The sequence below is a fragment of the Streptococcus sp. oral taxon 061 genome (genome assembly GCF_964211575.1).
In the GTDB taxonomy this organism is placed as follows: domain Bacteria; phylum Bacillota; class Bacilli; order Lactobacillales; family Streptococcaceae; genus Streptococcus.
On record NZ_CAXOQQ010000007.1, the window covers coordinates 57,672 to 112,679 of the forward strand.

Annotated in this window: 70 protein-coding genes (2 of these 70 running past the window's edge); 60 read left to right on the top strand and 10 right to left on the bottom strand. The window is 40.7% G+C overall.

Annotated features, from left to right (window positions below; translation table 11 throughout):
- From AB8E63_RS06420 to AB8E63_RS06460, 9 genes are all read left to right on the top strand, one after another.
- On the top strand, positions 1 to 1,132 hold the 3' portion of the coding sequence (locus tag AB8E63_RS06420; RefSeq protein ID WP_368910454.1) for a glycoside hydrolase family 125 protein. 149 nt of this gene lie to the left of the window's left edge; only the last 1,132 of its 1,281 coding nucleotides appear in the window; its start codon lies off the left edge, out of view; the stop codon is at positions 1,130 to 1,132.
- A gap of 186 nt (positions 1,133 to 1,318) precedes the next feature.
- Positions 1,319 to 3,964 (top strand): alpha-mannosidase, encoded by a 2,646-nt coding sequence (locus AB8E63_RS06425; protein WP_368910455.1) that lies wholly within the window; start codon positions 1,319 to 1,321, stop codon positions 3,962 to 3,964.
- An 83-nt stretch (positions 3,965 to 4,047) separates the two neighbouring features.
- Positions 4,048 to 4,917 (top strand): ROK family protein, encoded by an 870-nt coding sequence (locus AB8E63_RS06430; protein WP_368910456.1) that lies wholly within the window; start codon positions 4,048 to 4,050, stop codon positions 4,915 to 4,917.
- Positions 4,911 to 6,791: a beta-N-acetylhexosaminidase gene (locus AB8E63_RS06435; protein WP_368910457.1), complete on the top strand. Its 1,881-nt coding sequence runs from the start codon at positions 4,911 to 4,913 to the stop codon at positions 6,789 to 6,791. Before AB8E63_RS06430 ends, AB8E63_RS06435 begins: the two co-directional genes overlap by 7 nt.
- 202 nt (positions 6,792 to 6,993) lie before the next feature.
- Positions 6,994 to 7,923, top strand: coding sequence for a sugar ABC transporter permease (locus AB8E63_RS06440; RefSeq protein ID WP_254804307.1), 930 nt, complete (start codon positions 6,994 to 6,996; stop codon positions 7,921 to 7,923).
- A 13-nt stretch (positions 7,924 to 7,936) separates the two neighbouring features.
- Positions 7,937 to 8,857 carry a carbohydrate ABC transporter permease gene (locus AB8E63_RS06445; RefSeq protein ID WP_195183527.1) on the top strand — a complete coding sequence of 307 codons (921 nt, stop codon included), beginning with the start codon at positions 7,937 to 7,939 and terminating at the stop codon, positions 8,855 to 8,857.
- A gap of 106 nt (positions 8,858 to 8,963) precedes the next feature.
- Entirely contained in the window at positions 8,964 to 10,451 is a 1,488-nt protein-coding gene (locus AB8E63_RS06450) for an ABC transporter substrate-binding protein (RefSeq protein ID WP_368910458.1), read from the top strand.
- A gap of 294 nt (positions 10,452 to 10,745) precedes the next feature.
- On the top strand, positions 10,746 to 11,732 hold the full coding sequence (locus tag AB8E63_RS06455) for a rhodanese-related sulfurtransferase (protein WP_254804309.1): 987 nt from the start codon (positions 10,746 to 10,748) through the stop codon (positions 11,730 to 11,732).
- A gap of 123 nt (positions 11,733 to 11,855) precedes the next feature.
- Positions 11,856 to 12,716 carry a DUF4299 family protein gene (locus AB8E63_RS06460; protein WP_368910459.1) on the top strand — a complete coding sequence of 287 codons (861 nt, stop codon included), beginning with the start codon at positions 11,856 to 11,858 and terminating at the stop codon, positions 12,714 to 12,716.
- A gap of 107 nt (positions 12,717 to 12,823) precedes the next feature.
- Here AB8E63_RS06460 and AB8E63_RS06465 read toward each other — a convergent pair whose 3' ends face one another.
- The 5 genes from AB8E63_RS06465 to AB8E63_RS06485 all read right to left on the bottom strand — a co-directional run bounded on the left by AB8E63_RS06465 (position 12,824) and on the right by AB8E63_RS06485 (position 17,043).
- Positions 12,824 to 13,837 carry a DUF6574 domain-containing protein gene (locus tag AB8E63_RS06465; RefSeq protein WP_368910460.1) on the bottom strand — a complete coding sequence of 338 codons (1,014 nt, stop codon included), beginning with the start codon at positions 13,835 to 13,837 and terminating at the stop codon, positions 12,824 to 12,826.
- Positions 13,838 to 13,885: 48 nt separating this feature from the next.
- A complete protein-coding gene (locus AB8E63_RS06470; protein ID WP_368910461.1) occupies positions 13,886 to 14,839 on the bottom strand; it encodes a DUF4097 family beta strand repeat-containing protein in 954 nt (317 codons plus the stop codon).
- The gene (locus AB8E63_RS06475) at positions 14,832 to 15,425 is read right to left on the bottom strand and encodes a DUF1700 domain-containing protein (RefSeq protein ID WP_368910462.1); all 594 of its coding nucleotides are present in this window, start codon (positions 15,423 to 15,425) and stop codon (positions 14,832 to 14,834) included. The genes AB8E63_RS06470 and AB8E63_RS06475 overlap by 8 nt, the downstream gene beginning before the upstream one ends.
- Positions 15,412 to 15,738 carry a PadR family transcriptional regulator gene (locus AB8E63_RS06480; protein WP_006149048.1) on the bottom strand — a complete coding sequence of 109 codons (327 nt, stop codon included), beginning with the start codon at positions 15,736 to 15,738 and terminating at the stop codon, positions 15,412 to 15,414. The genes AB8E63_RS06475 and AB8E63_RS06480 overlap by 14 nt, the downstream gene beginning before the upstream one ends.
- 138 nt (positions 15,739 to 15,876) lie before the next feature.
- Complete coding sequence (locus AB8E63_RS06485) at positions 15,877 to 17,043, bottom strand: CynX/NimT family MFS transporter (RefSeq protein WP_368910463.1); 1,167 nt, start codon at positions 17,041 to 17,043, stop codon at positions 15,877 to 15,879.
- Positions 17,044 to 17,261: 218 nt separating this feature from the next.
- On the opposite strand from AB8E63_RS06485, the gene AB8E63_RS06490 reads away from it, so the two are divergent.
- From AB8E63_RS06490 to AB8E63_RS06510, 5 genes are all read left to right on the top strand, one after another.
- On the top strand, positions 17,262 to 18,092 hold the full coding sequence (locus AB8E63_RS06490) for a glycosyltransferase (RefSeq protein ID WP_254727262.1): 831 nt from the start codon (positions 17,262 to 17,264) through the stop codon (positions 18,090 to 18,092).
- Between the two features lie 78 nt (positions 18,093 to 18,170).
- Positions 18,171 to 20,021 carry a polysaccharide biosynthesis protein gene (locus tag AB8E63_RS06495; protein WP_368910464.1) on the top strand — a complete coding sequence of 617 codons (1,851 nt, stop codon included), beginning with the start codon at positions 18,171 to 18,173 and terminating at the stop codon, positions 20,019 to 20,021.
- A 156-nt stretch (positions 20,022 to 20,177) separates the two neighbouring features.
- The gene (locus tag AB8E63_RS06500) at positions 20,178 to 20,537 is read left to right on the top strand and encodes a DUF805 domain-containing protein (RefSeq protein WP_036756309.1); all 360 of its coding nucleotides are present in this window, start codon (positions 20,178 to 20,180) and stop codon (positions 20,535 to 20,537) included.
- 146 nt (positions 20,538 to 20,683) lie between these two features.
- A complete protein-coding gene (locus tag AB8E63_RS06505) occupies positions 20,684 to 21,148 on the top strand; it encodes a DUF805 domain-containing protein (protein ID WP_368910465.1) in 465 nt (154 codons plus the stop codon).
- A 73-nt stretch (positions 21,149 to 21,221) separates the two neighbouring features.
- Entirely contained in the window at positions 21,222 to 21,581 is a 360-nt protein-coding gene (locus AB8E63_RS06510) for a DUF805 domain-containing protein (RefSeq protein WP_368910466.1), read from the top strand.
- Between the two features lie 76 nt (positions 21,582 to 21,657).
- Here the strand turns inward: AB8E63_RS06510 and AB8E63_RS06515 are convergent, their stop codons facing one another.
- From AB8E63_RS06515 to sdaAB, 3 genes are read right to left on the bottom strand one after another with little or no spacing between them, the layout of a single operon-like run.
- Positions 21,658 to 22,287, bottom strand: coding sequence for an HAD hydrolase-like protein (locus AB8E63_RS06515; RefSeq protein WP_368910467.1), 630 nt, complete (start codon positions 22,285 to 22,287; stop codon positions 21,658 to 21,660).
- A 23-nt stretch (positions 22,288 to 22,310) separates the two neighbouring features.
- Positions 22,311 to 23,183 (bottom strand): L-serine ammonia-lyase, iron-sulfur-dependent, subunit alpha, encoded by an 873-nt coding sequence (gene sdaAA, locus AB8E63_RS06520; RefSeq protein WP_368910468.1) that lies wholly within the window; start codon positions 23,181 to 23,183, stop codon positions 22,311 to 22,313.
- Between the two features lie 8 nt (positions 23,184 to 23,191).
- The gene (gene sdaAB / locus AB8E63_RS06525; RefSeq protein ID WP_004251057.1) at positions 23,192 to 23,863 is read right to left on the bottom strand and encodes an L-serine ammonia-lyase, iron-sulfur-dependent subunit beta; all 672 of its coding nucleotides are present in this window, start codon (positions 23,861 to 23,863) and stop codon (positions 23,192 to 23,194) included.
- Positions 23,864 to 24,103: 240 nt separating this feature from the next.
- Here sdaAB and AB8E63_RS06530 point away from each other — a divergent pair, with 240 nt between their 5' ends.
- Complete coding sequence (locus AB8E63_RS06530; protein ID WP_254724764.1) at positions 24,104 to 24,730, top strand: LysM peptidoglycan-binding domain-containing protein; 627 nt, start codon at positions 24,104 to 24,106, stop codon at positions 24,728 to 24,730.
- On the opposite strand, the gene AB8E63_RS06535 is transcribed toward AB8E63_RS06530, so the two are convergent.
- On the bottom strand, positions 24,711 to 25,034 hold the full coding sequence (locus tag AB8E63_RS06535; RefSeq protein WP_368910469.1) for a hypothetical protein: 324 nt from the start codon (positions 25,032 to 25,034) through the stop codon (positions 24,711 to 24,713). The genes AB8E63_RS06530 and AB8E63_RS06535 overlap by 20 nt on opposite strands.
- Between AB8E63_RS06535 and AB8E63_RS06540 the strand changes: the two genes are divergently transcribed.
- Positions 25,001 to 25,204 carry a hypothetical protein gene (locus AB8E63_RS06540; RefSeq protein ID WP_368910470.1) on the top strand — a complete coding sequence of 68 codons (204 nt, stop codon included), beginning with the start codon at positions 25,001 to 25,003 and terminating at the stop codon, positions 25,202 to 25,204. The two genes, AB8E63_RS06535 and AB8E63_RS06540, sit on opposite strands and share 34 nt — an antisense overlap.
- Positions 25,205 to 25,382: 178 nt before the next feature.
- On the opposite strand, the gene AB8E63_RS06545 is transcribed toward AB8E63_RS06540, so the two are convergent.
- Positions 25,383 to 26,186 (bottom strand): hypothetical protein, encoded by an 804-nt coding sequence (locus AB8E63_RS06545; protein ID WP_006149033.1) that lies wholly within the window; start codon positions 26,184 to 26,186, stop codon positions 25,383 to 25,385.
- 304 nt (positions 26,187 to 26,490) lie between these two features.
- On the opposite strand from AB8E63_RS06545, the gene mnmA reads away from it, so the two are divergent.
- From mnmA to jag, 44 genes are all read left to right on the top strand, one after another.
- On the top strand, positions 26,491 to 27,612 hold the full coding sequence (mnmA, locus tag AB8E63_RS06550; RefSeq protein ID WP_368910471.1) for a tRNA 2-thiouridine(34) synthase MnmA: 1,122 nt from the start codon (positions 26,491 to 26,493) through the stop codon (positions 27,610 to 27,612).
- Positions 27,613 to 27,753: 141 nt separating this feature from the next.
- On the top strand, positions 27,754 to 28,209 hold the full coding sequence (locus AB8E63_RS06555) for an NUDIX hydrolase (RefSeq protein ID WP_368910472.1): 456 nt from the start codon (positions 27,754 to 27,756) through the stop codon (positions 28,207 to 28,209).
- Between the two features lie 8 nt (positions 28,210 to 28,217).
- Complete coding sequence (mnmG, locus tag AB8E63_RS06560; RefSeq protein WP_263394150.1) at positions 28,218 to 30,134, top strand: tRNA uridine-5-carboxymethylaminomethyl(34) synthesis enzyme MnmG; 1,917 nt, start codon at positions 28,218 to 28,220, stop codon at positions 30,132 to 30,134.
- A gap of 87 nt (positions 30,135 to 30,221) precedes the next feature.
- Entirely contained in the window at positions 30,222 to 30,356 is a 135-nt protein-coding gene (locus AB8E63_RS06565; protein WP_024054483.1) for a hypothetical protein, read from the top strand.
- Positions 30,357 to 30,400: 44 nt separating this feature from the next.
- On the top strand, positions 30,401 to 31,954 hold the full coding sequence (locus AB8E63_RS06570) for a damage-inducible protein CinA (protein ID WP_368910473.1): 1,554 nt from the start codon (positions 30,401 to 30,403) through the stop codon (positions 31,952 to 31,954).
- A 125-nt stretch (positions 31,955 to 32,079) separates the two neighbouring features.
- Positions 32,080 to 34,287, top strand: coding sequence for an anaerobic ribonucleoside-triphosphate reductase (nrdD, locus tag AB8E63_RS06575; RefSeq protein WP_368910493.1), 2,208 nt, complete (start codon positions 32,080 to 32,082; stop codon positions 34,285 to 34,287).
- 11 nt (positions 34,288 to 34,298) lie between these two features.
- Positions 34,299 to 34,439: a hypothetical protein gene (locus tag AB8E63_RS06580; RefSeq protein WP_000521611.1), complete on the top strand. Its 141-nt coding sequence runs from the start codon at positions 34,299 to 34,301 to the stop codon at positions 34,437 to 34,439.
- A 38-nt stretch (positions 34,440 to 34,477) separates the two neighbouring features.
- The gene (locus tag AB8E63_RS06585; RefSeq protein WP_368910474.1) at positions 34,478 to 34,978 is read left to right on the top strand and encodes a GNAT family N-acetyltransferase; all 501 of its coding nucleotides are present in this window, start codon (positions 34,478 to 34,480) and stop codon (positions 34,976 to 34,978) included.
- Between the two features lie 5 nt (positions 34,979 to 34,983).
- Positions 34,984 to 35,580, top strand: coding sequence for an anaerobic ribonucleoside-triphosphate reductase activating protein (gene nrdG / locus AB8E63_RS06590; RefSeq protein ID WP_368910475.1), 597 nt, complete (start codon positions 34,984 to 34,986; stop codon positions 35,578 to 35,580).
- On the top strand, positions 35,577 to 36,209 hold the full coding sequence (locus tag AB8E63_RS06595) for a uridine kinase (RefSeq protein WP_368910476.1): 633 nt from the start codon (positions 35,577 to 35,579) through the stop codon (positions 36,207 to 36,209). Before nrdG ends, AB8E63_RS06595 begins: the two co-directional genes overlap by 4 nt.
- 265 nt (positions 36,210 to 36,474) lie before the next feature.
- Entirely contained in the window at positions 36,475 to 36,783 is a 309-nt protein-coding gene (gene rpsJ, locus AB8E63_RS06600; RefSeq protein ID WP_001284511.1) for a 30S ribosomal protein S10, read from the top strand.
- 82 nt (positions 36,784 to 36,865) lie between these two features.
- A complete protein-coding gene (rplC, locus tag AB8E63_RS06605) occupies positions 36,866 to 37,492 on the top strand; it encodes a 50S ribosomal protein L3 (RefSeq protein WP_004251088.1) in 627 nt (208 codons plus the stop codon).
- A gap of 24 nt (positions 37,493 to 37,516) precedes the next feature.
- The gene (rplD, locus tag AB8E63_RS06610; protein WP_368910477.1) at positions 37,517 to 38,140 is read left to right on the top strand and encodes a 50S ribosomal protein L4; all 624 of its coding nucleotides are present in this window, start codon (positions 37,517 to 37,519) and stop codon (positions 38,138 to 38,140) included.
- Positions 38,140 to 38,436, top strand: coding sequence for a 50S ribosomal protein L23 (locus tag AB8E63_RS06615; protein ID WP_001055347.1), 297 nt, complete (start codon positions 38,140 to 38,142; stop codon positions 38,434 to 38,436). The genes rplD and AB8E63_RS06615 overlap by 1 nt, the downstream gene beginning before the upstream one ends.
- Positions 38,437 to 38,453: 17 nt before the next feature.
- Complete coding sequence (gene rplB / locus AB8E63_RS06620) at positions 38,454 to 39,287, top strand: 50S ribosomal protein L2 (RefSeq protein WP_000512910.1); 834 nt, start codon at positions 38,454 to 38,456, stop codon at positions 39,285 to 39,287.
- 102 nt (positions 39,288 to 39,389) lie between these two features.
- Positions 39,390 to 39,671: a 30S ribosomal protein S19 gene (rpsS, locus tag AB8E63_RS06625; protein ID WP_000533766.1), complete on the top strand. Its 282-nt coding sequence runs from the start codon at positions 39,390 to 39,392 to the stop codon at positions 39,669 to 39,671.
- Between the two features lie 11 nt (positions 39,672 to 39,682).
- Complete coding sequence (gene rplV / locus AB8E63_RS06630) at positions 39,683 to 40,027, top strand: 50S ribosomal protein L22 (RefSeq protein ID WP_000818137.1); 345 nt, start codon at positions 39,683 to 39,685, stop codon at positions 40,025 to 40,027.
- Positions 40,028 to 40,039: 12 nt separating this feature from the next.
- Positions 40,040 to 40,693, top strand: coding sequence for a 30S ribosomal protein S3 (rpsC, locus tag AB8E63_RS06635; protein WP_000529936.1), 654 nt, complete (start codon positions 40,040 to 40,042; stop codon positions 40,691 to 40,693).
- 3 nt (positions 40,694 to 40,696) lie between these two features.
- Positions 40,697 to 41,110: a 50S ribosomal protein L16 gene (gene rplP / locus AB8E63_RS06640; RefSeq protein WP_000960948.1), complete on the top strand. Its 414-nt coding sequence runs from the start codon at positions 40,697 to 40,699 to the stop codon at positions 41,108 to 41,110.
- A gap of 9 nt (positions 41,111 to 41,119) precedes the next feature.
- A complete protein-coding gene (rpmC, locus tag AB8E63_RS06645; protein WP_000772918.1) occupies positions 41,120 to 41,326 on the top strand; it encodes a 50S ribosomal protein L29 in 207 nt (68 codons plus the stop codon).
- A 24-nt stretch (positions 41,327 to 41,350) separates the two neighbouring features.
- On the top strand, positions 41,351 to 41,611 hold the full coding sequence (gene rpsQ, locus AB8E63_RS06650) for a 30S ribosomal protein S17 (RefSeq protein WP_000440801.1): 261 nt from the start codon (positions 41,351 to 41,353) through the stop codon (positions 41,609 to 41,611).
- A 25-nt stretch (positions 41,612 to 41,636) separates the two neighbouring features.
- The gene (gene rplN / locus AB8E63_RS06655; protein ID WP_000616547.1) at positions 41,637 to 42,005 is read left to right on the top strand and encodes a 50S ribosomal protein L14; all 369 of its coding nucleotides are present in this window, start codon (positions 41,637 to 41,639) and stop codon (positions 42,003 to 42,005) included.
- A 73-nt stretch (positions 42,006 to 42,078) separates the two neighbouring features.
- Positions 42,079 to 42,384, top strand: coding sequence for a 50S ribosomal protein L24 (rplX, locus tag AB8E63_RS06660; protein ID WP_000497691.1), 306 nt, complete (start codon positions 42,079 to 42,081; stop codon positions 42,382 to 42,384).
- Positions 42,385 to 42,407: 23 nt separating this feature from the next.
- Positions 42,408 to 42,950, top strand: coding sequence for a 50S ribosomal protein L5 (rplE, locus tag AB8E63_RS06665; protein ID WP_000013542.1), 543 nt, complete (start codon positions 42,408 to 42,410; stop codon positions 42,948 to 42,950).
- A gap of 17 nt (positions 42,951 to 42,967) precedes the next feature.
- Entirely contained in the window at positions 42,968 to 43,153 is a 186-nt protein-coding gene (locus AB8E63_RS06670; protein ID WP_001085699.1) for a type Z 30S ribosomal protein S14, read from the top strand.
- 211 nt (positions 43,154 to 43,364) lie between these two features.
- Positions 43,365 to 43,763, top strand: coding sequence for a 30S ribosomal protein S8 (gene rpsH / locus AB8E63_RS06675; RefSeq protein ID WP_004251095.1), 399 nt, complete (start codon positions 43,365 to 43,367; stop codon positions 43,761 to 43,763).
- Between the two features lie 187 nt (positions 43,764 to 43,950).
- Positions 43,951 to 44,487, top strand: a complete 537-nt coding sequence (gene rplF, locus AB8E63_RS06680) for a 50S ribosomal protein L6 (protein ID WP_368910478.1) — start codon at positions 43,951 to 43,953, stop codon at positions 44,485 to 44,487.
- 83 nt (positions 44,488 to 44,570) lie between these two features.
- Entirely contained in the window at positions 44,571 to 44,927 is a 357-nt protein-coding gene (gene rplR / locus AB8E63_RS06685) for a 50S ribosomal protein L18 (protein WP_004251098.1), read from the top strand.
- A 17-nt stretch (positions 44,928 to 44,944) separates the two neighbouring features.
- Entirely contained in the window at positions 44,945 to 45,439 is a 495-nt protein-coding gene (gene rpsE / locus AB8E63_RS06690; protein WP_004251100.1) for a 30S ribosomal protein S5, read from the top strand.
- Positions 45,440 to 45,452: 13 nt separating this feature from the next.
- Positions 45,453 to 45,635 (top strand): 50S ribosomal protein L30, encoded by a 183-nt coding sequence (rpmD, locus tag AB8E63_RS06695; protein WP_000057241.1) that lies wholly within the window; start codon positions 45,453 to 45,455, stop codon positions 45,633 to 45,635.
- 145 nt (positions 45,636 to 45,780) lie between these two features.
- The gene (rplO, locus tag AB8E63_RS06700) at positions 45,781 to 46,221 is read left to right on the top strand and encodes a 50S ribosomal protein L15 (RefSeq protein ID WP_195183501.1); all 441 of its coding nucleotides are present in this window, start codon (positions 45,781 to 45,783) and stop codon (positions 46,219 to 46,221) included.
- A gap of 12 nt (positions 46,222 to 46,233) precedes the next feature.
- Positions 46,234 to 47,544, top strand: coding sequence for a preprotein translocase subunit SecY (gene secY / locus AB8E63_RS06705; protein WP_214262802.1), 1,311 nt, complete (start codon positions 46,234 to 46,236; stop codon positions 47,542 to 47,544).
- Positions 47,545 to 47,699: 155 nt separating this feature from the next.
- Complete coding sequence (locus AB8E63_RS06710; protein ID WP_368910479.1) at positions 47,700 to 48,338, top strand: adenylate kinase; 639 nt, start codon at positions 47,700 to 47,702, stop codon at positions 48,336 to 48,338.
- A gap of 117 nt (positions 48,339 to 48,455) precedes the next feature.
- Entirely contained in the window at positions 48,456 to 48,674 is a 219-nt protein-coding gene (gene infA / locus AB8E63_RS06715; RefSeq protein ID WP_001029883.1) for a translation initiation factor IF-1, read from the top strand.
- 24 nt (positions 48,675 to 48,698) lie between these two features.
- Positions 48,699 to 48,815: a 50S ribosomal protein L36 gene (rpmJ, locus tag AB8E63_RS06720; protein ID WP_001808836.1), complete on the top strand. Its 117-nt coding sequence runs from the start codon at positions 48,699 to 48,701 to the stop codon at positions 48,813 to 48,815.
- Positions 48,816 to 48,832: 17 nt separating this feature from the next.
- Entirely contained in the window at positions 48,833 to 49,198 is a 366-nt protein-coding gene (gene rpsM / locus AB8E63_RS06725) for a 30S ribosomal protein S13 (RefSeq protein WP_004251117.1), read from the top strand.
- Positions 49,199 to 49,215: 17 nt separating this feature from the next.
- Entirely contained in the window at positions 49,216 to 49,599 is a 384-nt protein-coding gene (gene rpsK, locus AB8E63_RS06730; protein WP_001118385.1) for a 30S ribosomal protein S11, read from the top strand.
- 43 nt (positions 49,600 to 49,642) lie between these two features.
- Positions 49,643 to 50,578, top strand: a complete 936-nt coding sequence (locus AB8E63_RS06735) for a DNA-directed RNA polymerase subunit alpha (protein ID WP_004251121.1) — start codon at positions 49,643 to 49,645, stop codon at positions 50,576 to 50,578.
- A gap of 11 nt (positions 50,579 to 50,589) precedes the next feature.
- On the top strand, positions 50,590 to 50,976 hold the full coding sequence (gene rplQ, locus AB8E63_RS06740) for a 50S ribosomal protein L17 (RefSeq protein ID WP_000331493.1): 387 nt from the start codon (positions 50,590 to 50,592) through the stop codon (positions 50,974 to 50,976).
- Positions 50,977 to 51,238: 262 nt separating this feature from the next.
- Positions 51,239 to 51,505, top strand: a complete 267-nt coding sequence (locus tag AB8E63_RS06745) for an ACT domain-containing protein (protein ID WP_006149010.1) — start codon at positions 51,239 to 51,241, stop codon at positions 51,503 to 51,505.
- Positions 51,506 to 51,514: 9 nt separating this feature from the next.
- Entirely contained in the window at positions 51,515 to 52,852 is a 1,338-nt protein-coding gene (locus AB8E63_RS06750; protein WP_036756204.1) for a PFL family protein, read from the top strand.
- Positions 52,853 to 53,163: 311 nt separating this feature from the next.
- Positions 53,164 to 53,535 carry a ribonuclease P protein component gene (gene rnpA, locus AB8E63_RS06755; RefSeq protein WP_025169334.1) on the top strand — a complete coding sequence of 124 codons (372 nt, stop codon included), beginning with the start codon at positions 53,164 to 53,166 and terminating at the stop codon, positions 53,533 to 53,535.
- On the top strand, positions 53,510 to 54,325 hold the full coding sequence (locus AB8E63_RS06760) for a YidC/Oxa1 family membrane protein insertase (protein WP_036756201.1): 816 nt from the start codon (positions 53,510 to 53,512) through the stop codon (positions 54,323 to 54,325). The genes rnpA and AB8E63_RS06760 overlap by 26 nt, the downstream gene beginning before the upstream one ends.
- Positions 54,326 to 54,339: 14 nt before the next feature.
- On the top strand, positions 54,340 to 55,008 hold the 5' portion of the coding sequence (jag, locus tag AB8E63_RS06765; protein ID WP_368910480.1) for an RNA-binding cell elongation regulator Jag/EloR. The gene runs 288 nt beyond the window's last position; the window shows 669 of its 957 coding nt (coding positions 1-669); the start codon lies at positions 54,340 to 54,342; the stop codon falls past the right edge of the window.

The following is a 55,008-nucleotide window of genomic DNA, read 5'->3' on the forward strand; positions in this document are numbered from 1 at the left end:
TGTACTGACTGGGGATATCCCAGCTATGTGGCTTCGGGACTCGACTGCTCAGCTTAGACCATACCTTCATGTGGCAAAAAGAGATCCTCGTTTACGTCAGACCATTGCAGGTTTGGTCAAACGTCAGATGACCTTGATTCTCAAGGATCCCTATGCTAACTCTTTTAATATTGAGGAAAACTGGAAGGGTCACCACGAAACAGACCATACAGATCTCAATGGCTGGATTTGGGAACGCAAGTATGAAGTAGATTCGCTTTGCTATCCATTGCAGTTGGCTTATCTCCTTTGGAAAGAAACTGGTGAGACTAGCCAGTTTGATGAAACTTTTGTTACAGCAACCAAGGAGATTCTCCATCTCTGGACGGTGGAACAAGACCACAATAACTCACCATACCGTTTCGTCCGTGATACCGATCGTAAGGAAGATACCTTGGTTAATGACGGCTTTGGTCCCGACTTTGCCGTGACAGGAATGACCTGGTCAGCCTTTCGTCCAAGTGATGACTGCTGTCAGTATAGCTACTTGATTCCGTCGAATATGTTTGCAGTGGTTGTCTTAGGTTATGTCCAAGAAATCTTTGCAGAATTGAATCTGGCTGATAGCGAGAGTATCATTGCAGATGCAAAACGCCTGCAAGCTGAAATCCAAGAAGGGATCGAAAATTACGCCTACACGACTAACAGCAAGGGCGAGAGGATCTATGCCTTTGAAGTAGACGGTTTAGGAAATGCTAGCATCATGGACGACCCTAATGTACCAAGTTTGTTAGCTGCTCCATATCTTGGTTACTGTGATGTCAATGACGAAGTGTATCAAGCAACTCGTCGCACCATTCTCAGTCCGGAAAATCCTTACTTCTACCAAGGAGAATACGCTAGCGGTCTCGGAAGCTCTCATACCTTCTATCGTTATATCTGGCCGATTGCCCTATCAATTCAAGGCTTAACAGCTACAGATAAAGCTGAGAAAAAATTCTTGCTAGACCAACTAGTTGCCTGTGATGGCGGAACAGGTGTTATGCATGAAAGCTTCCACGTAGATGACCCGACTCTCTACTCTCGTGAATGGTTCTCATGGGCCAACATGATGTTCTGCGAATTGGTCTTGGATTACCTAGATATTCGCTAATACTCTTCGAAAATCAAATTCAAACCACGTCAGCTTCACCTTGCCGTACTCAAGTACAGCCTGCGGCTAGCTTCCTAGTTTGCTCTTTGATTTTCATTGAGTATAAGGAGCACGTTTTCGCTCAACTGATTCTAGGAAAGAATCACAAATCTATTTTTAAATTTAAGTTAGAATGAGGTTTTACTCATGGAAAATGTTGTTGTACATATTATTTCTCACAGTCACTGGGATCGTGAGTGGTATCTACCTTTTGAAAGTCACCGTATGCAATTGGTGGAACTTTTTGACAATCTGTTTGATCTTTTTGAAAATGATCCTGAGTTCAAGAGCTTCCACCTAGATGGACAAACCATTGTCCTCGATGACTATTTAGAAATTCGCCCTGAAAACCGTGACAAGGTGCAGCGTTATATCGATGAAGGCAAATTGAAGATTGGGCCTTTCTATATCTTGCAGGATGATTACTTGATTTCCAGTGAAGCTAACGTCCGCAATACTTTGATTGGACAAGCGGAATGTGCTAAATGGGGCAAATCTACTCAGATCGGTTACTTCCCAGACACCTTTGGAAATATGGGGCAGGCTCCTCAAATCCTTCAAAAATCAGGTATTCACGTAGCAGCCTTTGGTCGCGGTGTCAAGCCAATCGGATTTGACAACCAAGTTCTCGAGGATGAGCAGTTTACCTCTCAATTTTCAGAGATGTACTGGCAAGGTGCGGATGGAAGTCGTGTACTCGGTATTCTTTTTGCTAACTGGTACAGTAACGGGAATGAAATTCCAGTGGATAAAGACGAGGCTTTGGCTTTCTGGAAGCAAAAATTAGCAGACGTCCGTGATTATGCATCGACCAACCAATGGTTGATGATGAACGGCTGTGACCACCAGCCTGTTCAGAGAAATCTGAGCGAAGCCATTCGTGTGGCAAACGAACTCTTCCCTGATGTGACCTTTATTCATAGCTCATTTGACGAATATGTCCAAGCACTGGAAAGTGCCCTTCCTGAACAATTATCAACGGTCACAGGTGAGTTGACCAGTCAGGAAACGGATGGTTGGTACACCCTTGCCAATACCTCTTCTTCACGCGTTTACCTCAAACAAGCCTTCCAAGAAAATAGCAACTTGTTAGAGCAGGTCGTGGAACCTTTGACCATCATCACTGGAGGACACAACCACAAGGATCAATTGACCTATGCTTGGAAAGTACTTCTGCAAAATGCACCGCACGATAGTATCTGTGGTTGTAGTATTGACGAAGTTCACCGTGAAATGGAAACTCGTTTTGCAAAGGTTAATCAAGTCGGGAATTTTGTTAAGACTAACCTTCTCAACGAATGGAAGGGTAAATTAGCTACTCAAAATGCGCAAAGCGACCACCTCTTTACCGTTGTCAACACAGCTTTACATGACAAGGTTGATACGGTTAGTGTTGTAGTGGATGTTGTGACTTGTGATTTTAAAGAATTGCATCCGACTGAAGGTTACAAGAAGATGGCAGCCGTGACCTTGCCAGATTACCATGTTGAAGATTTAGATGGCCATGCCCTTGAAGCCAAGATTGAAGACTTGGGTGCAAGTTTTGGCTATACTTTGCCTAAGGATAAATTCCGCCAACCATATATTGCACGCCAAGTGCGCGTGACAATCCCAGTCCACCTTGCTCCTCTTTCTTGGGCAAGCTTCCAATTGGTCGAAGGTCAAGTAGATCACCGAGATGGTATTTATCAAAATGGAGTCATTGATACCCCATTCGTAACAGTCAGTGTAGACGAAGGAATCACAGTCTACGACAAGACTACTAATGAAGCTTACGAAGATTTCATCCAATTCGAGGACCGTGGAGATATTGGTAACGAGTACATTTACTTCCAACCAAAAGGAACTGATCCAATCTATGCTCAATTGAAGGGATACGATGTCCTAGAAAACAATGCTCGCTATGCTAAGGTATTGCTCAAACATGTGTTGACTATTCCAGTCAGCGCAGATGAAAAATTGGATGCAGAACAAAGAGGTATCATCGAGTTCATGAAACGAGATGCAGGTCGTTCAGAAGATTTGACAACTATTCCTCTTGAAACAGAAATGACTGTCTTTGTGGACAATCCACAGATTCGCTTTAAGATTCGCTTTACTAATACAGCCAAAGACCACCGCATTCGTCTCTTGGTGAAAACTCATAACACTCGTCCAAGCAATGATTCTGAAAGCATCTATGAAGTTGTGACAAGACCAAATAAACCAGCCGCTTCTTGGGAAAATCCTGAAAATCCACAACACCAACAAGCCTTTGTCAGCTTGTATGATGATGTAAAAGGAGTGACCGTATCCAATAAAGGATTGCACGAGTATGAAATTCTTGGAGACGACACCATGGCTGTAACCCTTCTCCGTGCTTCAGGCGAACTCGGTGACTGGGGTTACTTCCCAACGCCGGAAGCTCAGTGCTTGCGTGATATCGAAGTTGAATTTGCAGTAGAATGTCACCAAGCAGGGGAACGTTTCTCAGCTTTCCGTCGTGCCAAAGCCTTCCAGGTGCCATTTACAGCTCTTCAAGTTGCAAAACAAGAGGGTAGCGTTGCAGCAACGGGTAGCCTCTTTAACCATCCGGCACTGAACTTGCCACAAGTATGCCCAACAGCCTTTAAGGTGGCTGAGAATGAAGAAGGTTATGTCCTTCGCTACTACAACATGAGTCAAGAAAATATCCGTGTGTCTGAAAAACAACAAACCATTCTTGACTTGTTGGAACGCCCATACCCAGTCCATTCAGGACTATTGGCACCACAGGAAATTCGTACAGAACTCATTCAAAAAGAAGAAATTTAATTTCAAAAAGTAAACATAAACAGAAAGGAGGAGCGAAAAAGTAAGAACCAACTGCTGATTCGCTCCTTTTGCAGGTGAAAGCAATGACCATTGCAACGATTGATATCGGAGGGACTGGCATTAAGTTTGCTAGTCTAACTCCTGATGGAAAGATTTTAGATAAGACCAGCACCCCAACTCCAGAAACTCTAGAAGATTTATTTGCTTGGTTGGACCAACGCTTGTCAGAACAGGACTATCGTGGGATTGCTATGAGTGTTCCAGGAGCGGTCAATCAAGAAACAGGAGTGATCGAGGGAATTAGTGCCATTCCTTACATCCATGGTTTTTCTTGGTATGAGGTGCTAGCTCATCACCAGCTCCCTGTCCATCTAGAAAATGATGCCAACTGTGTTGGACTTAGTGAACTGCTAGCTCATCCTGAGATTGAAAATGCAGCCTGTGTCGTTATTGGTACAGGGATCGGTGGGGCCATGATTATCAATGGCAAAATTCACCGTGGTCGCCATGGCTTGGGTGGAGAGTTTGGTTACATGACAACTATCGAACCAGCAGAAAAACTCAATAACTGGTCACAACTAGCTTCTACAGGGAACATGGTTCGTTATGTGATTGAAAAATCCGGTCAAACTGACTGGGATGGCCGTAAGGTTTATCAAGAGGCTGCAGCAGGTAATGCCCTTTGCCAAGAAGCCATTGATCGTATGAATCGTAATCTTGCTCAAGGCTTGCTCAATATCCAGTATCTAATCGACCCAGATGTCATTAGCATAGGTGGCTCTATCAGTCAGAACCCAGATTTTATCAAAGGGGTGCAAAAAGCGGTAGACGTCTTTGTGGAAAGATATGAAGAGTATACAATTGCGCCAGTGATCCAAGCCTGCACCTATCAGGCAGATGCCAATCTCTACGGTGCCCTTGTCAACTGGTTACAGGAGGAAAACCAATGGTAAATTTTACCGGAATTAGCAGTAAACAACAGCAAGCTATGGACTTACTTCAAAATCACATTTCTCTACCAGATGTAGAGGTGGCAGTCGCTCAATCTGACCAAGCTTCTATCTCTATCAAGGGTGATAAGGGGCAGTATCAACTGACCTACCGTAAACCTCATCAACTCTATCGCGCCTTGTCTGTTCTCGCAACAGCTTTAGAAGAAGGTGATAAGGTGGAGATTGAGGAGCAAGCGGCTTATGAAGAGTTGGCCTACATGGCGGATTGTTCCCGTAATGCGGTTCTAAATGTTGCATCTGCCAAGCAGATGATTGAAGTCTTGGCTCTCATGGGCTACTCAACCTTTGAGCTCTACATGGAAGACACCTATCAGATTGAAGGGCAACCTTATTTTGGCTATTTCCGCGGGGCTTATTCAGCTGAAGAATTACAGGAAATCGAAGCCTACGCCCAGCAGTTTGATATGACCTTTGTACCATGTATCCAGACCTTGGCTCACTTATCAGCCTTTGTTAAATGGGGTGTCAAAGAAGTCCAGCAACTTCGTGATGTAGAGGACATTCTCCTCATCGGCGAAGAAAAAGTTTATGACCTGATTGACGGCATGTTTGCCACTCTGTCTAAACTGCAGACACGCAAGGTCAATATCGGGATGGACGAAGCTCACTTGGTTGGTTTGGGTCGCTATTTGATTCTCAATGGTGTTGTGGATCGTAGTCTCCTTATGTGCCAACACTTGGAGCGCGTGCTGGATATTGCAGACAAGTATGGTTTCCACTGCCAGATGTGGAGCGATATGTTCTTCAAACTCATGTCAGCAGATGGCCAGTACGACCGTGATGTCAAAATTCCAGAGGAAACACGAGTTTTTCTTGACCGCCTTAAAGACCGTGTGACCTTGGTTTACTGGGATTATTATCAGGATAGCGAAGAAAAATACAATCGTAACTTCGGTAACCACCACAAGATTAGCCAGGATATTGCCTTTGCAGGCGGTGCTTGGAAGTGGATTGGTTTCACACCACACAACCATTTCAGCCGTCTAGTGGCTGTCGAAGCTAACAAAGCCTGCCGTGCCAATCAGATCAAGGAAGTCATTGTGACGGGTTGGGGGGACAATGGTGGTGAAACAGCTCAGTTCTCTATTCTGCCTAGCTTGCAAATCTGGGCGGAACTCAGCTATCGTAATGATTTAGAGCGTCTATCTGCCCATTTCAAGACCAATACAGGTCTATCCGTTGAGGACTTCATGCAACTTGATCTTGCCAACCTATTGCCAGACCTACCAGGTAATATACATGGTATCAACCCCAACCGCTATGTCTTTTATCAGGATGTTCTCTGCCCAATTCTTGATAAGCACATGACTCCTGAACAGGACAAGCCTCACTTTGCCCAGGCAGCTGAGACTCTTGCTGCTATTAAAGAAAAAGCTGGCATCTATGCTTATCTCTTTGAGACTCAGGCTCAGTTGAATGCTATTTTAAGTAGCAAGGTGGATGTGGGACGGTGCATTCGTCAAGCCTATCAAACAGGTGATAAAGAGAGCTTGCAACAAATCGCTAGGGAAGAATTACCAAAACTCAGAAGCCAGATTGAAACCTTCCACAAGCTCTTTAGCCAGCAATGGTTGAAAGAAAACAAGGTCTTTGGTTTGGATACAGTAGATATCCGTATGGGTGGGCTCTTGCAGCGAATCAAGCGAGCAGAAAGCCGTATCGAGGCTTATTTGGCTGGTCAAATTGACCGTATCGAAGAATTAGAAGTTGAAATTCTTCCATTTACTGACTTTTACGCAGACAAGGACTTCGCAGCTACAACGGCTAATCAGTGGCATACTATTGCGACAGCTTCGACTATTTATACGACCTAGAAAAACTCTATTCAGGAAGAAAGTTTCCCGTGAAACCTATTCTTATATAAAAAAGTTCTCCACATAAAATAATTTGTGGAGTTTTTTCTATAATTTGTAGTTTAAACTGTCCTAAAAATAAGAGTATACTATTTTTGTAAACGTTATCAAAACTAAAAATGTGAGATTATGAAGTTTTAGAAAAATAAAAGGGGAGGAAATTATGAATAAGTTTTCAAAAACTTTAAGAGATAATTGGATTTTTCTCTTAATGGTTTTACCAGGAACAATTTGGTTGATTTTATTCTTCTACATTCCAGTTTTTGGGAATGTGGTTGCCTTCAAAGACTACCATATGACTGGTGAAGGATTCGTCCACAGTATTATAAATAGTAGATGGGTCGGACTAGATAACTTTAAATTCTTGTTTAGTTCCAAGGATGCCTTTGTCATCACTCGAAATACTGTACTTTACAACCTTGGATTTATCTTTATCGGTTTGGTTGTGTCAGTAGGTATCGCCATTATCCTTAGTGAACTTCGCTCTAAGCAAATGGTTAAAATCTACCAAACATCTATGTTATTCCCTTACTTCCTATCTTGGGTTATCATCAGTTTCTTTACAGATGCTTTCCTAAATATTGATAAAGGGCTTATCAACCATACCTTAGAAGCTCTTGGGATGAAGGGTATCAACTTCTACGCTGATATCAGTATCTGGCCTTACCTCCTCCTCTTCCTAGGTATCTGGAAAGGCTTTGGATATAGTAGTGTGATGTACTACGCAACTATCATGGGTATTGACCCAACTTACTACGAAGCAGCGACAGTGGACGGTGCTAGCAAATGGCAACGTATCCGTAACGTAACCATCCCTCAGTTGACTCCGCTTGTGACAGTATTGACCATCCTTGCAGTCGGAAATATCTTCCGTGCAGACTTCGGTCTTTTCTACCAAATCCCTCACAACGCTGGTCAGCTCTATAGCGTAACAAACGTATTGGACGTTTATGTCTTTAACGGATTGACCCAAACAGCAGATATCGGTATGGCATCAGCAGCCGGTCTCTATCAGTCAGTCGTCGGTTTGATTCTCGTTATCCTATCAAACTTACTTGCAAGACGTGTTGATCCTAACTCAGCACTATTCTAGAAAGGAGGAGCATATGGCAAAAAAAATTCAAAAAGAAAAAATTGATAATGTTGGCATACACTCCTTCAGCAAAAAGGCAGATATCTTCTTTAGTATCATATCTGGTTTGCTGGCCTTCTCTTGTATCTTGCCTTTCATCTTCGTAATCATTATCTCAATTACAGATGAAAAAAGTATTGTTCAATATGGATATAGCTTCTTCCCATCGAAGTTTGGTGTAGATGGATTCCAGTTCTTGGCTCAATTTAAAGACAAAATTTTACAAGCACTCTTTATCTCAACTTTTGTGACAGTTGTCGGTACCTTGACAAACGTATTCATCACAACAACCTACGCTTATGCCATCTCACGTTCAACATTTAAGTATCGCAAATTCTTTACAATCTTCGCTCTTCTTAGTATGTTGTTCAATGCTGGTTTGGTACCAGGCTATATCGTGGTAACTCAGTTACTTCACTTGGGGGATACTATTTGGGCTTTGATTGTTCCGATGCTTCTATCACCATTCAACATCATGTTGATGCGGTCTTTCTTCAAGAAAACCATTCCAGAAGCCATCCTCGAATCGGCTCGTATTGATGGTGCTAGTGAGGCGCGGATCTTCTTCCAAATCTGTTTACCACTCTCTCTTCCAGGGATTGCGACTATCACACTGTTGACAGCACTTGGATTCTGGAATGACTGGTTCAATGCCCTACTTTACATCAAGAGTGACAACTTGTATCCATTGCAATATTTGCTCATGCAAATTCAAAACAACATGGATTACATTGCTAAGTCAGTTGGGATGTCAGGACAACTTGCAGTTGCCCTACCAAAAGAAACAGGTCGTATGGCCATGGTCGTAGTTGCGACTGTTCCAATTGCGATTCTCTATCCTTTCTTCCAACGCTACTTTGTAAAAGGTTTAACTATCGGTGGTGTTAAAGAATAAGAGACGCTGAGAAACAAGTTTTCTCTACCCTATCTAACTTTTCTTTGTTGAAAAGTAGATCACTAAAATTGTTTTAAATTTAAAAATAAAAAAAGGAGTTTTTATCATGAAAAACTGGAAAAAATATGCTTTTGCATCAGCTAGCCTTGTAGCTTTGGCTGCTAGCCTTGCAGCTTGTGGTAACCTTAAAGGAAATAACCAAAAAGCTGCTGAATCATCATCATCAGGTGATGCAACTGTTATCAAAATGTACCAAATCGGTGACAAACCAGATAACTTGGATGAATTGCTAGAAAATGCAAACAAAATCATCGGAGAAAAAGTTGGTGCTAAATTGGATATCCAATACCTTGGTTGGGGTGATTACAGCAAGAAAATGTCAGTTATCACTTCATCAGGTGAAAACTATGATATCGCCTTTGCAGATAACTATGTCGTAAACGCTCAAAAAGGTGCTTATGCTGACTTGACAGAATTGTACAAGAAAGAAGGAGCTGACCTTTACAAAGCGCTTGACCCAGCTTACATCAAAGGTAACACTGTAAACGGTAAAATCTATGCAGTTCCAGTTGCAGCCAACGTTGCATCTTCACAAAACTTTGCTTTCAACGGCCCACTTCTTGAAAAATATGGAATCGATATCTCAGGTGTAACTTCATACGAAACACTTGAACCAGTATTGAAACAAATCAAAGAAAAAGCTCCAGATGTAATGCCATTCGCTGTTGGTAAAAACTTTATCCCATCAGAAAACTTTGACTACCCAGTTGCAAATGGTCTTCCATTCGTTATCGACCTTGAAGGCGACACTACTAAGATCGTAAACCGTTACGAAGTTCCTCGTTTCGTAGAACACTTGAAGACTCTTCACAAATACTATGAAGCAGGATACATTCCAAAAGACGTAGCAACAAGTGAAACTTCATATGACCTTACTCAAGATACTTGGCTTGTTCGTGAAGAAACAGTAGGACCAGCTGACTACGGTAGCAGCTTGCTTTCTCGTGTTGCTAACAGAGACATCCAAATCAAACCATTTACTAACTTCATCAAGAAAAACCAAACAACTCAAGTTGCAAACTTTGTAATCTCAAACAACTCTAAGAACAAAGAAAAAGCAATGGAAGTGTTGAACCTCTTGAACACTAACCCAGAACTCTTGAACGGCCTTGTTTACGGTCCAGAAGGCAAGAACTGGGAAAAAGTTGCAGGTAAAGAAAACCGTGTTAAAGTCCTTGATGGATACAAAGGAAACACTCACATGTCAGGATGGAACACTGGTAACAACTGGATCCTTTACATCAACGAAAACGTTACAGATGAACAAATTGCACAATCTAAGAAAGACTTGGAAACTGCAAAAGAATCTCCAGCACTTGGATTCATCTTCAACACTGACAACGTGAAATCTGAAATCTCAGCTATCACTAACACTATGCAACAGTTCGATACAGCTATCAACACTGGTACTGTAGACCCAGAAAAAGCTATTCCAGAATTGATGGAAAAACTTAAATCTGAAGGTGCTTACCAAAAAGTATTAGATGAAATGCAAAAACAATACGACGAATTCTTGAAAAACAAAAAATCTTAAGATAGATTGATTTCGTGTATTCATTCCTAAAAGATGCGATCACTGCCTTGTCTGGAGTTTTCCAGACGGGGTGGTGATTCTTTTTTGGATCATGATAGGTAATTTAGTCAAGACAGGCCATGGATATCTTTTTGTTAATTTTTCTTCTTCAAATATTTAATTAAAACAAGATCTGAAAATGGGTCTTGTTTTTTTATTTTTCGGTCAAATAAATTGCATTCGCTTTCTTGGGAGAGTATACTGGTATAGTTGAATGAAAATTTCTGATAATTTAATCTTAGAAAAGAGAAGCAAATGTCAAAAGATATTCGAGTTTTACTTTACTATAAATATGTTCCCATTGAAAACGCGGAACAATTTGCTGCAGACCACTTGGCTTTCTGTAAGTCTATTGGCCTCAAGGGCCGTATCCTAGTGGCTGATGAAGGGATCAACGGAACCGTTTCTGGTGACTACGAAACAACGCAAAAATACATGGACTACGTTCACAGCCTTCCAGGTATGGAAGACCTCTGGTTCAAGATTGACGAAGAGAGTGAGCAAGCCTTCAAGAAGATGTTTGTTCGCTACAAAAAGGAAATCGTTCACCTTGGTTTAGAGGATGATAACTTTGATAACGACATCAATCCTCTTGAAACAACAGGTGCTTACTTGTCACCAAAAGAATTTAAAGAAGCCCTCCTAGATGAAGATACAGTGGTCCTTGATACTCGTAATGACTATGAGTACGACCTTGGACACTTCCGTGGGGCTATCCGTCCTGACATCCGCAACTTCCGTGAATTACCACAATGGGTTCGTGATAACAAGGAAAAATTCATGGATAAACGTGTCGTAGTTTACTGTACAGGTGGAGTCCGCTGTGAGAAATTCTCAGGTTGGATGGTACGTGAAGGCTATAAAGATGTCGGTCAATTGCATGGAGGAATTGCGACTTACGGGAAAGATCCAGAAGTTCAAGGGGAACTTTGGGATGGGAAAATGTATGTCTTTGACGAACGTATTGCAGTCGATGTCAACCATGTCAATCCAACCATTGTAGGGAAAGATTGGTTTGATGGAACACCATGTGAACGCTATGTCAACTGTGGAAATCCATTCTGTAACCGTCGTATCTTGGCATCAGAAGACAACGAAGACAAATATCTTCGTGGTTGCTCACACGAGTGTCGTGTTCACCCACGTAATCGTTATGTTTTAGAACATGAATTGACACAAGATCAAGTCATCGAGCGTCTAGCAGCAATTGGTGAGAGCCTAGACCATTCAGAAGTTGTATAATAAACATTAACAGTCCTAAAGGGCTGTTTTTCTATGCTTTTGACCAAAAAATCTTAAATTTGTTTCTGCATCTTTCAGGAAAATGGTGTATACTATATGTAAACGATTTCAAAGGAGGCCGTTATGGTGAAGACATTTTTTATTCCAAATAAACAAAGTATTTTAGGGCAACAGGAGATTCTTACAGCTAAATCAATTTTAGGTTTAGTAGAAGGCCTAGAGTCGCATAGTTATGATGCTGTTTACCTCCGTCAACCTCTCAATCGTCTGGAGTATATCGAGTGTGCTGTTGTGGGAAAATCTCAGTTTCTCTTTAAAGTTCGATATCTAGATGCTCAAAAAGGCTATCAAGTTGTTATTCCTGATTTTATCACAAGAGCTGACTGGGAGATTGTAGAAGGGCTCTTGCGGGCTTTGTCTAGCAAGGTTGGTGAAGCAGTTGAGGGCTTGGCAGACTTTGATTTGGAAAACTATTTCCAAGAAACGGTTAAGAGCTATCTAGCGGATAAGGCTGCTCGTTTAGGTTTCTGTCAGGGTATTCTATCAACTATTTACTTTGATAAGAAGGATTTGGAAAGTTTCTTGGAAGAAGATGGCTTGGCACGTTTTGAAGAGTTGGTCAAGAAAGTTCAAGGGTCTGATGCCTATCCTTCCAGTGCTAAATTCTATCCAGATGGTGAAGGTAAGGTTCATGGGGTCTACCACCTAGCTCAGGGAGTAAAAACCATTTTGCCAAAAGAACCAGTGATTCCAGCTCCTTACGTTGAGCAATTGGTAGGCAAGGAACTTGTTTGGGAGATTGATTTGGTAAAAATCTCTGGAGATGGCTCAAAACCAGAAGATTATGAAGCGATAGCTAGACTGGATTATCAAACCTTTTTAGGAGCTTTGCCAAAAGAACTTTATCAGGACTTAGATGCTAACCAAGTAGAAGTAGGACCTGTTTCAGGGGAAGATTTTGAGAACGTAGTAAAAGGTAACTAGAGGCCTAAATGAAAGATATTAGTTTTAAATAATGTGAAAAGGCAGATCGTTTGATCTGCTTTTTGTGTACACAAAAAAATCCTGTCAGTATTTGACAGGATTTTATCTTACATAAAAGCAAGGATTCGAAGATAGTCAAAAACAAGAGCCATTTCTGCTAGAAAGAAGAGAAATAGAACACCACCGTTGACTAGGAAAGCTAAGAGAAGGCGATAGAAGGGATCTGTTTGACTATCCTTGCTAGGTCTTGAGATGATGTAGAGATTGGCCAAGAGAGTCAGACCAATGCTAATCAAGCAAAGCAATACTGCAAATCGTAGACCATTAAAAAGAGCGAAGAAACTAGCAATACCTGTCAAGAGAACTGGGATAGCCAAGAGTCTGCTATGTGCTTGAAAGGCTCTTTCTAATGTCCAATCACTGTCCTGGTCTACAAAACGTTTGACTACGAATCCACCCATGAGAATTGAAAAGAAGAAGAGACTTGTCGCTACTAGGATGGAGAAGACCGAGAAGAGATTGAGAGATGGGAATTGTTCCATGAAGTGAGCATCGATGCTTGCCATACGACCATAGTAGCCTTGTTTGGCGTGATAAACTATAAAGAGAAAACTTGTAGCAGAAAAGATAGTTAGTAGTGCAAAGGCGTTATAACTATGTTTTTTATCTGAACCAATGCTTGCTGTTGGCTCTTTGAGAGCACCTTGTAACCAGACCCAAAAATCAGCCAATTCTTCTTTGAAGATTGTAGTTTTTGTAGGGACAGGATCTGGGACAAATGGACTCTCCAAAGATTTGCTAGGCTGAGGTGCTTCCTTAACTGGTTTTTCTGCTTGGTCTGTCTTTGTTGCCAGTTCTTCTTGTTCTTCAGTCTCTACAGGTTCTTCTGACTTGTCTATCTTTTCTGTATTTTCCACGATTTCTTCGTGTTCGTCATTCTCTACTTTTTCTAGGTCAGCTTCTTGTTCTTCAGGATTGGCTTGAAGACTTTCTTCAACCACTGGCAACTCTTCTTTTTCTTTTAACTCTTCTTGAGGAATGACTGGGTCAGATGGGTTATCTTTTTTCTCATTGTTGGCTGTTTTCTCGAAATCAGCACTTTCGAACCATTCTTGAGTCATGATGAGACCTCCTTTTTTATTTCTTGCTTGAGTAACAATGATTAACTATTATTCATAATTTCTCGAATTGGGTGAGCGATCCGGTTCGTCTGGAATGTTGATATCTTGACCCGCCTTTGCGACGAGGAGATCTTGCGTATCTTTTTTCTCTACTTTGTAAGGATTTGAGAATTCTTCGTCCCTATTTACATCATTTCCCTGGACAGGATGAACTCCTTCTCGAGTTCGATGATAAATAGCTCCGTATTCTGATGAAAGATTGAGATTGATTCGTTCAAGCTCTTTTCTTGATAACATGAGCGATATGTCATTTTCTGCCTCGAATTCTACCTTACCGTGCACTTGGATGTCGTCAGCAGAGATATGTTCATGTTCTGCTTGGATACGGCTATCTGTTAGACTTGTTCCAAATACATTGACAATTCCAGTTGTGGTCAGTTGGCTATTTTTTATCTCGCTATTTGTGATACGAAGAAGAAAACCATTTGACTGAATCTTGGCATTGCTGAGTTTTACATCGGCAATCGAAAGGACACCGTGGTCGACCTGAGCAGTTATGTTTTTTAATTCTCTTCCTTTTGGCAACGATAGAACGACTTCGTCATTACGTCTAGAGACTCCGCTTGCGATAAATAGGATACCCTCGATACTAGAACCTATAGAGCGACGTGTAGTTGACTTGGTGTCAGAAATCTCAAGAGTTTTTTCTTTGGTAGAATGTTGAAGATTTTCTTTTTCAGAGATGGTTGGATGATACTGAAGGTGAATCTTGTCATCGCTAGATTCTCTAATGACTAACGAATGTTCTGTCAGTGACATGTTAAGATTTTCAATATCTTGGTCAAAAACGAGCTCTTCCATTCGACTTTCAAATACTGGATTTTGTGACATTGCAAGGAGGCTTCTGACACCGTCTGTTTGGATGCCGATGATCATCATGGCAAAACCGATGATACTAGTAACAACACCAAAGATAAGAAATCCTTTTGTTAATTTACGCATGACTTTCACCTCTCTTTCCTCTATTAAGAATCCACTGAATAAGTCGAAGGATTAGTATTCCAAAGAAACGGGTCACATAGGAAGTTGCCAGCAGAACTAAAGATGAAGCTCCGATTGCCAGTAAACCTCCACCAAAAATCAGCATAAAGGCAGATGTAGATTCAGCCAGAACGTAGAAGCTTTCAAATAGGAGAACGCCTCCTAGGATTAGTCCAGCTGCTGATACAGCAAAGAAGGCTATAAGTATACTGACAGCAGCGATAAAAATCCCGATGATAGCCATGAGAATAGCAATCCCGACCGGAATCCCGATAGGAGCTGCAAGAAGGGCTAGTAGAGCGATGCGTAAAATATGGCGGTCGTTCTGATGGGACTTTTCTTCATTGATCTTTTTATCAAGAAGGGTGGTTAGGATGTCATGGGCAGCCTCTTTTGGACTTCCTAGACTAGCTATGAGTTCTTCCTCACCTTCTGGACCAGCATCATCAAAGAGTTCTTTGAAGTAATCCATGGCTTCGATGCGATCAGATTGAGGAAGCTTCATCAGATAGGCTTCAAGCTGATTCAAATATTCAGTTCTTGTCATGGCGAATGCTCCCTTCTATGATGCCATTGATAGTGTCAGTGTAGAGTGTCCACTCTTCTCTGAGTACAAATAGTTGCTCCTCCCCAATCTCTGTTAAGGAGTAGTATTTCCGCATCCGACCTTGGTATTCACGAGAGTATGTAGTCAGATAGCGGTTGGTATCCAGTTTTTTCAAGATGGGGTAGAGGGTAGATTCCTTGATTTTGGCAATGAGTTTAATGGTTTGACTAATCTCATAACCATAGGAATCCCCTTGTTCTAGAATGGCCAAGATGAGAAATTCAATCAAAGCCGCTGATGTTGGAAAATACATGGGGCACCTCCTTTTTAGTATATAAAAATTTTATATATAATTATTCTACACATACATCATACAACTAAATGTAAGCCCTGTCAAGTAATATGTGTAAAATTTTTATATATAAAAAATCTTCTAGTGAAAACTAGAAGATTAGAGGATTTTATCTGCTCGATCTACCATAAATAGGGAGATTGTCATGATGATATCAATAACTAGAAGAGCCAATACAGCTGGGATCCAGGAATGGAACATGTCAAAGCTGTAACCAAAGAGAGTTGGACCGACAGCTGCCAAAATGTAGCCTCCGGTCTGGGCAAGTCCAGACAATTGGGCCGTCTTTTCAGGCGAGCTTGTTTTGATGGAGAAGCAAACCATGAGATAAGGGAAAAGAGCGCTACAGGCAGTACCAATCAAGAGATGCGCTACTAACCAGTAGAGGAAACTCTTGCTCGGGTATAAGAGCATGGCAATTCCAAGCAATCCAGCGATAGAGATGACTGTCAGCATGATTTGACGGTGACGATTGGACAAACGAGTCGTTAAACTTGGAATAGTCATCGAGAAGGGGATACTAGTCAGAGAAAAGATCGAAGCTAAAAGACCGGCATCTGTGTGAGATAAGCCAGCACTGATTGCCATGGTAGGTAACCAGGTCATACTGGTATAGAAGAGTAAGGACTGAAGTCCACCGAATACAATAATAGCCCAAACTTCCTTGTTTTTTAAGATATTCTCTTTTTTTTGTTTTTTCTCACTTCCTTTTAGAAAATGATTGTGACGATGATTGGGGAACCAGACAATTAAAGTTAGTAGACAGGCCAAGGATAAACAGAGAATCAAGCCTTTCCAGGATGTTGCCTGAGTAATGGGGACTGAGAGATAGGAAGCAAGAGCCGTTGTAATCCCCATAGAGGTCACATAGATGGTTGTCAGAAAGCCAATTTTTTGTGGGTGATTGGCCTGAATGGCGCTAGGAAGGAGCACGTTAAAGATTGCAATACTTGCTCCGATGAGTAAAGTCCCTAGATAGAGTAGAGGAAGATTAAAGATACGAATCACTGAACCGATGGTCAATACGATAAGACTATAGGTGAAAAGGTGCTCGAGTCCAATTTTTTGAGCCAAACGAGTCGCAAAAGAGGAGAAGAGGGCAAACATCAAGAGAGGGAGACTGGTCAAAACACCAAGTGAACTAACTTCCACGCCTAAACCTTGGGCAATATCTCCCAAAATAGTTGGTAAAGCTGTGAAAGGAGCTCTTAAGACCGCTCCAATTAAGATAATTCCTAGAATAAAAAAGAGTGATCGTTTTTTCATGTGAACCTCAATAAGCTGATTTTGATAACAGCTTATTTTAATTTTTTTTCCTAAAGATGTCAAGTTGACTTGACGTGATTCGCTACGTAGTCGATAGAAATCATAGTAAAGAAGGACAATATATTTACTAGTTTTTTTCTGGGATTCAAATAAAAATAGGAAAGTCTGAAAAATTGTGATAAAATAGTGAAAGAAAATCTATACATTGGAGAACTACTGTGTCTGAAAATCGTAAATTTAGCGTCCTGATGTCAGTCTATGTTAAAGAAAATCCAGTCTTTCTAGAAGAGGCGATAGAGAGTATCATACATCAAACGCTCAAACCTAGCGAAGTGGTCATCGTCGAAGATGGTCCGCTGACACCTGAACTGTATCAAGTTTTGGAGAAATTGGAAGCACAGTCAAGTATTCCAATCAAACGTTGCCCACTTGAGCAAAATCGCGGCTTAGGTTTAGCGCTTCAGTACGGTGTCTTACAGTGCCAATATGATGTCATTGCTCGTATGGATACAGATGATATTGCTGTTGAAGACCGTTTCGAACAACAGTTCGAATTGATGGAAAAAGAAAACTTGGACCTGCTAGGTGGTCATATCGCAGAGTTTATCGACCAACCTGACGAGATTGTGTCTTACCGTCGTGTACCGACTAAGCATGAGGATATCATTGCCTACCAACGTATGAGAAGTGCCTTTAATCATATGACTGTTATGTTCAAAAAAGAAATGGTGCTCAAGGCTGGTAACTACGAGGATGGTCTTTATATGGAAGATGATCTTCTCTGGCTCAATATGATTAGTGCAGGAGCTCGAACTGGAAATGTGGATCAAATTCTATGTAAGGTGCGCGTGGGAGCAGGGATGTTTGAACGCCGTGGAGGTCTTCGCTATCTTAAACTCTATCGCCAAGCACGAAAGAGAATGCACGCTCGTGGACAGATTTCTTATGGCGAATATCTGAAAAGTGTTTTAATCCAAGTTGTCGTTGCCCTATGTCCAGGATTTGTGCGACAGTTTATATTTTTGAAACTTCTAAGAAAAAGCAAGTAATGTCTAGCTGATAGGCTTTTAAAACTATATCTTATCACTGCTAGAAAATGTGATTCTGTGTAGGAGGATACCATTCACATGAATAAAAAAATAACAGATTACGTAATTGATCTGGTTGAAGTATTAAATAAACAACAGAAACAAATATTTTGGGGATTTTTTGATATTGCCAGTATGGTCTTATCAATTATTGTTTCCTATATTCTATTTTATGGCTTGATTAATCCAGCCCCGGTAGACTATGTCATTTACACAGGTCTAACCTTCCTTTTCTACCAACTGATGATTGGATTCTGGGGGTTGAATGCTAGTATTAGTCGATATAGCAAAATAACAGATTTCATGAAGATTTTCTTCGGTGTAACTATCAGTAGTATCTTATCTTATGTGATCTGCTATGCTTTCTTGCCGCTCTTTTCTATCCGCTTTATCGTACTCTTTATCCTATTAACAACATTCTTGATTCTACTTCCTCGTATCACTTGGCAGTTGATTTACTCAAGACGTAAAAAGGGAAATGGAGCTGGAGAACACCGACGTACCTTCTTGATTGGTGCTGGTGATGGTGGCGCGCTCTTTATGAACAGCTACCAACATCCTACTAGCGACCTTGAACTAGTTGGGATTTTAGATAATGATGAAAAGAAAAAAGGGCAGAAACTCGGGAAAATCCCAGTTTTGGGGTCTTATGATGATCTACCAGAATTGGCTAAACGCTACAGAGTTGAAAAAGTTATCGTTGCGATTCCGTCTCTAGATCCATCTGAATATGAACGAATCCTGCAAATGTGTAACGGTATCGGTGTAAAATGCTTCAAAATGCCGATGATTGAGTCAGTTGTGCAAGGTATCCAGCCTCAAGCAGGTGGTTTCCAGAAAATTGATATCACGGACCTGTTGGGACGTAAAGAGATTCAGCTTGATGAATCACGTCTGGGTTCTGAAATCACTAATAAAACGATTTTGGTGACTGGAGCCGGAGGTTCGATTGGTTCAGAAATTTGCCGTCAAGTCAGTCGCTTCAATCCGGAACGTGTCGTTTTGCTTGGTCATGGAGAAAACTCTATTTATCTGATTTACCATGAATTGATTCGCAAGTTCCAGGAAATTGATTTTGTTCCTGTCATTGCTGATATTCAAGATTACGATCGTTTGCTTCAAGTTTTTGAACAGTACGAACCAGCGATTGTTTACCATGCTGCAGCTCATAAACATGTTCCGATGATGGAACGCAATCCAAAAGAAGCCTTTAAAAATAATATCCTTGGGACTTATAATGTTGCTAGAGCAGTTGACGCCGCACGAGTTCCAAAAATGGTCATGATTTCGACAGATAAGGCCGTTAATCCACCAAACGTAATGGGAGCAACTAAACGTGTGGCTGAGTTAATTGTTACAGGATTTAATCAACGTAGCCAATCAACCTATTGTGCGGTTCGTTTCGGTAATGTACTCGGTAGCCGTGGTAGTGTAATTCCTGTCTTTGAACGACAGATCGCTGAAGGTGGGCCTGTAACGGTGACAGACTTCCGAATGACTCGTTACTTTATGACCATTCCAGAAGCTAGTCGTTTGGTGATTCATGCGGGCGCTTATGCAAAGGATGGAGAAGTCTTTATCCTTGATATGGGCAAACCAGTACGCATTTACGATTTGGCTAAGAAAATGGTTCTACTCAGTGGTCATACTGAAAATGAAATTCCAATCGTAGAAGTAGGTATTCGCCCTGGTGAAAAACTATACGAAGAGTTGCTTGTATCAACTGAACTAATTGACAATCAAGTAATGGACAAAATCTTTGTTGGTAAAGTAAATGTAATGCCTCTTGAGATGATCAATCAGAAGATTGAAGAGTTCCGTACCTTGCAAGGTTCTGAATTGAAGAGAGCAATCATAGCTTTTGCTAATGAAACAACACATGCTGACTAAAAATAGATAAGATACTATCTGCAACTTCTGTTAATGAGAAAGAGCGGATAGTATCTTTTTCTAGATTTCGAGAGACTTTCAGAATTTTTTGAACAAACTTGTTATTATTGAACAGATATGGTAAACTATAGTAAATAAAAAATTAGGGAGTAACTTATGATTAACGCAATTAAAAATTTCTTTAAAGGTTATGTAGATTTTTCAGGACGTTCAAGTCGCGCAGATTACTGGTGGATTTGGTTGGCGAACATTATACTTTCTATTCCTTTCTACATGGTATACGGTGCTGCAATGGCAAATCCGGATAGCGAAGCTGCTGTTATGACTTTGGGTCTTTTCGTATTTATTTATCTCATTTTTGGGCTAGCGGTTTTATTGCCTGGACTTGCATTGACAGTTCGTCGTCTACGTGACGCTGGTTTCCATTGGGCACTCATCTTCGTTGCATTTGTTCCATTTGTTGGAAGTATCGCTCTTTTGGTACTTCTAGCTATGCCAACAAAGGAAACACTATAAGATTAACTATCTGAAAAATGCTACAAGGACGAAGAATTTTCAGTCTTGTCGAATAATTGGCTAACACTCCCAGGTCTTTTACTAGATTTGGGAGTGTTCTATAACTGTACAGTATCTACTAGTAAAACAAAAAATGGGAGTATCATATGATTAACGCGTATAAGAATTTTTTTAAGAATTATGCAGAGTTTACTGGGCGTTCAACGCGTCCAGATTTCTGGTGGGTTTGGTTAGGAAACCTCATCCTTTCTATTCCTTTCTGGATTATCTATTTCTACACTGTATTTCTTAGTGCCGTGATGGATTCAGTGAGCGATTCAGCCAGCGAAGCTACTTTTATGGTTTTGGGTTTAGTTGTCATTATTTATGCAATTTTCTACCTAGCAATCTTAGTACCGACTTTAGCTTTATCAGTTCGCCGTTTGCGTGATGCTGGTTTTCACTGGGCCTTTATCTTCCTTCGCTTTGTTCCAATGGGAGGGATAGCTCTTTTGATTCTTTTCGCTATGCCGACAAAAGAAACTGAAGTGGTAAACTATAGTGAATCTCAAGCAGTCAAAAATGAAGAAGCCATCGAAGATACACCATTCGAAGAATCAGATAAGAACTAAAAGGTTTCGGTTTTACGGTTGAATCTTGTCTGGTAGTTCTCATGCCGGTTTAACATATAATTAGGAGTATCTTATGATTGAAGCCTACAAAAATTTCTTTAGAGGGTTTGCGAACTTTTCAGGACGTTCAACACGTCCGGATTTTTGGTGGGTTTGGATAATGAACACTATTTTGTCCATTCCTCTTTATATTACCTATTTTCAGGCTGTCTTCACTGAAGAAGAAGTAGCAGACCCTATCGCAAGTGTGGGAATTCTGAGTTTTTATATCATTTTTTATCTAGTGATATTCCTACCGAGTATCGCTCTAAGAGTTCGTCGTTTACGTGACGCAGGCTTTCACTGGGCCTTCATTTTTCTCGCTTTCGCTCTAATGGGAGGATTTATTCTTTTAGTCCTGCTGGCAATGCCAACCAAGGAAGTAACTAGCTAATAAATGCCAGATCAAAGCAAGAACAAATTAAAAACACTTCAATTTAATTGGAGTGTTTTTTTGTTTAGGGTTTCAATTATAGTTGACGTAAAATGTCTGCTGGTTGATGTGCGACCCAGTCAGGTTGATAGGTCATGAGGTCCTTCTCGTTACCAAATCCCCAAGTAACCGCTAGTTTTTTAATGCCAGTTTCTTGGGCGCCAATCATATCAAACTTAGTATCTCCGATAAGGATCACTTTTTCTGGGTCCAAGTTATGAGTTGCCAAAGCTTGACGAATGACATCTGCCTTATGCACCGCTTGAGGACTTGAACCATAGATGCCGTCAAAGAAATGATCGATTTCAAAATTAGCTGTCATATGGACTGCTGTCGGAGTATTTTTTGTTGTCGTGATATAGAGAGGATATTGTTGGGCTAGTTCAGTGAGTAGTTCCTTGATTTGTGGAAATAGTTGGGCTTCGTAAACTCCTTTTTCCTTATAGTAGGAACGATAAAGCTGGATAGCTAGCTCAATCTGCTCAGTTGGTAAGCAACTAGCGAAACTAGTTTCCAATGGTGGCCCCATAAAACCACGGATGGTTTTTGCGTCTGGACTAGGGACTCCCAGTTGTTCAAAAGTATAGGTGAAGCCATTGTGAATACCGATCGAGCTGTCCACAAGGGTTCCATCTAAGTCGAAAAAGATGGCTGATAGGGATGACATTGATTCTCCTAGTAATCTTGAAATTATTCGCCGAAGATTTCTTTTTGAAGGCGACGGCCTGTCGGTGTGGCTGCGAGACCACCTTCAGCAGTTTCACGAAAGGCAGTTGGAAGGCTAGAGCCTACTTGGTACATGGCATCAATAACTTCGTCAACGGGGATTTTTGATTCAATACCAGCTAAAGCCATATCGGCTGCGATGAAGGCGAAGCTTGCTCCCATGGCATTACGCTTAACACATGGGACTTCAACCAAACCTGCAACTGGATCGCAGATAAGACCGAGCATGTTTTTGATAACGAAGGCAATAGCCTGACTCGCTTGATAAGGAGTTCCACCTGCAGCTAGAGTTAGGGCAGCAGCGCTCATGGCAGAGGCAGATCCAACTTCGGCTTGACAGCCTCCTTCGGCTCCTGAGATAGAGGCATTGTTAGCAATGACGAGCCCAAAAGCACCAGCAGCAAAGAGAAAATCTAGTTGTTGTTCATGACTTAAATCTAACTTTTGAATAGCAGATGTGAGAACTGCAGGAAGACAACCTGCGCTACCTGCGGTCGGTGTCGCACACACAAGGCCCATCTTGGCATTGTGCTCATTAACGGCAATGGCGTTACGGGCGGCAGACAAGACAGTGAAGTCTGATAAGGTCTTTCCTTTTTTGATGTAGTGGTCGAGCTTAGCTGCATCACCACCTGTCAAACCGCTACGAGATTTCTTTTCGCTGAGACCAAGCTCGACGGAAGCTTTCATGACTTCGAGGTTACGTTCCATGAGGAGGAGAACTTCCTCACGCTCACGACCAGTTAGCTCATACTCAGTAGTAATCATGAGCTCAGCAACATTTCCTTGAAAATCAAGTTCGGCTTGTTCGACTAATTCTTTGATAGAGTAAAACATATTTTCTCCTATTGAAAGAAATTGACATTGTGCAAATGAGGAATTTTCCGAATCTCTTCGATAGATTCTTCACAGTTACGACTATCAACTTCAATAATCATGATTGCTTTCTCGCCGGCTTTTTCTCGAGTTACATTCATTTGAGCGATGTTGATGCCAAAGCGAGAAAGAGCCTCAGTCACATGAGCAATCATACCTGGAACATCCTGATGGACGATGATGATGGTAGGGGTATTCATGTTGAGAGATACGGCAAAACCATTTAATTCTGTTACCTGGATATTTCCACCGCCGATTGAAATTCCTGTTACGCTGATAGTCTTACGATCGTTCTTAACAGTGATTTTCGTAGTATTTGGGTGGGGAGCATTACTGTCCTTTTGGATGGTCCACACGATTTTAATGCCACGCTTGTGGGCAATTTCTAAACTATTTGGAATTTCAGGATCATCCGTATCCATTCCCAAAATACCAGCTACAAGGGCAAGGTCTGTCCCGTGTCCACGATAGGTTTTTGCAAAAGAGTTAAAAAGCTGGAATTCAACCTCCGTTGGAGTATCATCAAAGATAGATGAAACGATTTTACCGATACGAACAGCTCCTGCCGTGTGACTACTAGATGGCCCAATCATGACTGGTCCAATGATATCAAAGACAGATTGAAAACGAAGTGATTGCATCTGTTTCCCCTTAAAAAGATTCTTACTTCTATTATAGCAAAGATTAGATGTAAGTGCTTAATTACTTTCTGAAATATATAAAAAGATTAAAAAGCTTTTATAACAAGGGTTTTGTAACAAAAAGTGGCTTTTTTAAGTAAATAAATCACAGTTTTGTAATATTTCTACACAAATTCGTTAACAAATAGTAACATTAGAAAGGTATCATGGTAGTATAAGAAAGAAGGAGAACTTTTTTAAATGAAATTAAACATTAAGACTAAACTTGCAGGATTTGCAGTTGTACTTGCTTTCCTTGCACCATCACTTACTTTTGCACAAGAAACAAAAACTTATACAGTTAAACCTGGAGATACTCTTTCAGAAATTGCTGAGACATACAACACAACAGTTGAAAAATTAGCTAAATTGAACAACATTAAAAATGTTGACCTTATCTTTATTGACCAAGTATTGGTTATTGATGGGGAAGCTCCAGTTGCCCAAACTACAACAACAGAAGCACCTGTAGCAGAAGTTGAAGAAACTCCAGCAGTTGCTGAAACTGTTGTAGAAGAAACTACATATGAAGAAACTTACGAAGCTCCAGCTTCAGCACCTGCAGCAGCAGAAAGCTACTCAGCTCCAGCTGCAACTGTAAGCGGATCTGAAGCAGAAGCGAAAGAATGGATCGCTCAAAAAGAATCAGGCGGTAGCTACACAGCGACAAACGGACGTTACATCGGACGTTACCAATTGACAGATTCTTACTTGAACGGCGACTACTCAGCTGAAAATCAAGAACGTGTAGCAGACGCTTATGTTGCAGGACGTTACGGTTCATGGACAGCTGCTAAGAACTTCTGGCTTAACAACGGTTGGTATTAAGAAGATATAAAAAAGGAAGTCTCAATGACTTTCTTTTTTTGTTTACAAAGATATCAACTTCTCGCTCTAGTTCTGTTAGTAAGTGTTCATCTTTTACTAGCTTAGCTAAGGAGAGTCTATTTTGTATCAACTGAGTATCATTAGTACAAATGCCTATACGAATATAGGAAAACGTAAGTGTGTCATACTGTCTGCTTATTTTTGCTTCCTCCAAGAGAGTGTAGCAAAGCTGTTTGCAAAGTAACTTATCACCATTGTAAAGATAAAGAGTTGAGAGATTCAGCAGCAACATCATTTTTGTCATTTTTATTATATCTAAGCATGTCTACTAGTCCAATAATTGGACTAGTGATTGGACATACTGAAATAAATCCAATAAATTCTATTATTATAGCTCTGAGTACGATATGGGCATTAATTTTGGTATTATCAAGAGTGTATAGAAAATATTTTTATAGAGACGAAGATGACTAAAGTTTTTATCAATAATTGGCTCCATAATATCTATAGGGAATTAACCTGCTACCAATATCATAGAACCCTAAAAAAGAGCCCTAAACGGCTCTTTTTGTGTGTTTGCATTTGATGAGAGATCATTATAAACATTGGTGTTGAGGGCTTACAAGTTTATGGGATTTCGCCATCTAGATTATTAGTTAGACGAACTGGTTGTAACGCTATTAGACTCTGATTGAGAACCTGAAGAATCAGCAGTTTGACCTCCTGTATTAGCGCTATTATCTCCTCCACTACTAGTACTACCAGATGAAGACTGCTCAGCTGCAGGTGCTTGGGAATTAGATATGCTTCCATTTGTTTCTGGATAGCTTTGAATATAGCTACTATCTTCTGAACGGCTGGCTTCTATTCCAGCATCTCTAGTAGTCGTTTCCGTTTGGGTAGTTTTTTCTTCTTCTTTTTTGGTCAAGACTTCAACTTGTTTTTGGAATTTAGAGATTAGTTCTTGAATTGGTTTTATCTTTTCTTCAAGAGCAACTTGGTCGCTGGCAGAATTAATATTTTTAATGATGTCTATTATTTTTTGCAAGGAAGTGATGGCTGTCTCAAGTGTTTGTTTATCTTGAAACTGGCTATCAGAATCCTTTATATCTAATTTCAAAGCTTTTTCACTATAATGATTTGTAACTTTATCGGCAGTAGAAGCGAGAAAGTCTGCTAATGTCTTTTTGCCTTCATCAGTAGTTGGTTTTAATTCTTGAATTTTTTTCCAATCTTCTATAATGGTTTCAGAATCAATATTGAAGTCTTTAATGGCGTTTTTTACTTGTTCGACATCTTGTTGATTTTTTTGTTGTTTGATGAGAGCAACGTTCCCTCTCTCTGCTTGGATTTTTTCTTGATGGAGGACTAAGCCTGTCAAAAGTCCAATACCTGCAATAAGTGTAATAATAAAAATAGTATTTTTTGATTTTAGAATATCTTTGTAGTTGTTCACATTAGTCCTACGCACATGGATGATGGTGTATATATGGAATCATGTGCGCATTCCTCCTTATTAAAGTATATCATTTTTAGTTGATTTTAAAAATAAGTTTTTAAAGAGAATAGAGATTTAGGAATGAATTGATTTCTTTTGTATCCTATCTTCATGTATTGACAGAAGAGGTTGATAGTTTGTCAGTATCTTCCTTGTCTTCTCTAACCAAGCATGTTATAATGAAAACTGCTCAAACGACCTTCAATCGTGATAGCAAACACGACCTTCAATCGTGAATAAACGAATAGATGGGAGAACTACCATGAGTGATAACTCTAAAACACGTGTTGTCGTGGGGATGAGTGGTGGTGTTGATTCGTCGGTGACGGCTCTTCTTCTCAAGGAGCAGGGCTACGATGTGATCGGTATCTTCATGAAGAACTGGGATGACACAGATGAAAACGGCTTCTGTACGGCGACCGAAGATTACAAGGATGTGGCTGCAGTGGCAGACCAACTTGGCATTCCTTACTACTCTGTCAATTTTGAAAAAGAGTACTGGGACCGCGTTTTTGAGTACTTCCTAGCGGAATACCGTGCAGGACGCACGCCAAATCCAGACGTTATGTGTAACAAGGAAATCAAGTTTAAGGCCTTTTTGGACTATGCCATGACCTTGGGAGCAGACTATGTAGCGACTGGGCACTATGCCCGAGTGGCGCGTGATGAGGATGGTATCGTTCACATGCTTCGTGGCGTGGACAATGGCAAAGACCAGACCTATTTCCTCAGCCAACTTTCGCAAGAACAATTACAAAAGACCATGTTCCCACTGGGACATTTGGAAAAGCCTGAAGTTCGCAAACTAGCAGAAGAAGCAGGCCTTGCGACTGCTAAGAAGAAAGATTCAACAGGGATTTGCTTTATCGGAGAAAAGAACTTTAAAGAATTTCTCAGCAACTACTTACCAGCTCAGCCTGGTCGAATGATGACTGTGGATGGTCGCGATATGGGCGAGCATGCTGGTCTAATGTACTATACGATCGGTCAGCGTGGCGGACTTGGTATCGGTGGCCAACACGGTGGTGACAATGCTCCTTGGTTTGTTGTTGGAAAAGACCTAAGTCAGAATATTCTCTATGTAGGCCAAGGATTCTACCATGACTCGCTTATGTCAACTAGCTTAGAAGCCAGTCAGGTCCACTTTACTCGTGATATGCCAGAGGAATTTACGCTCGAATGCACGGCTAAATTCCGCTATCGTCAGCCTGACTCGAAGGTGACCGTCCATGTCAAAGGAGACAAGGCAGAAGTCATCTTTGCGGAACCACAACGTGCGATTACACCGGGACAGGCAGTTGTTTTTTATGACGGCGAAGAATGTCTCGGTGGTGGTTTGATTGACAATGCCTACCGTGACGGCAAGGTTTGTCAGTACATTTAGATTGACAAATGTTCTCAATTTGCTACAATAATAACAGCAATAGAAATGATGGTCAAAGCTCATGGATGTTGCAGGTCTTTTTGTCCTGCACTTCTTACGAGTTTTGACTGTTTTTGTGTCGTTTAAAGGGAAAGGACAAGAATGACTCAGCAAGACTTTCGGACAAAAGTGGGAAATACGGTTTTTGGCGTTCGAGCGACAGCCTTGATTCTTCAAAATCGCAAACTTCTAGTCACCCAAGACAAGGGCAAGTATTATACTATTGGCGGTGCGATCCAAGTCAATGAAAGCACGGAAGATGCGGTAGTCCGTGAAGTGAGGGAAGAACTGGGTGTCAAAGCTCAAGCTGGGCCACTAGCTTTTGTGGTTGAAAATCGTTTTGAACAGGACGGTGTTTCCTATCACAATATCGAGTTTCATTATCTGGTAGACTTACTTGGGGATGCCCCATTGACCATGCAGGAAGATGAGAAAAGGCAACCCTGTGAGTGGATTGACTTGGACAAGCTTGAGGATTTCCAACTAGTTCCAGCCTTTTTAAAAACAGCCCTGCCAGATTGGGACGGCCAACTAAGACACATTCATCTTGAAGAATAGGAGAGAAAATGACTTATAATTTTACGGAAGAATACGATATTATTGTAATCGGTGCGGGACATGCTGGGGTCGAAGCTTCCCTAGCTGCGAGCCGTATGGGTTGCAAGGTCTTGCTTGCGACTATCAACATTGAAATGTTGGCTTTCATGCCATGTAATCCGTCTATTGGTGGTTCTGCCAAGGGGATTGTTGTGCGTGAGGTAGATGCCCTTGGTGGCGAAATGGCTAAGACCATTGACAAGAGTTACATCCAGATGAAGATGCTCAACACTGGGAAGGGGCCAGCTGTCCGTGCCCTTCGTGCGCAGGCTGATAAGGAACTTTACTCTAAGGAAATGCGCAAGACGGTTGAAAATCAAGAAAATCTAACCCTTCGTCAAACCATGATTGATGAGATTTTGGTGGAAGATGGTAAGGTTGTCGGTGTTCGTACAGCTACCCATCAAGAGTATGCTGCCAAGGCTGTTATCGTGACTACAGGGACAGCCCTTCGTGGGGAAATCATCATCGGAGATCTCAAGTATTCATCAGGTCCAAACCACAGTCTGGCTTCTATTAACCTAGCTGATAATCTCAAGGAACTTGGACTTGAAATCGGTCGTTTCAAGACAGGAACGCCTCCACGTGTCAAGGCTTCCTCTATCAACTATGATGTGACAGAGATTCAGCCAGGAGATGAAACACCAAATCACTTCTCTTACACTTCACGTGATGAAGATTATGTCAAAGACCAAGTGCCATGCTGGTTGACCTATACCAATGGTACCAGCCATGAGATTATCCAAAATAACCTCCACCGTGCGCCTATGTTTACAGGTGTAGTTAAGGGAGTAGGGCCTCGTTACTGTCCGTCGATTGAGGACAAGATTGTGCGCTTTGCAGACAAGGAACGTCACCAACTCTTCCTTGAGCCAGAAGGACGAAACACAGAAGAAGTTTATGTCCAAGGACTTTCAACCAGTCTTCCTGAGGATGTCCAACGTGACTTGGTTCATTCTATCAAAGGTTTGGAAAATGCAGAGATGATGCGAACTGGTTATGCTATCGAGTACGACATGGTCTTGCCTCATCAGTTGCGTGCAACGCTTGAAACCAAGAAAATCTCAGGACTTTTCACTGCTGGTCAGACAAATGGAACGTCTGGATATGAAGAAGCTGCTGGTCAAGGGATTATCGCGGGGATCAACGCAGCGCTGAAAATCCAAGGTAAGCCTGAGTTAATTTTGAAGCGCAGTGACGGTTATATCGGAGTGATGATTGATGACTTGGTAACTAAGGGGACCATTGAACCTTACCGTCTTTTGACCAGTCGTGCTGAATACCGCCTCATTCTTCGTCATGACAATGCCGATATGCGTTTGACTGAGATGGGGCGCGAGATTGGCCTTGTGGATGATGAACGTTGGGCTCGTTTTGAAATCAAGAAAAATCAATTTGAAAATGAAATGAAGCGTTTAGACAGTATCAAACTCAAGCCAGTCAAGGAAACAAATGCTAAGGTTGAGGAGATGGGCTTCAAGCCATTGACAGATGCGGTGACAGCCAAGGAATTCCTTCGTCGCCCAGAAGTGTCTTACCAAGATGTGGTGGCCTTCATTGGACCTGCTGCTGAAGAGTTAGATGACAAGATTATCGAATTGATTGAAACAGAAATCAAGTACGAAGGCTATATCTCAAAAGCCATGGATCAGGTTGCCAAGATGAAACGCATGGAAGAAAAACGGATTCCAGCGAATATTGACTGGGATGATATTGACTCTATCGCGACAGAAGCTCGTCAGAAGTTCAAACTCATCAATCCAGAAACCATCGGCCAAGCTAGCCGTATTTCAGGTGTAAACCCAGCAGATATTTCTATTCTTATGGTGTATTTAGAAGGTAAAAATCGAAGCATTTCTAAAAACTTAGAAAAGAAAGCTGACTAAAAATAAAAAGCTGAATTCTCTATTGAGGGATTCAGCTTTTTTAGTTTTTTCTTCATTTTTCGAATTAAGAGAAAAGGAGAAATGACTATGCTAACAGTAGAAGAAAAAAATTTTTTAGACCGCTATAAAAGAGTTTCATATCATCGTTTTTATGAGATTGAACGCTTTGTTACCTTGTCTGAAAAGTTGAGCGAACGTCCGCCAAAGGCTGACAAGAACTAGACTTTTTGATATACTAGAACAAATTAAAATATAGGAGAGAGCGAATGAACGTATATGGCAGATTAGAAGACGAACCAACTCCAACTTGGATGGGAAGTCAGGATGCTCCAGTAGAAAATGAGGAGCAACTCGAGGTTGAAACTCGTCAGCCTGCCCGCTTACCATTTTTGAATATCCTCTTTTTGAGTACTCTAGTGGTCCTTGTGTCCGTAATTTTACCCTTCTTCTTAGGGTTAATAAGTCCGGAGCAGTCTCAGGATTTTTATATTGGATGGGCTATGCATCAGAGCGGAGATGTCTACACAGATTATTTTGGAACTAGTGGTCTCCTCTATTACTTTTTACAGTATTTAACCAAGGGCAGTATTTTATTTGCTGTTTTTAATTGGTTGGCTTTAGTAGGTGCTGGATTCTTTCTTTTCCGTTCGGCTTACAATCTGACGGAACAAAACAAGCAATCGCAACAAATGTTGACGGTCTTTTATGTCCTGGCTAGTGCTCTTAGTTTTGGTGGAGGCTATGCAACTATTCTAGCACTCCCATTCTTGTTCTATGCCTTAAGTTTAGTAACATCTTATTTGGCAGAACCAAGTCATGACAAAGGATTTATCCGGATTGGAGCTAGCTTGGCTCTAGCATTTTTCTTTGCGCCCTTGGTCACAGCTTTGTACGCCTTTGTTTTGTTTTTTGCTCTAACAGCTTTTAATGTTGGTCGCAATAAGTTGAATCATGGTCTCTATCAATTTTTTGCAGCGGGCCTTGGTTTTTCAATCTTCTTTTATCCAATTGGATACTACACAGCTTATAAAGGCAGCTTTGGAAATGCCATTAGTCAAATCCTTTATCCATTAGATAGTTTAAACTTTACGTCTAACTCGGGATTACTCGACAATATCCTCTTTTATGGATTGTTAGCAATTGCTCTTGGAGCATTGACGCTAGCATTTACAGGTCTCTTCCAATCTAAACCATTGAAACAGTCAGTCTTATCAATCTCTGCTTCAATAGCTGTCATTTTGGTACTAATTTTAGAGATTTTTTCTACAGATCTTATCAATGGTAGTCGTATGATTGAGTTCCTTCCTTTTTTGTCGCTTCTTTTGCTGACACGAATTCCTACAGAGAATCCAGAAGGAGCGAATCGCCGTAGACGATCTAGAGAAGAAACTTCGGTGTGGGGAGCTTTTGTAAAAGGAAATGTCTATCTACCAATTTTAGCTCTTGCTTACCTATTCTTAGCACCTGTAGTATCACGATATTTACTTCATGCAGAACAATATCAAGAACGTACAGCCATCGAAACTAAGGTCAAAGGGGAAACGCAAGCTACAGATCGTATCTATGTTTGGGACAATCTGACAAGTAGTTATAAGGCTAGTGAACGTTTAGCTGCGAGTCAGTTGCTTTCGCCTAGATTGCATACAGGACTTGGTGAAAATCGTACCAAACTTGTTAATGATCTGAGAGATAATCAACCAAAGATGATTGTAGTGAATACAAAAACAAGTCTATGGACAGAAGTTGAGCAGCTTTTAGCTGAAAATTATCAAGCGGTTCAAAGTGAATTCAAAGATTTTAAACTCTATAAATTAAAATAAAAACTATCAATATCTTGTGTAATTTTAAAAAAAATTTATTTTTTGACACAAGATATTGATTTTTATTTTTTTAGTGATATAATACTTTTTAGAATCAATATTATATTTAAGAAAAGGGTATGGATATGATTGTATTGGAAGAGAAGGCTGTCCCTGATCCGACTTTATTCGTCGAAAAACGTGACGGCAGACGTGTAATTTTTGATGTAGACAAGATTGACAAAGCGCTTCATAAGGCTGCTGAAAAGGTTATGGATGTAACCCCTTTGGTTGAAAAACGACTTAGTACCCTAGTTGAACGTATCGTTGATGAGATTCATAGCCGTTTCCCACAAGGTGTAAAAATCTATGAAATCCAAAATATCGTAGAACACGAGTTGTTGGAAGCAAAAGAATACGCCTTGGCTGAGGAGTATATCACCTATCGGACTCAAAGGGATTTTGAGCGCTCAAAAGCGACAGATATCAACTTTAGTATTCATAAACTTCTCAATAAAGATCAGGCGGTTGTCAATGAAAATGCCAATAAGGATAGTGATGTTTTTAATACCCAGCGTGATTTGACGGCAGGGATTGTTGGGAAATCCATCGGACTTAAAATGCTTCCTAAACATGTGGCTAATGCCCATCAAAAAGGGGATATCCACTATCATGATTTGGACTACAGTCCCTATACCCCTATGACCAACTGCTGTTTGATTGATTTCAAGGGCATGTTGGAAAATGGTTTTAAGATTGGAAATGCTGAGGTAGAGAGTCCCAAGTCTATCCAAACTGCGACAGCACAGATTTCACAAATCATCGCCAATGTTGCATCAAGTCAGTATGGAGGCTGTTCAGCAGACCGTATTGATGAAGTTTTGGCTCCTTATGCAGAGAAAAATTACCAAAAGCACCTCAAGGATGCGGAGGAATGGGTTTTGCCTGACAAGCGCCAAGAATATGCCTGGAAGAAAACCCAAAAAGACATCTACGATGCCATGCAATCTCTAGAGTACGAGATTAATACCCTCTTTACATCAAATGGGCAAACGCCATTTACCTCTCTTGGTTTCGGTCTAGGAACCAGTCGTTTTGAACGTGAAATTCAAAAGGCAATCCTGAACATTCGTATCAAGGGGCTTGGTTCAGAACACCGTACAGCCATCTTCCCTAAACTCATCTTTACTCTTAAAAGAGGTCTTAACTTAGAGGAAGGCTCACCTAACTACGACATCAAGCAGTTGGCTCTTGAGTGTGCAACTAAGCGCATGTACCCGGATGTCTTGTCTTATGATAAGATTGTCGAGTTGACAGGTTCTTTCAAAGTTCCGATGGGATGCCGTTCATTCCTTCAAGGATGGAAGGATGAAAATGGAGTAGAAGTCAATTCGGGCCGTATGAACCTAGGAGTCGTAACGGTCAATCTTCCTCGTATCGCTCTTGAGTCCGAAGGAGACATGAACAAGTTCTGGGAAATCTTCAACGAGCGCATGAACATCGCGGAAGATGCCTTGGTTTACCGTGTGGAAAGAACCAAGGAAGCTACACCAGCTAATGCACCAATTCTTTATCAATATGGAGCCTTCGGACGTCGTCTTGGAAAAGAAGAAAGTGTTGATCAACTCTTTAAGAATCGTCGTGCGACTATTTCTCTGGGTTATATTGGCTTGTACGAGGTAGCGACAGTCTTCTTTGGTAATCATTGGGAAAATAATCCAGAAGCCAAAGAGTTCACCCTTGATATTATTCGCGATATGAAACGTCGAGTAGAAGAATGGTCTGACCAATATGGTTACCATTTCTCTATCTATTCAACACCGTCTGAAAGTTTGACAGACCGCTTCTGTCGCTTGGATACGGAGAAATTCGGCTCTATTCCAGATATTACTGATAAAGAATACTACACAAATTCCTTCCATTATGATGTCCGCAAAAATCCAACACCTTTTGAAAAATTGGACTTTGAGAAAGTCTACCCAGAAGCGGGTGCATCTGGTGGCTTTATCCACTACTGCGAGTACCCAGTTCTCCAACAAAATCCAAAGGCTTTGGAAGCTGTTTGGGATTATGCTTATGACCGTGTAGGTTATCTCGGAACCAATACTCCGATTGACCGTTGCTACAAGTGTGATTTTGAAGGAGATTTTGAACCGACAGAGAGAGGATTTGCTTGTCCTAACTGTGGAAATAATGATCCTAAAACAGTAGATGTGGTTAAACGAACTTGTGGTTATTTAGGGAATCCTCAAGCACGTCCGATGGTTAATGGACGCCACAAGGAAATTGCTGCGCGTGTCAAACACATGAACGGTTCTACTATTAAAATAGCAGGACATGAAGTAAGAAATTAGAAAGAAATAGCATGGGAAAATATCAATTAGATGATAAAGGCAAGGCCTTGGTTCAACGATTCCACGAAAAACATTCAAAGGGTGGAGTCAATAAAAAAGACAGAGTAGCTAGCCTTAGAGAACAGTTTTTAAACAAAAATAAGAAAAAGTGAGAGTTGCCTCTCGCTTTTCTTATAGCGGGGAGGGGAATATGGAACTACGCAGACCAAGATTAGCAGATAAAGAAACAGTTTTAGAGATGATGGCAGAGTTTGAAAAAAGCCAATCAGCCCACGATGGCGGATTTTGGGATACTGAGAATTTTGTTTACGAAGAGTGGTTGGAGACAAATATGCAAAAAGAAATGGGAATAAATTTGCCTGAAAATCGTGTTCTATCTATTCAATTTGTATCATTTGATGATGTAGGTCGTGCTTTAGGATTTTTGAATCTGCGATTAAGACTGAATGAGGGCTTGCTGAATTATGCTGGTCATATTGGCTACTCCATCCGTCCCTCTGAAAGGGGGAAAGGCTACGCCAAAGAATCCCTCCGACAAGGTTTGCAAGTTGCTAAGGGAAAGAATATTAAACGAGCACTGGTAACTTGTAGCACAGAAAATCCTGCCAGCCGAGCTGTTATTTTAGCTAACGGTGGTGTTTATGAGGATGTTCGAAACAGAACGGAGCGCTATTGGATAGACTTGGAGTAGAAAGCATGACATGGAATACACCAAAACCAGGCGAGTGGAAAAGTGAAGAACTCAGTCAGGGGCGCATCATTGACTATAAGGCTTTTAACTTTGTCGATGGAGAGGGAGTGCGCAACTCCCTTTACGTAGCAGGCTGCATGTTTCGCTGTAAGGGCTGTTACAATGTAGCGACCTGGTCATTTAATGCCGGGATTCCGTATACACCAGAGTTAGAAGAACAAATCATGGCAGACCTAGCCCAGCACTATGTTCAAGGATTAACATTACTAGGAGGAGAACCCTTCCTAAATACAGGCATCCTCTTACCGCTAGTCAAACGTATTCGAAAAGAGTTACCAGAAAAAGACATCTGGTCTTGGACGGGATACACATGGGAAGAGATGATGTTGGAGACACCTGATAAACTGGAACTCTTGTCGCTGATTGATATCCTGGTCGATGGACGCTATGATAAAAGCAAGCGCAATCTCATGCTTCAATTCCGTGGCTCTTCCAATCAACGAATTATCGATGTACAAAAATCTCTGCAAAGTGGAAAAGTAGTTATTTGGGACAAGCTTAATGATGGGAAGCAAAGCTATGAACAGGTGAGGAGAGAATGAAGAAAAAAGACTTAATAGAAAGACTAGTATCAGAAATAGAGTCTGGAAAAGTAAAAACGCTGGGCATTTACGGTCATGGAGCTTCAGGGAAATCAACTTTTGCTCAGGAATTATACCAAGCCCTAGATTCTACTACAGTAAATTTGCTAGAAACAGATCCCTATATCACCTCAGAACGTCACCTGGTAGTACCAAAGCAAGCACCTGATCAAAAGGTGACAGCCTGTCTGCCAGTGGCGCATGAACTGGCAAGTTTGCAGAGAGACATCCTAGCCTTACAGGCGGGTATGGATGTCTTGACAATCGAAGAACCTTGGAAAGCTAGTGAAATCTTGTCTGGTTCTAAACCAATTCTGATAGTCGAAGGGATGTCTGTAGGTTTCCTACCAGAGGAACTCTTCGATAAAACTGTTTGTTTCTACACGAATGAAGAGACAGAATTAAAGAGGCGTCTAGCTCGAGATACAACTGTGAGAAATGGCGATGCATCCGTTATATTGGCTAGTCAGAAAATGAGACGAGAACAGTATCTGCAATACTATAAAGAAACCGAGTCAAAAGCGGATATCTTGATAAATCAATCAAATGATAAATTTCAGATCAAAACGAATATTATGAATATTATATAGAAGAAAAAATAAAAATTTGCTTTTCATTTATGCTTTTTTGAAATAAGGAGCGATAAGAAAACAGTTTCATTCGAAAAATTAAAAAAATCCTGTCAAATCCCTTGCAATCGCAGGGGCTTTGTGTTATTCTATTATGGTGCTGTAAATTACAGCCTTAGCTTTGATGCAAGAGGTTGCGACACGCTCGGTTGCATTGCCACGCAACGCGCGTCGGTTTTCTTGTGGAGCTAGCCTATTATCTTAAATAGACGAAAAGGAGAAAAAGATGGCAAACAAAAAAATCCGTATCCGTTTGAAAGCTTACGAACACCGTACGCTTGACACAGCGGCTGCTAAAATCGTAGAATCAGCTACTCGCACAGGTGCAGAAGTTGCAGGTCCAATCCCGCTTCCAACTGAACGTAGCCTCTACACAATTATTCGTGCGACTCACAAATATAAAGATTCTCGCGAACAATTCGAAATGCGTACACACAAACGTTTGATCGACATCATCAACCCAACTCAAAAAACAGTTGACGCTTTGATGAAATTGGATCTTCCAAGTGGTGTAAACGTAGAAATCAAACTTTAATCTAAAGTTTGAAACCTTGAGCATAAAAAACGCTCGTTAAAAACTTTTTGAATAAAAAATATAGAAAAGGAACTATTTTCTCATGACAAAAGGAATCTTAGGGAAAAAAGTGGGAATGACTCAAATCTTCACTGAAGCTGGCGAATTGATCCCTGTAACAGTTATCGAAGCAACTCCAAACGTTGTTCTTCAAGTTAAAACTGTTGAAACAGATGGTTACAACGCTATCCAAGTTGGTTTCGATGACAAACGCGAAGTATTGAGCAACAAACCTGCTAAAGGACATGTAGCAAAAGCTAACACGGCTCCTAAGCGCTTCATTCGTGAATTCAAAAACGTTGAAGGCTTGGAAGTTGGTGCTGAAATCACAGTTGAAACTTTCGCAGCTGGAGACATTGTTGATGTAACTGGTACATCTAAAGGTAAAGGTTTCCAAGGTGTTATCAAACGCCACGGACAATCACGTGGACCTATGGCTCACGGTTCTCGTTACCACCGTCGTCCAGGTTCTATGGGACCTGTTGCACCTAACCGCGTATTCAAAGGTAAAAACCTTGCAGGACGCATGGGTGGCGATCGTGTAACTATTCAAAACCTTGAAGTTGTACAAGTTGTTCCAGAAAAGAACGTTATCCTTATCAAAGGTAACGTACCAGGTGCTAAGAAATCTCTTATCACTATCAAGTCAGCAGTTAAAGCTGGTAAATAATAAGGAAAGGGGAATACAGTCAAAATGGCAAATGTAACATTATTCGACCAAACTGGTAAACAAGCGGGCGAAGTTGTTCTTAACGATGCAATCTTTGGTATCGAACCAAACCAATCTGTTGTGTTTGATGTGATCGTCAGCCAACGTGCTAGCCTTCGTCAAGGAACTCACGCAGTTAAAAACCGCTCAGCTGTTTCAGGTGGCGGACGCAAACCATGGCGTCAAAAAGGAACTGGACGTGCTCGTCAAGGTTCTATCCGCTCTCCACAATGGCGTGGTGGTGGAATCGTCTTCGGACCAACTCCACGTAGCTATGCGTACAAACTTCCTCAAAAAGTTCGTCGCCTTGCGCTTAAATCTGTTTACTCAGAGAAAGTTGCTGAAAACAAATTTGTAGCCGTTGATTCTCTTGAATTTACAGCTCCAAAAACTGCTGAATTTGCAAAAGTTCTTGCAGCTTTGAGCATCGATTCTAAAGTCCTTGTTATTCTTGAAGAAGGAAACGAATTCGCAGCTCTCTCAGCTCGTAACCTTCCAAACGTGAAAGTTGCGACTGCTACAACTGCAAGTGTTCTTGACATCGCAAATAGTGACAAACTTCTTGTTACTCAAGCAGCTATCTCTAAAATCGAGGAGGTTCTTGCATAATGAATTTGTATGATGTTATCAAAAAACCTGTTATCACTGAAAGCTCAATGGCTCAACTTGAAGCAGGGAAATATGTATTTGAAGTTGACACTCGTGCACACAAACTTTTGATCAAGCAAGCTGTTGAAGCTGCTTTCGAAGGTGTTAAAGTTGCAAATGTTAACACAATCAACGTAAAACCTAAAGCTAAACGTGTTGGACGTTACACTGGTTTTACTAACAAAACTAAAAAAGCTATCATCACTCTTACAGCTGATTCAAAAGCAATCGAGTTGTTTGCAGCTGAAGCTGAATAATCTAAGGAGGAAATATCGTGGGAATTCGTGTTTATAAACCAACAACAAACGGTCGCCGTAATATGACTTCTTTGGATTTCGCTGAAATCACAACAAGCACTCCTGAAAAATCATTGCTTGTTGCATTGAAGAGCAAGGCTGGTCGTAACAACAACGGTCGTATCACAGTTCGTCACCAAGGTGGTGGACACAAACGTTTCTACCGTTTGGTTGACTTTAAACGTAACAAAGACAACGTTGAAGCAGTTGTTAAAACTATCGAGTACGATCCAAACCGTTCTGCAAACATCGCTCTTGTACACTACACTGACGGTGTGAAAGCATACATCATCGCTCCAAAAGGTCTTGAAGTAGGTCAACGTATCGTTTCAGGTCCAGAAGCAGATATCAAAGTCGGAAACGCTCTTCCACTTGCTAACATCCCAGTTGGTACTTTGATCCACAACATCGAATTGAAACCAGGTCGTGGTGGAGAATTGGTGCGTGCTGCTGGAGCTTCTGCTCAAGTATTGGGTCAAGAAGGCAAATACGTTCTTGTTCGTCTTCAATCAGGTGAAGTTCGTATGATTCTTGGAACTTGTCGTGCTACAGTTGGTGTTGTTGGAAACGAACAACATGGACTTGTAAACCTTGGTAAAGCAGGACGTAGCCGTTGGAAAGGTATCCGCCCAACAGTTCGTGGTTCTGTAATGAACCCTAACGATCACCCACACGGTGGTGGTGAAGGTAAAGCACCAGTTGGTCGTAAAGCACCATCAACTCCATGGGGCAAACCTGCTCTTGGTCTTAAAACTCGTAACAAGAAAGCGAAATCTGACAAACTTATCGTTCGTCGTCGCAACGAGAAATAATTTAAAACTAGTCGCTTAAGCGCTAGATAATCCGCCAGCTCGGTAGCGCTCGTTGAGAGCGCAAGCCGCTGTGGTACTATATTTAAAGGAGAAAATATAAAAATGGGACGCAGTCTTAAAAAAGGACCTTTCGTCGATGAGCATTTGATGAAAAAAGTTGAAGCTCAAGCTAACGACGAAAAGAAAAAAGTTATCAAAACTTGGTCACGTCGTTCAACGATCTTCCCAAGTTTCATTGGTTACACTATCGCAGTTTATGATGGACGTAAACACGTACCTGTTTACATCCAAGAAGACATGGTAGGTCACAAGCTTGGTGAATTTGCACCAACTCGTACTTACAAAGGTCACGCCGCAGACGACAAGAAGACACGTAGAAAATAAGGAGAACATAAATGGCAGAAATTACTTCAGCTAAAGCAATGGCTCGCACAGTACGTGTTTCACCTCGTAAATCACGTCTTGTTCTTGACAACATCCGTGGTAAAAGCGTAGCCGATGCAATCGCAATTTTGACATTCACTCCAAACAAAGCTGCTGAAATCATCTTGAAAGTTTTGAACTCAGCTGTAGCTAACGCTGAAAACAACTTTGGTTTGGATAAAGCTAACTTGGTAGTATCTGAAGCATTCGCAAACGAAGGACCAACTATGAAACGTTTCCGTCCACGTGCGAAAGGTTCAGCTTCACCAATCAACAAACGTACAGCTCATATCACTGTAGCTGTTGCAGAAAAATAAGGAGGTAAAATCGTGGGTCAAAAAGTACATCCAATTGGTATGCGTGTCGGCATCATCCGTGATTGGGATGCCAAATGGTATGCTGAAAAAGAATACGCGGATTACCTTCATGAAGATCTTGCAATCCGTAAATTCGTTCAAAAAGAACTTGCTGACGCAGCAGTTTCAACTATTGAAATCGAACGCGCAGTAAACAAAGTTAACGTTTCACTTCACACTGCTAAACCAGGTATGGTTATCGGTAAAGGTGGTGCTAACGTTGATGCACTCCGTGCAAAACTTAACAAATTGACTGGAAAACAAGTACACATCAACATCATCGAAATCAAACAACCTGATTTGGATGCTCACCTTGTTGGTGAAGGAATTGCTCGTCAATTGGAGCAACGTGTTGCTTTCCGTCGTGCACAAAAACAAGCAATCCAACGTGCTATGCGTGCTGGAGCTAAAGGAATTAAAACTCAAGTATCAGGTCGTTTGAACGGTGCAGATATTGCCCGTGCTGAAGGATACTCTGAAGGAACAGTTCCGCTTCACACACTTCGCGCAGATATCGATTACGCTTGGGAAGAAGCAGATACTACATACGGTAAACTTGGTGTTAAAGTATGGATCTACCGTGGTGAAGTTCTTCCAGCTCGTAAAAACACTAAAGGAGGTAAATAACCAATGTTAGTACCTAAACGTGTTAAACACCGTCGTGAATTCCGTGGTAAAATGCGCGGTGAAGCTAAAGGTGGGAAAGAAGTAGCATTCGGTGAATACGGTCTTCAAGCTACAACTAGCCACTGGATCACTAACCGCCAAATCGAGGCTGCTCGTATCGCCATGACTCGTTACATGAAACGTGGTGGTAAAGTTTGGATTAAAATCTTCCCACACAAATCATACACAGCTAAAGCTATCGGGGTTCGTATGGGATCTGGTAAAGGGGCACCTGAAGGTTGGGTAGCACCAGTTAAACGTGGTAAAGTAATGTTTGAAGTTGCTGGTGTATCTGAAGAGATCGCTCGCGAAGCGCTTCGTCTTGCAAGCCACAAATTGCCAGTTAAATGTAAATTCGTAAAACGTGAAGCAGAATAAGGAGAAGGCATGAAACTTAATGAAGTAAAAGAATTTGTTAAAGAACTTCGTGGTCTTTCTCAAGAAGAACTCGCGAAGCGCGAAAACGAATTGAAAAAAGAATTGTTCGAACTTCGTTTCCAAGCTGCTACTGGTCAATTAGAACAAACAGCTCGCTTGAAAGAAGTTAAAAAACAAATCGCTCGTATTAAAACAGTTCAATCTGAAGCGAAATAATAGACTAGGGAAGGAGAAATTTCAATGGAACGCAATAATCGTAAAGTTCTTGTTGGACGTGTTGTATCTGACAAAATGGACAAGACAATCACAGTTGTAGTTGAAACAAAACGTAACCACCCAGTCTATGGTAAACGTATTAACTACTCTAAAAAATACAAAGCACATGATGAAAACAATGTTGCCAAAGAAGGCGATATCGTACGTATCATGGAAACTCGCCCGCTTTCAGCTACAAAACGTTTCCGTCTTGTAGAAGTTGTTGAAGAAGCGGTAATCATCTAATCAAGCCTGAAAGGAGAAAACTGAAATGATTCAAACAGAAACTCGTTTGAAAGTCGCAGACAACAGCGGTGCACGCGAAATCTTGACTATCAAAGTTCTTGGTGGTTCTAAACGTAAATTTGCGAACATCGGTGATGTTATTGTGGCATCTGTAAAACAAGCTACTCCTGGTGGTGCGGTTAAAAAAGGTGACGTTGTTAAAGCAGTTATCGTTCGTACTAAATCAGGTGCTCGTCGTGCTGATGGTTCATACATCAAATTTGACGAAAACGCAGCAGTTATCATCCGTGACGACAAAACTCCTCGCGGAACACGTATCTTTGGCCCAGTTGCACGTGAATTGCGTGAAGGTGGCTTCATGAAGATCGTGTCACTTGCTCCAGAAGTACTTTAATCAATAAAAAACAAACACAGTCCCCTGGCCTAGCCAGGGTGCCCATTGGGCGTAAGAATAAAAGGAGAAAAAAATGTTTGTAAAAAAAGGCGACAAAGTTCGCGTAATCGCTGGTAAAGATAAGGGAACAGAAGCTGTTGTCCTTACTGCCCTTCCAAAAGTAAACAAAGTTATCGTTGAAGGTGTTAACATCGTTAAGAAACACCAACGTCCAACTAACGAACTTCCTCAAGGTGGTATCATCGAGAAGGAAGCAGCTATCCACGTATCAAACGTTCAAGTTTTGGACAAAAATGGTGTAGCTGGTCGTGTTGGTTACAAATTTGTAGACGGTAAAAAAGTTCGCTACAACAAAAAATCAGGCGAAGTGCTTGATTAATCACGAAGGAAAGGAGAAGTATAATGGCAAATCGTTTAAAAGAAAAATATCTTAATGAAGTAGTTCCTGCTTTGACAGAACAATTTAACTACTCATCAGTGATGGCTGTTCCTAAAGTGGATAAGATCGTTTTGAACATGGGTGTTGGTGAAGCTGTATCAAACGCTAAAAGCCTTGAAAAAGCTGCTGAAGAATTAGCACTTATCTCAGGTCAAAAACCACTTATCACTAAAGCTAAAAAATCTATCGCCGGCTTCCGTCTTCGTGAAGGTGTTGCGATCGGTGCAAAAGTTACCCTTCGTGGTGAACGTATGTACGAATTCTTGGATAAATTGGTTTCAGTATCACTTCCACGTGTACGTGACTTCCACGGTGTTCCAACAAAATCATTTGACGGACGCGGAAACTACACACTTGGTGTGAAAGAGCAATTGATCTTCCCAGAAATCAACTTTGATGACGTTGACAAAACTCGTGGTCTTGACATCGTTATCGTAACTACTGCTAACACTGACGAAGAGTCACGTGCATTGCTTACAGGCCTTGGAATGCCTTTTGCAAAATAATATAGGAGGTATAACTAATGGCTAAAAAATCTATGATTGCTAAGAACAAACGCCCAGCGAAGTTCTCTACTCAAGCATACACTCGCTGTGAACGTTGTGGACGTCCACACTCAGTTTACCGCAAGTTTAAACTTTGCCGTGTTTGCTTCCGTGAATTGGCATATAAAGGTCAAATCCCTGGTGTAACAAAAGCATCTTGGTAATAACATGATACAAAGAGCGTAATAACCCCAGCAAAAATAGGAGATTTGGTGTAGGAGCAATGTTCCAAGACAAATCTATCTTTTTTGCCCAGGTTGTAGCTCGTGTTCAAATGAGATTATCTTGTTTGAATGTGTCAATACTATCTGAGCACAGCTCAATCATTAACTAGCAAGTGCAACTTGCAAACTACTAGTAAGAGGAGAAAAATAAATGGTTATGACTGACCCAATCGCAGACTTCCTAACTCGTATTCGTAACGCTAACCAAGCAAAACACGAAGTACTTGAAGTACCTGCATCAAACATCAAAAAAGGGATTGCTGAAATCCTTAAACGCGAAGGTTTTGTTAAGAACGTAGAAATCATCGAAGATGACAAACAAGGCATCATCCGTGTATTCCTTAAATACGGAGCAAACGGTGAACGAGTTATCACTAACTTGAAACGTGTTTCTAAACCAGGACTTCGTGTCTACAAAAAACGTGAAGATCTTCCAAAAGTACTTAACGGTCTTGGAATTGCTATCCTTTCAACTTCAGAAGGTTTGCTTACTGATAAAGAAGCTCGCCAAAAGAACGTTGGTGGAGAGGTTATCGCTTACGTTTGGTAATATTTAGCTCCCAATTTCGTTGTGACTCTTCGTTATCGTCTCTTGGCTAACCCAAAGTTATGCCTGCGAGGCGATGCCTCGATTCACTTAGAAATTGAGACCTAAACATTAACTCTTAAATCAAAAAGATTTAAACCCCGTGAAAACTGGCCGTCATGGCCTGACAATTTAACAGGAGAATAAAAACATGTCACGTATTGGTAATAAAGTTATCGTGTTGCCTGCTGGTGTTGAACTCACTAACAATGACAACGTTGTAACTGTAAAAGGACCTAAAGGAGAACTTACTCGTGAGTTCTCAAAAGATATTGAAATCCGTGTGGAAGGTACTGAAGTAACTCTTCACCGTCCAAACGATTCAAAAGAAATGAAAACTATCCACGGAACTACTCGTGCCCTTTTGAACAACATGGTTGTTGGTGTTTCAGAAGGATTCAAGAAAGAACTTGAAATGCGTGGGGTTGGTTACCGTGCTCAACTCCAAGGAAACAAACTTGTTTTGGCTGTTGGTAAATCACATCCAGACGAAGTTGAAGCTCCAGCAGGAATTACTTTTGAACTTCCAAACCCAACGACTATCGTTATCAGCGGAATTTCAAAAGAAGTAGTTGGTCAAACAGCTGCTTACGTACGTAGCCTTCGTTCACCAGAACCATACAAAGGTAAAGGTATCCGTTACGTTGGCGAATATGTTCGTCTTAAAGAAGGTAAAACTGGTAAATAATGTTGAGTGGTTGATTTTCAACCACCAACCTCATTACCAACTTTGTGCATAGCACACGATTTAAAATTAAAGAGGTGAAAACTGTGATTTCTAAACCAGATAAAAACAAACTCCGCCAAAAACGCCACCGTCGCGTTCGCGGAAAACTCTCTGGAACTGCTGATCGCCCACGTTTGAACGTATTCCGTTCTAATACAGGCATCTACGCTCAAGTGATTGATGACGTAGCGGGTGTAACGCTCGCAAGTGCTTCAACTCTTGACAAAGAAGTTTCAAAAGGAACTAAAACTGAACAAGCCGTTGCTGTCGGTAAACTCGTTGCAGAACGTGCAAGTGCTAAAGGTATTTCAGAAGTGGTGTTCGACCGCGGTGGATATCTATATCACGGACGTGTGAAAGCTTTGGCTGATGCAGCTCGTGAAAACGGATTGAAATTCTAATAGGAGGACACTAGAAAATGGCATTTAAAGACAATGCAGTAGAACTTGAAGAACGCGTAGTTGCTGTTAACCGTGTTACAAAAGTTGTTAAAGGTGGACGTCGTCTTCGTTTCGCAGCTCTTGTAGTTGTCGGTGACCGCAATGGTCGTGTAGGATTTGGTACTGGTAAAGCTCAAGAAGTTCCAGAAGCAATCCGCAAAGCAGTAGAAGATGCTAAGAAAAACTTGATCGAAGTTCCTATGGTTGGAACAACAATCCCACATGAAGTTCTTTCAGAATTCGGTGGAGCTAAAGTATTGTTGAAACCAGCTGTAGAAGGTTCTGGAGTTGCCGCAGGTGGTGCAGTTCGTGCCGTTGTGGAATTGGCAGGTGTGGCAGATATTACATCTAAATCACTTGGCTCTAACACTCCAATCAACATTGTTCGCGCAACTGTTGAAGGTTTGAAACAATTGAAACGCGCTGAAGAAGTTGCTGCCCTTCGTGGTATTTCAGTTTCTGATTTGGCATAAGAAAGGGGATAAAATGGCTCAAATTAAAATTACTTTGACTAAGTCTCCAATCGGACGCATTCCATCACAACGTAAAACTGTTGTAGCACTTGGACTTGGCAAATTGAACAGCTCTGTTATTAAAGAAGATAACGCTGCTATCCGTGGTATGATCACTGCAGTATCTCACTTGGTAACAGTTGAAGAAGTAAACTAATAAAATTTTAGGGGATGTGCATAAGACCATCCCCTAAAACTAGATATAGTCATCTAAGATGACTCAGTATAGGCGAGTTGATAAAGGAGACAACCTTTTCTTCTTTATCGGCGCTAGCATTTTACAAAAGAGGAGAAAATATATAATGAAACTTCATGAATTGAAACCTGCAGAAGGTTCTCGTAAAACTCGTAACCGTGTTGGTCGTGGTACTTCATCAGGTAACGGTAAAACATCTGGTCGTGGTCAAAAAGGTCAAAAAGCTCGTAGCGGTGGCGGAGTACGCCTTGGTTTTGAAGGTGGACAAACTCCATTGTTCCGTCGTCTTCCAAAACGTGGATTCACTAACATCAACGCTAAAGAATACGCAATTGTTAACCTTGACCAATTGAACATCTTTGAAGATGGTGCAGAAGTAACTCCAGTTGTTCTTATCGAAGCAGGAATTGTTAAAGCTGAAAAATCAGGTATCAAGATTCTTGGTAACGGTGAGTTGACTAAGAAATTGACTGTTAAAGCAGCTAAATTCTCTAAATCAGCTGAAGAAGCTATCACTGCTAAAGGTGGTTCAGTTGAAGTCATCTAAGTGAGGTGACCTATGTTTTTTAAATTATTGAGAGAAGCACTCAAAGTTAAGCAGGTTCGATCAAAGATTTTATTTACAATTTTTATCGTATTTGTTTTTCGTATCGGTACTAGTATCACTGTGCCGTGGGTAAATGCAAATAGCTTGAACGCTTTGAGTGGACTATCCTTCTTGAACATGTTGAGCTTGGTGTCAGGGAATGCCATGAAAAACTTCTCAGTTTTTGCTCTTGGAGTTAGCCCTTACATTACAGCCTCAATCGTCGTCCAACTCTTGCAAATGGATTTATTACCAAAGTTTGTGGAGTGGGGCAAACAAGGGGAAGTTGGTCGTAGAAAGTTAAACCAAGCAACTCGATATATTGCACTAGTGCTTGCATTTGTTCAATCAGTCGGGATTACTGCTGGTTTTAACGCTCTGTCTGGAGCTAAACTTTTGACTGTACCACTTACACCGCAAGTTTTCCTTGTGATTGGAGGAATCTTAACAGCAGGAAGCATGATTGTGACCTGGTTGGGAGAGCAAATCACAGATAAGGGATACGGGAATGGTGTTTCCATGATCATCTTTGCAGGGATTGTTGCTTCAATTCCTGATATGATTAAAGGCATCTATGTGGATTACTTTGTCAATGTACCAAGCAGTCGTTTGACATCGTCTCTTATTTTCGTTGCCATCTTAATCATTGCTGTTTTGTTAATTGTATACTTTACAACTTACGTTGAACAAGCTAAATACAAGATTCCAATTCAGTATACAAAGGTAGCTCAAGGTGCGCCGTCAAGCTCCTATCTTCCATTGAAGATTAACCCTGCTGGGGTTATCCCAGTTATCTTTGCTAGCTCTATTACAGCAGCACCGGCAGCAATTTTACAATTTGTAAGTGCGTCTGGCCTTAATTGGGAATGGGTAAAAACAGCTCAAGAGTTGGTATCAACTTCAACCCCAACAGGTGTTGCTTTGTATGCTCTGTTGATTATTCTCTTTACATTCTTCTATACATTTGTACAGATCAACCCAGAGAAAGCGGCAGAAAATTTACAAAAGAGTGGAGCTTATATCCATGGTGTCCGTCCTGGTAAAGGGACAGAAGAATATATGTCAAAACTTCTTCGTCGTCTCGCAACAGTCGGATCAATCTTCCTAGGTGTGATTTCTATCCTACCTATTGTAGCTAAAGATTTATTTGGTCTTTCAGAAGTTGTCGCTTTTGGGGGAACAAGTTTGCTAATCATTATCTCTACAGGTATCGAAGGAATTAAACAATTGGAAGGTTATCTATTGAAACGTAAGTATGTTGGTTTCTTAGATACAACAGAATAATTGTAATAGAAAATAAAATTCACTATTGCTCAGAGAGTGGAGTGTAAAAATCAAAGACATTGTCAGATTTTTATCTCCTCTCTTCTATTTTGTTTTTAAATAGGAGTTGAAATGAATTTTTGCTTCTATTTAAATACAAAAAAGGAGTTTGAATCATGAATCTTTTGATTATGGGTTTACCTGGTGCAGGTAAAGGGACACAAGCAGCGAAAATTGTTGAACAGTTTCACGTTGCCCACATCTCAACAGGTGACATGTTCCGTGCGGCAATGGCTAACCAAACTGAAATGGGTGTATTAGCTAAGTCTTATATCGATAAAGGCGAATTGGTTCCAGATGAAGTAACAAATGGAATTGTTAAAGAACGTCTTTCTCAAGATGATATTAAAGAAACTGGTTTCTTGTTGGATGGCTACCCACGTACAATTGAGCAAGCTCATGCCTTAGATAAAACATTGGCTGAACTTGGAATTAAACTTGAAGGTGTTATCAACATCGAAGTAGATCCATCTTGTCTACTTGAACGTTTGAGTGGTCGTATCATTCATCGTGAAACTGGCGAGACTTTCCATAAAGTATTCAACCCACCAGCTGATTACAAAGAGGAAGATTACTACCAACGTGAAGATGATAAACCTGAGACAGTAAAACGTCGTTTGGATGTCAATATTGCTCAAGGTGAACCAATCATCGCTCACTATCGTGCTAAAGGTCTAGTACATGATATCGAAGGGAACCAAGATATCAATGATGTCTTTAAAGATATCGAAAAGGTATTGACAAATTTGAAATAAAAGCGTTTTTCAGGCTTGCAAAATGTCTTGACAAATGTTATACTGAGTTAGTCTGACTTATAATTGTTGTCTCTGTGTCTAGAGGCATCAAATCGAAATTTAGGGAGGTACTTTTGCGTGGCAAAAGACGATGTGATTGAAGTTGAAGGCAAAGTAGTCGATACGATGCCGAATGCAATGTTTACGGTTGAACTTGAAAATGGACATCAGATTTTAGCAACAGTTTCTGGTAAAATTCGTAAAAACTATATTCGTATTTTAGCGGGAGATCGTGTTACTGTTGAAATGAGTCCATATGACTTGACACGTGGACGTATCACTTACCGCTTTAAATAATCGAAAAACTTGGAGGGATAAGAAATGAAAGTAAGACCATCGGTCAAACCAATTTGCGAATACTGTAAAGTAATTCGTCGTAATGGTCGTGTTATGGTAATTTGCCCAGCAAATCCAAAACACAAACAACGTCAAGGATAAGATAGAAAGGAGAAAACATGGCTCGTATTGCTGGAGTTGATATTCCAAATGACAAACGCGTAGTTATCTCATTGACTTATGTCTATGGTATCGGACTTGCAACATCTCAAAAGATTTTGGCAGCTGCTGGAGTTTCAGAAGATATTCGTGTTCGTGACCTTACATCAGATCAAGAAGATGCTATCCGTCGTGAAGTGGATGCAATTAAAGTTGAAGGTGACCTTCGTCGTGAAGTGAACTTGAACATCAAACGTTTGATGGAAATCGGTTCATACCGTGGTATCCGTCACCGTCGTGGACTTCCTGTCCGTGGACAAAACACTAAAAACAACGCTCGCACTCGTAAAGGTAAAGCTGTTGCGATTGCTGGTAAGAAAAAATAATATAGGAGGTAAAAGTCTTGGCTAAACCAACACGTAAACGTCGTGTGAAAAAGAATATCGAATCTGGTATTGCTCATATTCACGCTACATTTAATAACACTATTGTTATGATTACTGATGTGCATGGTAATGCAATCGCTTGGTCATCAGCTGGTGCTCTTGGTTTCAAAGGTTCTCGTAAATCTACACCATTTGCTGCTCAAATGGCTTCTGAAGCTGCTGCTAAATCTGCACAAGAACACGGTCTTAAATCAGTTGAAGTTACTGTAAAAGGTCCAGGTTCTGGTCGTGAGTCAGCTATTCGTGCTCTTGCTGCCGCTGGTCTTGAAGTAACAGCAATTCGTGATGTGACTCCAGTGCCACACAATGGTGCTCGTCCTCCAAAACGTCGCCGTGTATAATCATTACCTTTACACTGCTTTTCGTTTAAGAGGGAGTAACTAAATGATCGAGTTTGAAAAACCAAATATAACAAAAATTGATGAAAATAAAGATTATGGCAAGTTTGTAATCGAACCACTAGAACGTGGATACGGTACAACACTTGGTAACTCTCTTCGTCGTGTACTTCTTGCTTCTCTTCCAGGAGCAGCTGTTACATCTATCGATATCGATGGAGTATTACATGAATTTGATACAATTCCTGGTGTTCGCGAAGACGTGATGCAAATCATTCTGAACATTAAAGGTATTGCAGTTAAATCATATGTAAAAGACGAAAAGACTATTGAACTTGATGTTGAAGGTCCTGCTGAAGTGACAGCCGGAGATATTTTAACTGATAGTGATATTGAAATCGTAAATCCAGATCATTATCTTTTCACAATCGGAGAAGGTGCTTCATTTAAAGCAACTATGACTGTAAACACTGGTCGTGGTTATGTACCTGCAGATGAAAATAAAAAAGATAATGCCCCAGTTGGAACACTTGCTGTAGATTCTATTTATACACCAGTTACAAAAGTTAACTATCAAGTTGAACCTGCTCGTGTAGGAAGCAATGATGGTTTCGACAAATTAACCCTTGAAATCTTGACAAATGGAACTATTATTCCAGAAGATGCTTTAGGGCTTTCAGCACGTATTTTGACAGAACATCTTGATTTGTTTACAAATCTTACAGAGATTGCTAAATCTGCAGAAGTGATGAAAGAAGCTGATACTGAATCGGACGACCGTATTTTGGAACGTACGATTGAGGAACTTGACTTGTCTGTACGCTCATATAACTGTTTGAAACGTGCTGGTATCAATACTGTGCATGATTTGACAGAAAAATCTGAAGCAGAGATGATGAAAGTAAGAAATCTTGGACGCAAGAGTTTGGAAGAAGTGAAACTCAAACTCATTGATTTGGGTCTTGGATTAAAAGATAAATAAAGGAGGAATACATGGCTTACCGTAAACTAGGACGCACTAGCTCACAACGTAAAGCAATGCTTCGCGATTTGACAACTGACCTTTTGATCAACGAATCAATCGTGACAACTGAAGCTCGTGCTAAAGAAATCCGTAAAACTGTTGAAAAAATGATTACTCTAGGTAAACGTGGTGATTTGCATGCACGTCGTCAAGCTGCTGCTTTCGTACGTAATGAAATCGCATCTGAAAACTATGATGAAGCAACTGATAAGTACACTTCTACTACAGCACTTCAAAAATTGTTCTCAGAAATCGCACCTCGTTACGCAGAACGTAACGGTGGATACACTCGTATCCTTAAAACTGAACCACGTCGTGGTGATGCAGCGCCAATGGCGATCATCGAATTAGTATAAAATCATCAATTTTGTTGAGTGTTATGATGATGGAGCCTTGTGCTCTTAGTCTAGCTCTGGTCTACCGCTAGGACTTTTGTCCTAGCGGGAACACTCATCATAAGATGATAGGGTAGACGCTTGTTTACGAAATTGTTTTTCTTTTAAGAACAATTTCGTAAGCAGGCGTTTTTTAGTTTTTTTGAAATAAATGTGCTATACTGAGAAAAAAGAAAAATATAGATATGGTTATTTTTCTAGATCTCAAAGATGGAGGACCAATATGAAAGCTATTATAACTGTTGTTGGAAAAGATAAGGGTGGTATTGTTGCAGGTGTTGCGACTAAGATTGCTGAATTAGGATTAAATATTGATGATATTTCACAAACTGTCTTGGATGAGTTCTTCACCATGATGGCTGTAGTATCCAGTGATGAAAAACATGATTTTACTCAACTAAGAAATGAGTTTGAAGCCTTTGGCCAGACCTTGAATGTCAAAATCAATATTCAGAGCGCGGCTATTTTCGATGCTATGTATAATATCTAGGAGGTGCTTATGGATATTAGACAAGTTACCGAAACTATTGCAATGATTGAAGAGCAGAATTTTGATATTCGTACCATTACCATGGGGATTTCTCTACTTGATTGTATTGATCCAGATATTGATAAGGCTGCAGATAAAATATATGAAAAAGTTACGACTAAGGCGGCAAATTTAGTGGCTGTCGGTGATGAAATTGCTGCTGAGTTAGGTATACCTATTGTCAATAAACGTGTATCAGTAACACCTATTTCTCTAATTGGTGCTGCTACAAATGCAAGGGACTATGTACCGTTAGCAAAAGCTTTAGATAGAGCAGCAAAAGAAATTGGTGTCGATTTTATTGGTGGCTTTTCTGCCTTAGTTCAAAAAGGCTACCAAAAAGGAGATGAAATACTCATCAATTCGATTCCACGTGCTTTGGCCGAGACAGACAAAGTGTGCTCGTCTGTCAATATTGGTTCAACCAAGTCAGGAATTAACATGACTGCTGTAGCTGATATGGGTCGAATTATCAAGGAGACAGCTGAGCTTTCAGATATGGGGGCTGCAAAACTTGTCGTTTTTGCCAATGCAGTTGAGGACAATCCTTTTATGGCCGGAGCCTTTCATGGTGTTGGTGAAGCTGATGTTATTATCAATGTAGGTGTTTCAGGGCCTGGTGTTGTCAAACGTGCTTTAGAAAAAGTTCGCGGTCAAAGCTTTGATGTAGTTGCTGAAACTGTTAAAAAGACAGCCTTCAAGATTACTCGGATTGGTCAATTAGTTGGCCAGATGGCTAGTGAAAGACTAGGTGTTGATTTTGGGATTGTTGATTTGAGTTTAGCACCTACTCCTGCAGTGGGGGATTCAGTAGCTCGGGTCCTGGAAGAAATGGGACTGGAAACAGTTGGGACTCATGGGACGACTGCCGCTTTAGCTCTTTTAAATGACCAAGTAAAAAAAGGCGGAGTAATGGCTTGCAACCAAGTCGGTGGTCTGTCAGGTGCTTTCATCCCAGTTTCAGAAGATGAGGGTATGATAGCAGCAGTGCAAAATGGTTCCCTAAATCTTGAGAAATTAGAAGCGATGACTGCTATCTGTTCAGTTGGATTGGATATGATTGCCATTCCAGAAGATACTCCGGCAGAAACGATTGCGGCTATGATTGCGGATGAGGCAGCAATTGGTGTTATTAATATGAAAACCACAGCTGTCCGTATCATTCCAAAGGGTAAAGAAGGCGATATGATTGAGTTTGGTGGCTTGCTAGGAACTGCCCCAGTTATGAAAGTCAATGGAGCTTCTTCGGCTGATTTCATTGCTCGTGGAGGACAGATTCCTGCTCCAATTCATAGTTTTAAAAATTAATAAAAAAATAAAATGATTTAAGTTCAATTTAAGGATAGGTGTGTATACTCTAATCATTAAATAAAGACCTCCTAACTTTATTTAATAGAAATCCTAAACTTTTTCATAATAATCTCCTACAAAAGTCACTCGTAAGAGTGGCTTTTGTTTTGTATTCTCTAATAAAACTAGTAAAATTTCATTGATTCTGGTCAAATTTTTTAAGAATGGCTACTTTTTTCGAAGTCAAACCAGCCTAAAACCTTGCCATGATTGGCTTTTTGAAAAATTATGGTATAATAGTAGTAGTTTTATTAGATGGAGTAGAATTTTTGAGAAAAAGCTTTCGTGTAAAAAAAGAGAAAGATTTCGACGCCATATTTAAAAAGGGAGCAAGTGTAGCTAATCGAAAATTTGTTATTTATCGATTAGAAAACAATGAAACACATTTTCGAGTAGGTTTATCAGTCAGTAAAAAATTAGGAAATGCTGTGACAAGAAACCAAATCAAGAGAAGAATTCGGCATGTTCTCATTCAAAATAGTAATCAACTTGTTGATAATGTCGATTTTGTTGTGATTGCTCGAAAAGGCGTTGAACTACTAGAATATGCAGAAATTGAAAAAAACTTACTTCATGTTTTGAGATTAGCAAAGATTTACCAGGAAGGAAATAAGAGTGAAGAAGAAATTACAATTGACTAGTTTGTTAGGTTTGTCCTTGTTGGTAATGACTGCTTGTGCAACTAGTGAAGTGTCTGCAGATTCTGCAGACTTTTGGAGTAAACTTGTTTATTTTTTTGCTGAAATTATTCGATTTTTGTCATTTGATGTCAGCATTGGTTTAGGGATTATTCTGTTCACAGTCTTGATTAGAACAATACTGTTACCAGTCTTTCAAACACAAATGGTGGCTTCCAGAAAAATGCAAGAGGCGCAACCTCTTATCAAAGAATTGCGCGAACGTTATCCAGGTCGCGACATGGAAAGTCGTACTAAGCTAGATCAGGAAACACGTAAATTATTTAAAGAATTGGGCATTAAGCAATCCGCATCCTTCTGGCCGCTTTTGATTCAAATGCCAATTCTATTGGCTCTTTTCCAAGCTTTATCAAACGTAGATTTTTTGAAGACAGGCCACTTCTTATGGTTCAATCTAGGTGGAGCTGATACCACTTTCGTACTACCTATTTTGGCTGCCCTATTTACCTTCCTCAGTAGCTGGCTTTCAAATAAAGCTTTGCCTGAGAAAAATGGTGCAATGACAGGTATGATGTATGGGATGCCTGTTATAATCTTCTTTTTTGCAATATCTGCTCCAAGTGGTGTCGCTCTGTACTGGGCGGTTTCAAATGCTTATCAAGTATTGCAAACTTACCTTTTGAACAACCCCTTCAAAATCATTGCAGAGCGTGAAGCTGATGTGCAAGCTAAGAAGGTTTTAGAAGTTAAGAAAAGAAAAGCTCTAAAGAAAGCACAGAAAAAGAAAAAGTAAGGAGAAATCTGATAATGGTATTATTTACAGGTTCAACAGTAGAAGAAGCAATCCAAAAGGGATTGAATGAATTAAATATTCCGAGAATGAAAGCTCATATCAAAGTTATTTCGAGAGAGAAAAAGGGATTTTTTGGACTTTTTGGTACAAAACCAGCTCAAGTTGATATCGAAGCAATCAGTGAGACAACCGTTGTAAAAGCAAATCAGCAGGCAATCAAGGGTGTTCCAAAAGAAATTAATGATCAAAATGATCCAGTTAAAACAGTCAGTGAAGCGACAGTTGATTTGGGACATGTAGTTGCTGCTATCAAGAAAATTGAAGAAGAAGGCCAAGAAATTTCTGAAGAAGTCAAGGCTGAAATTCTTAAGAATGATAAAGAAGCCAGCACGATTTTAGAAGAAACAGGCCATATTGAAGTTTTAAAAGAATTGCAACCTGAAGAAACTCAAGATGAAGTTGAGCCTGAAAAAGGCAGCGACTTAGAAAATCTTGGTTTGAAAGTCGAGCCAACATACGACACCGAAAAGGTTGTTGAAGAAGTAACCAATTATGTTCAAGCAATCATCGATCATATGGATGTTGAGGGAACTATTTCTAGCACCTCTAACCGTCGCTCTATCAACATGCAAATCGATACCAATGAGCCAGGTCGTATCATTGGTTACCATGGTAAGGTTTTG

Excerpts from the sequence above, each read along its gene's own strand:
- AB8E63_RS06670 (WP_001085699.1), top strand. The coding sequence starts at position 42,968 with ATGGCTAAAAAATCTATGATTGCTAAGAACAAACGCCCAGCGAAGTTC.
- AB8E63_RS06450 (WP_368910458.1), top strand. The coding sequence starts at position 8,964 with ATGAAAAACTGGAAAAAATATGCTTTTGCATCAGCTAGCCTTGTAGCT.
- mnmA (WP_368910471.1), top strand. The coding sequence starts at position 26,491 with ATGAGTGATAACTCTAAAACACGTGTTGTCGTGGGGATGAGTGGTGGT.
- rpmC (WP_000772918.1), top strand. The coding sequence starts at position 41,120 with ATGAAACTTAATGAAGTAAAAGAATTTGTTAAAGAACTTCGTGGTCTT.
- rplC (WP_004251088.1), top strand. The coding sequence starts at position 36,866 with ATGACAAAAGGAATCTTAGGGAAAAAAGTGGGAATGACTCAAATCTTC.
- AB8E63_RS06455 (WP_254804309.1), top strand. The coding sequence starts at position 10,746 with ATGTCAAAAGATATTCGAGTTTTACTTTACTATAAATATGTTCCCATT.
- rplE (WP_000013542.1), top strand. The coding sequence starts at position 42,408 with ATGGCAAATCGTTTAAAAGAAAAATATCTTAATGAAGTAGTTCCTGCT.
- sdaAB (WP_004251057.1), bottom strand. The coding sequence starts at position 23,863 with ATGCAATCACTTCGTTTTCAATCTGTCTTTGATATCATTGGACCAGTC.
- rpmJ (WP_001808836.1), top strand. The coding sequence starts at position 48,699 with ATGAAAGTAAGACCATCGGTCAAACCAATTTGCGAATACTGTAAAGTA.
- AB8E63_RS06500 (WP_036756309.1), top strand. The coding sequence starts at position 20,178 with ATGATTAACGCAATTAAAAATTTCTTTAAAGGTTATGTAGATTTTTCA.
- rplN (WP_000616547.1), top strand. The coding sequence starts at position 41,637 with ATGATTCAAACAGAAACTCGTTTGAAAGTCGCAGACAACAGCGGTGCA.
- AB8E63_RS06425 (WP_368910455.1), top strand. The coding sequence starts at position 1,319 with ATGGAAAATGTTGTTGTACATATTATTTCTCACAGTCACTGGGATCGT.
- rplD (WP_368910477.1), top strand. The coding sequence starts at position 37,517 with ATGGCAAATGTAACATTATTCGACCAAACTGGTAAACAAGCGGGCGAA.
- secY (WP_214262802.1), top strand. The coding sequence starts at position 46,234 with ATGTTTTTTAAATTATTGAGAGAAGCACTCAAAGTTAAGCAGGTTCGA.
- rpsS (WP_000533766.1), top strand. The coding sequence starts at position 39,390 with ATGGGACGCAGTCTTAAAAAAGGACCTTTCGTCGATGAGCATTTGATG.
- AB8E63_RS06750 (WP_036756204.1), top strand. The coding sequence starts at position 51,515 with ATGGATATTAGACAAGTTACCGAAACTATTGCAATGATTGAAGAGCAG.
- AB8E63_RS06510 (WP_368910466.1), top strand. The coding sequence starts at position 21,222 with ATGATTGAAGCCTACAAAAATTTCTTTAGAGGGTTTGCGAACTTTTCA.
- mnmG (WP_263394150.1), top strand. The coding sequence starts at position 28,218 with ATGACTTATAATTTTACGGAAGAATACGATATTATTGTAATCGGTGCG.
- AB8E63_RS06485 (WP_368910463.1), bottom strand. The coding sequence starts at position 17,043 with ATGAAAAAACGATCACTCTTTTTTATTCTAGGAATTATCTTAATTGGA.
- AB8E63_RS06530 (WP_254724764.1), top strand. The coding sequence starts at position 24,104 with ATGAAATTAAACATTAAGACTAAACTTGCAGGATTTGCAGTTGTACTT.
- rpsJ (WP_001284511.1), top strand. The coding sequence starts at position 36,475 with ATGGCAAACAAAAAAATCCGTATCCGTTTGAAAGCTTACGAACACCGT.
- AB8E63_RS06465 (WP_368910460.1), bottom strand. The coding sequence starts at position 13,837 with ATGACTCAAGAATGGTTCGAAAGTGCTGATTTCGAGAAAACAGCCAAC.
- AB8E63_RS06535 (WP_368910469.1), bottom strand. The coding sequence starts at position 25,034 with ATGACAAAAATGATGTTGCTGCTGAATCTCTCAACTCTTTATCTTTAC.
- AB8E63_RS06440 (WP_254804307.1), top strand. The coding sequence starts at position 6,994 with ATGAATAAGTTTTCAAAAACTTTAAGAGATAATTGGATTTTTCTCTTA.
- rpsM (WP_004251117.1), top strand. The coding sequence starts at position 48,833 with ATGGCTCGTATTGCTGGAGTTGATATTCCAAATGACAAACGCGTAGTT.
- rpsH (WP_004251095.1), top strand. The coding sequence starts at position 43,365 with ATGGTTATGACTGACCCAATCGCAGACTTCCTAACTCGTATTCGTAAC.
- AB8E63_RS06710 (WP_368910479.1), top strand. The coding sequence starts at position 47,700 with ATGAATCTTTTGATTATGGGTTTACCTGGTGCAGGTAAAGGGACACAA.
- rplQ (WP_000331493.1), top strand. The coding sequence starts at position 50,590 with ATGGCTTACCGTAAACTAGGACGCACTAGCTCACAACGTAAAGCAATG.
- AB8E63_RS06430 (WP_368910456.1), top strand. The coding sequence starts at position 4,048 with ATGACCATTGCAACGATTGATATCGGAGGGACTGGCATTAAGTTTGCT.
- AB8E63_RS06505 (WP_368910465.1), top strand. The coding sequence starts at position 20,684 with ATGATTAACGCGTATAAGAATTTTTTTAAGAATTATGCAGAGTTTACT.
- AB8E63_RS06445 (WP_195183527.1), top strand. The coding sequence starts at position 7,937 with ATGGCAAAAAAAATTCAAAAAGAAAAAATTGATAATGTTGGCATACAC.
- nrdD (WP_368910493.1), top strand. The coding sequence starts at position 32,080 with ATGATTGTATTGGAAGAGAAGGCTGTCCCTGATCCGACTTTATTCGTC.
- nrdG (WP_368910475.1), top strand. The coding sequence starts at position 34,984 with ATGACATGGAATACACCAAAACCAGGCGAGTGGAAAAGTGAAGAACTC.
- AB8E63_RS06745 (WP_006149010.1), top strand. The coding sequence starts at position 51,239 with ATGAAAGCTATTATAACTGTTGTTGGAAAAGATAAGGGTGGTATTGTT.
- AB8E63_RS06515 (WP_368910467.1), bottom strand. The coding sequence starts at position 22,287 with ATGTCATCCCTATCAGCCATCTTTTTCGACTTAGATGGAACCCTTGTG.
- AB8E63_RS06435 (WP_368910457.1), top strand. The coding sequence starts at position 4,911 with ATGGTAAATTTTACCGGAATTAGCAGTAAACAACAGCAAGCTATGGAC.
- AB8E63_RS06570 (WP_368910473.1), top strand. The coding sequence starts at position 30,401 with ATGAACGTATATGGCAGATTAGAAGACGAACCAACTCCAACTTGGATG.
- rplO (WP_195183501.1), top strand. The coding sequence starts at position 45,781 with ATGAAACTTCATGAATTGAAACCTGCAGAAGGTTCTCGTAAAACTCGT.
- rplX (WP_000497691.1), top strand. The coding sequence starts at position 42,079 with ATGTTTGTAAAAAAAGGCGACAAAGTTCGCGTAATCGCTGGTAAAGAT.
- AB8E63_RS06480 (WP_006149048.1), bottom strand. The coding sequence starts at position 15,738 with ATGTATTTTCCAACATCAGCGGCTTTGATTGAATTTCTCATCTTGGCC.
- AB8E63_RS06585 (WP_368910474.1), top strand. The coding sequence starts at position 34,478 with ATGGAACTACGCAGACCAAGATTAGCAGATAAAGAAACAGTTTTAGAG.
- AB8E63_RS06580 (WP_000521611.1), top strand. The coding sequence starts at position 34,299 with ATGGGAAAATATCAATTAGATGATAAAGGCAAGGCCTTGGTTCAACGA.
- AB8E63_RS06555 (WP_368910472.1), top strand. The coding sequence starts at position 27,754 with ATGACTCAGCAAGACTTTCGGACAAAAGTGGGAAATACGGTTTTTGGC.
- rpmD (WP_000057241.1), top strand. The coding sequence starts at position 45,453 with ATGGCTCAAATTAAAATTACTTTGACTAAGTCTCCAATCGGACGCATT.
- sdaAA (WP_368910468.1), bottom strand. The coding sequence starts at position 23,183 with ATGTTTTACTCTATCAAAGAATTAGTCGAACAAGCCGAACTTGATTTT.
- rplP (WP_000960948.1), top strand. The coding sequence starts at position 40,697 with ATGTTAGTACCTAAACGTGTTAAACACCGTCGTGAATTCCGTGGTAAA.
- rpsQ (WP_000440801.1), top strand. The coding sequence starts at position 41,351 with ATGGAACGCAATAATCGTAAAGTTCTTGTTGGACGTGTTGTATCTGAC.
- AB8E63_RS06615 (WP_001055347.1), top strand. The coding sequence starts at position 38,140 with ATGAATTTGTATGATGTTATCAAAAAACCTGTTATCACTGAAAGCTCA.
- AB8E63_RS06565 (WP_024054483.1), top strand. The coding sequence starts at position 30,222 with ATGCTAACAGTAGAAGAAAAAAATTTTTTAGACCGCTATAAAAGAGTT.
- AB8E63_RS06475 (WP_368910462.1), bottom strand. The coding sequence starts at position 15,425 with ATGACAAGAACTGAATATTTGAATCAGCTTGAAGCCTATCTGATGAAG.
- AB8E63_RS06470 (WP_368910461.1), bottom strand. The coding sequence starts at position 14,839 with ATGCGTAAATTAACAAAAGGATTTCTTATCTTTGGTGTTGTTACTAGT.
- rpsE (WP_004251100.1), top strand. The coding sequence starts at position 44,945 with ATGGCATTTAAAGACAATGCAGTAGAACTTGAAGAACGCGTAGTTGCT.
- AB8E63_RS06495 (WP_368910464.1), top strand. The coding sequence starts at position 18,171 with ATGAATAAAAAAATAACAGATTACGTAATTGATCTGGTTGAAGTATTA.
- rplF (WP_368910478.1), top strand. The coding sequence starts at position 43,951 with ATGTCACGTATTGGTAATAAAGTTATCGTGTTGCCTGCTGGTGTTGAA.
- AB8E63_RS06735 (WP_004251121.1), top strand. The coding sequence starts at position 49,643 with ATGATCGAGTTTGAAAAACCAAATATAACAAAAATTGATGAAAATAAA.
- rplV (WP_000818137.1), top strand. The coding sequence starts at position 39,683 with ATGGCAGAAATTACTTCAGCTAAAGCAATGGCTCGCACAGTACGTGTT.
- AB8E63_RS06460 (WP_368910459.1), top strand. The coding sequence starts at position 11,856 with ATGGTGAAGACATTTTTTATTCCAAATAAACAAAGTATTTTAGGGCAA.
- AB8E63_RS06595 (WP_368910476.1), top strand. The coding sequence starts at position 35,577 with ATGAAGAAAAAAGACTTAATAGAAAGACTAGTATCAGAAATAGAGTCT.